Genomic DNA, 45636 nt, shown 5'->3' with positions numbered 1-45636 from the left:
TTCACCGTCAATACCACTCGGCGCTGGCGGTCCAGCGCGGCCAGGGCCTCGTCGATGAAGCCCCAGGGACGGCCCGAAAAGCTCACCAGCAGGTGGCGCGCGTTGCAATAGCGGTCCATCGTCAGGCGCCCGCTGGCCAGTGGGTGCTTGCGACGCATGACGCAGACGTACTCGCCGCCGTACAGGCGCTGGTGCGAAAACGAGACGGCTTCGCCGGCCTGCTCGCGGGCGGTCATGTCCGCCAGGGCGGCCGGGAAGTAGCCGACGGCCACGTCGGCTGCCGCTGCCTCCAGCAAAGCGCGAGGGTCGCGCGTGGTCAGGGGCACCACACGCAGGGAAACGCCGGGCGCATCGGATTCCGCCATTTGAACCAGACCCGGGACCAGGGTGGCTGCGGTGGCGTCGGCCATGGCAAGAACGAAGGTGGTGGTGGCGCTCGCAGGCTCGAAGTTGCCGGGCGCCAGTGAGGCCTGCAGCGACCGAAGGGCGTCGCGCACGCTGGGCCACAAGGCCAGTGCGCGGACCGTGGGCTCCACGCCGGTGCCACCGCGGCGGACCAGTTCGTCGCCCAGCGCCTCACGAAGTCGGCGCAAGGCGTTGCTGACGGCGGGTTGGGTCAACGACAGGTTGCGCGCGGCGCGGGTCAGGCTGCGCTCGGCCATGACCTCGTCGAACACGCGCAACAGGTTCAGGTCGAGCGTGCGGAAATTGGGCTGAAAAAAGCTGGAAGGCATCGGGTGCAGTCGCTGATCTGTCGCGGTAACTATATATCACCAACATGAATGCAACACATCATCAATATAAAGTAGAATCACATTAGTGTTAACCCTAGTATTTGCCCATGTCCTTGGTCATCGCGACCAGGGCGCACGTAAGAAGGGAAAAGATCATGTCCAGTTATGCCCCATCCCCTTTCTCGGATCGACATCCCAGCCCCGAGCAGCTCGAGGCGGCGCTGCTGACCGCGCGCGATCTGCACCGAGGCTTTGATGGCTCCAAAGGCATGGCAGCTTTGTTGCTGGCGGCCATCGTGTCCGCCATGCTGGTTGTTGCGGACCAATTGCTCGAAACCTGGGTCGATGGCCACCTGATGGCTGCGTGGGTGGCCTTGTGGGCCATCGGGTTTGTTGCGCTGGCTCTGCTGGCCGGGACGGTCCGGCGATTCTCTGCGCGGGTGTTCGTCGCGCTCGACGAGTGGGCGGCCCGCAAGGCCCAGTCGAGGGCCGACGAGCGTCTTTGGTCCATCGCACTGCAGGACGCGCGTCTCATGACCGACTTGCAGTCGGTGCTGGCGCGTGACGACGCTGCAGCCACGCTGTCGCCCGTGGTCGTGGCGCGGGTCCGCGCCCACTCGGCCGTGACCCGGTCCGCGCCTTTGCCCTACGTCTGACGCCACCCGGAAAAAAGCCGCCCCGGTTTTTGGCCGGGGCGGCGCTGGGTTCAAAGGCCGGTAAGGTCGCTGATCCTGTATGGCGAAGCTTGTCCGGCTTCAGACGGCCGCCAGTCGCTTCTCCAGTTCGGCCTTGGTTTCAATCAGCTCTTTCGGCAGGTGGTACGCCAGCTGTTCGAAATGGGCGGCATGCAGCTTCAACTCCTCGACCCATGCGGCTTTGTCGATGTGGGTCACGGTCTTGAACTGTTCGGATGAGAAATCCAGCCCGGTCCAGTTCAGCTCCCCGTAGGCTGGAGCGACGCCGAACATGGTTTCCTCGCCCTTGGCCTGACCTTCGATGCGGTCGATCATCCACTTGAGAACGCGCATGTTTTCGCCGTAACCCGGCCAGACAAACTTGCCGGCCTCGTCCTTGCGGAACCAGTTCACGCAGAAGATCTTCGGCAGGGTATGGCCCATGCTTTCGAGCTTGTGCTCCATGTCCAGCCAGTGCTGGAAGTAGTCGCTCATGTTGTAGCCGCAGAACGGCAGCATGGCGAACGGGTCGCGGCGCACCACGCCCTGCGCGCCGAACGCGGCGGCAGTGGTTTCGCTGCCCATGGTGGCCGCCATGTAGACGCCTTCCATCCAGGTGCGGGCTTCGGTCACCAGCGGCACGGTGGTCGAGCGGCGGCCGCCGAAGATGAAGGCATCGATGGCCACGCCATCGGCATCGTCCCACTGCGGGTCGAGAGCGGGGTTGTTGGTGGCGGCCACGGTGAAGCGCGAGTTCGGATGGGCCGCCTTCGCGCCGGTCTGCTTGGCGATTTCAGGCGTCCAGTCCTTTCCCTGCCAGTCGATCAGGTGCGAGGGCAGCGTGCCCGTGTCCTTCTCCATGCCTTCCCACCAGACATCGCCGTCGTCGGTCAGCGCCACGTTGGTGAAGATCACGTCACTGTTCAACGAAAGCATGCAATTCGGATTGGTGTGCATGTTGGTGCCGGGGGCCACGCCAAAGTAACCCGCTTCGGGGTTGATCGCATACATCTTGCCGTCGGCGTGGGGCTTGATCCAGGCGATGTCGTCGCCGATGGTCGTGACTTTCCAGCCCGCGAAGCCGGCCTCGGGTGGCACCAGCATCGAGAAGTTGGTCTTGCCGCAGGCGCTGGGGAACGCGGCGGCCACATGGTATTTCTTGCCCTGCGGATTGGTCACGCCCAGGATCAGCATGTGTTCTGCCAACCAGCCTTGGTCACGGCCCATGTTGGAGGCAATGCGCAGAGCCAGGCACTTCTTGCCCAGCAGGGCATTGCCGCCGTAGCCGGAGCCATAGGACCAGATCTCGCGCGTTTCAGGGTAGTGGACGATGTACTTGACCGTGGGGTTGCAGGGCCAGGCCGTAGTGTCCTTCTGTCCTTCGGCCAAGGGGGCGCCCACCGTGTGCATGCACGGTACGAACTCGCCGTCGGTGCCGAGCACGTCATGCACCGCCTTGCCCATTCGGGTCATCAGCTTCTGGTTGACCACCACGTAGGCACTGTCGGTCAGTTCCACGCCGATGTGCGCAATGTGCGAGCCCAGCGGGCCCATGCTGAAGGGCACGACATACATCGTGCGGCCCTTCATGCAGCCGTCGAACAGCGGCTGCAGGGTGGCGCGCATGTCCGCCGGGGCCATCCAGTTGTTGGTCGGGCCGGCATCTTCCTTCCTGGCCGAACAGATGTAGGTGCGGTCTTCCACGCGTGCCACATCCGACGGGTCGGACAGGGCCAAGTAACTGCCCGGCCGCTTGGCGGGGTTGAGCTTCTTGAAGGTGCCGGCATCCACCAGTTGCTGGCACATGCGGTCGTATTCGTCCTGGCTGCCGTCGCACCAGTAAATGGCGTCGGGCTTGCACAGAGCCGCCATGTCGGCAACCCAGGCAATCAGCTTGCCGTTCTTGACGTACGCGGGGGTATTCAGGTTCAGGCCCTGCATGGCGGGTGAGTTCATCGGGAAAGCTCCAAAGTTGAAAATCGACTTTTCAAAGGCAGCCGGCCTTTCAAAAAGCGACTTGAAGTCACATGCGCCCAAGGCTGCGATCGCGTGCTTGGCGAGAATCGCGGGGGGATGTCAATTTTATGAACCCCAACAGGTGCTTTGCTTTCAAACCGGCGAATTGCTATGCAAAACTTGCATGACGTTATGCGGGCCAAAAGCTCGGGACGACTCATACAGCGAGCCCCTGAATAGCGACAGGAATGCGCCGACGCCCGAAATTTCCGGCGCGCTCGTCAAAACGGCCGGCCGCGTCAGCGCCGCAGTGAGGGCATTGCCCTTGCGCCGTCAGCCCGTAGTGCCGGATCTGGTACCAGTCCCGAACGATCAGCGGCTGCTGGCAGCCCGGGCACCAGGTGGTGTCGCCGGCCTCATGGCGCACGTTGCCGGTATAGACGTACCGCAGGCCTTCCTTGATCGCGATGTCGCGGGCTCGCACCAGCGTGGACGGTGGCGTGGCCGGCACGTCGGGCATCTTGTGGTCCGGGTGGAAGGCGGAGAAATGCAGCGGCACGTCGGGGCCGAGTTCCTTGCGGATCCACTGGCTCATCGCGATGATCTCTGTGTCCGAATCGTTGTGCCCGGGGATCAGCAACGTGGTGATCTCAAACCACACCCTCGTCTCGTGCTTCAGGTAGACCAGCGTGTCGAGCACGGGCTGGAGATGGGAGCCGGTGAGCTTGAAATAGAAGTCGTCGGTGAACGCCTTCAGGTCCACATTGGCGGCATCCATCTTCGCAAAGAACTCGCGCCGTGGCTGCTCGTGAATGTAGCCCGCCGTCACCGCCACGGTCTGCACGCCCAGCGCATGGCAGGCGTCGGCCACGTCCATCGCATACTCGGCAAAGATCACCGGGTCGTTGTACGTGAAGGCCACGCTGCGGCAGCCCGCCTGCGCGGCGGCGTTGGCAATGGCCGCGGGCGAGGCCTGGTCCATCAGCCGGTCCATGTCGCGCGACTTGCTGATGTCCCAGTTCTGGCAGAACTTGCAGGCCAGATTGCAGCCCGCCGTGCCGAACGACAGCACGCTGGAGCCTGGATAAAACTGGTTCAGCGGCTTCTTCTCGATCGGGTCGATGCAGAACCCGGACGAGCGGCCATAGGTGGTCAGCACCATGGTATCGCCCTCGCGCATCCGCACAAAGCAGGCGCCGCGCTGCCCTTCGTGCAGGCGGCAGTCGCGCGGACACAGGTCACACTGGACGCGCCCGTCGTCCAGCGTGTGCCACCAGCGGCCCGGATAGGCGCCCTCGTCGGTCGGCAGGGTCGAGTTGTTCATCGCTGCTCTGCGCTGCGGCGCTGCGCCTCGGTCCATTTGTGCACCGTGTAGCGTGACAGACGCACTTCGTCTGACCAGAAATCGCCGGGTAACCCGGCTTTGCGCTTCAGTTGCGCCAGAAAATCGGCGGGATCGGGCAGCTGCGACCAGACCTGAGGCAGAAAGGTGCTGCGGGCAGCGCCACATTCGAAGATCAGGCCATCGATGCCGGGGCGCAGCTGGGCGAGTGCCTCGGCCTCGCCGCTGAACTGCAGCCGCTCGGCGGCGGACAACAGGGAGACTTCGACGGCGATCCGGTCGAGCTCGCCTGCGGTCACCGGTGCAAATCGCGGGTCGCGCATCGCCGCTGCAACCGCATTGGCCTGAACGTCAGCCTGGATCGACCGGTGCGCCTGCAGCGAGCCGATGCAGCCACGCAGCTGCCCGTCGCGGGTCAACGTGACAAAAGTGGCGCCGGGCGCCTGCAACCACGTGGCCGCAGCCGCGTCTTCCGGAGGCGGCTCCGCGCGCCCCGCCGCCGCTGCGATGGCGTTGCGGGCCAGCGGGAGCAGCACATCGCCGGCGTTGGCCGGCACGGTGCGAGCCACAGGCCGGCGGGCCGCGGCGGCGGCCTCATGAAACGCCACGGCCGCGTAGCCCACCACCCGCTGCCGGTCCCCGGCCGTGTCGCCGGAATTGCGCAAGGCGAGCAACTGCGGTTTCAGGCCATGCCGACGTGCGGCCAGCAGCAGGCCATTGACCGGCGTGGCGCCGCAGGCCTGGCGGTGGTTCAGGGTCGGCTGCAGCGCCAACAGTGTCTCGATGGACTGGCGATCCACCGCCTGCGCCGCGGCGTGACTCAGGTAGTGGGAAAGGTCGGAACTGATGATGATCAACGTCTCGGCGCCGCCCCACACCGTCTCCAGCACCTCGGCCACTTCGTCGGGCGTGGCGTCGCCCACGACCAGCGGCACCAGGGAGAACGTGTCGAGCACCGTTTGCAGAAACGGCAACTGGACTTCCAGCGCGTGTTCCTGGGCGTGCGCGTTCGGACTCACGACCACCTGGGGCAACCGTCCCAAGGCTTTGACGGCGGCGCCATCCACAGGCACCTCACCCAGCGGGGTGGTGAAAGCGTCGACACCGGGCAATGCCAGCCCGCGCACCGGCACGCGGTGTGCCGGACCGAGCAGCACGACGCGACGGATCGACTGCCGCCATGGAGTGAGCTGGGCGTACGCCTGCCCGGCGGTCGAACCGGAATAGACATAGCCGGCGTGGGGAACGATCAGGGCCTTGGGCGGCGCCTGTCCGGCATCCTGCGATGGTGCAAACGGCTGCAGAAGATCCTGCACAGCCCTCGACAGCACCGGGCCTTGAGCCGGATAGAACGAGCCGGCGACAGCTGCGGAACGAACCTGATGCATGGCGACCTCCTTCCCACTCGGGTGAGGAGCATTGTCCTGCTGCACACCTGAGGCTGACTTGCACCATATCAAGCCTTTGTGCAACCTGCGCAGGCGGGCTTCGCCCCCATGGCGCACCTTTGCCGGACCCTCTGACCGCGCGCAGCAGATGGTCCGCTGCTGACGGGGCAGGGGTGGAAAGAGCCGGGGATAGGGCGCGGATCGTCGCAGCGGGTGGCCCGACAGGCCGGCAGAAACATCAACGCCCGGCAGGGCCCGGGCTATGCCAGCTGAAGCGGGTTTCGAATGCTACAGAATATGTAGCTAAAAAAGACCTTGGGGCGCTGGGGAATGGCCTAATTCACGGGCAAAACTACCCAGCAGCCTTGCTCAGGCCATGAAGACGGCGATGAAGGCGAGCATGAAAATCAGCACGGCACCGGCCACCGGCAGCACGATGTGCATGTTCTTGACCACGCCCTCGATGGGATCCTGTTCGGCTGCGGTGTCGTGGGCGGCGGGTGCGGACATGAGGTCTCCTGAATCGGTCGAATGGGGCGGATTCTAGCGGTTTGCCGATCGTCGCGCTGCCCTACAGCAGGGCATAGGTGGTGGAGGCGCGGCAGACGCTCTTGCCGTCATCGGCGCCGCGGATGTCGATTTCGCCAAAAGCCAGCGCCTTGCCGGCGCGCAGCAGGCGGGCCTCGATGATCGCGTCCTGGCCCGACAGCGGCTTGAGGAAGCTCGTGTTCATCTGCACCGTGGTGCAGGGCCGGAAGGCGCCGAAGTGGCTGATCAGCGCCAGCACCATCGCGGTGTCGGCCGCGGCCATCATGGCCTGGCCGCACAGCATGTCGCCGACCCGGCTGAGCTGGTCGCTTCTCGGCAGGCGCAGCGTCACCACGCCAGCTTCGCACGATTGCACGCGCAGGCCCAGGGCCTGCACCCATGGGGCAAATAACTCGGCCAGCGCGGCCTGCAGGGTGTCGGTGTTCATCGATCCAGGTCTCCGTCGTGGATTCGGGGGTGTTTTCAATACAGGGCGGCATCGAAGCCCGCGGCGCGCAGGTGGTCGAGCACCTCGCGCACGTGCTCATGGCCGCGCGTCTGCAGCACGAGCTCGATCTCCACATTCTGCGCGGACAGCGCGCTGAAGGCGCGCTGGTGGTGCACTTCGTCGATGTTGGCGCCGGCTTCGGCTACCGCTGCGGTGATGAGCGCCAGCGCGCCGGGGACGTCGCGCGAGCCCACCTTCACCCGCGCCAGCCGCCCGGCGCGCACCATGCCGCGCTCGATGATGGCCGCCAGCAGCAGGGGGTCGATGTTGCCGCCGCACAGCACCAGCCCGACCTTGCGGCCGCGGAAGCGTTCAGGGTATTTCAGCAGCGCGGCCAGGCCCGCCGCGCCCGCGCCCTCGACCACGGTCTTTTCGATCTCCAGCAGCATCAGCACCGCCTGCTCGATATCCCCCTCATCCACCAGCAGCATGTCGTCCACGCGCGCGCGGATGAGGGCTTCAGTGATGCGCCCGGGCGTGCCAACGGCAATGCCCTCGGCAATCGTGCTGGTGCCCTGTGGGTGGTGCGTGCCCTTGATCGCGTTGAACATGGCCGGAAACCGCACCGTCTGCACGCCCACGACCTCGATGCCGGGCTTCAGGGCCTTGGCCGCGGTGGCGATGCCGCTGATCAGGCCGCCGCCGCCCACCGCGATCACGAGCACGTCGAGGTCCGGCACGGCCTGCAGCATTTCCAGCCCCACCGTGCCTTGGCCCGCGACGATGGCGTCATCGTCGTAGGGGTGCACGAAGCTCAGGTTCTGCGCCGTGGCGAGCTCGAAGGCGTGGGCGCGCGCCTGCTCCAGCGTGTCGCCATGCAGCACCACCTCGGCACCGAAGCCGCGTGTGCGCTCCACCTTCACGCCGGGGGTGAAGCGTGGCATCACAATCACCGCGCGCAGGCCCAGGCGCTGCGCGTGGTAGGCCACGCCCTGGGCATGGTTGCCGGCGGACATGGCCACCACGCCGCGCGCGCGCTCGGCCGCACTCAGCTGCGCGAGCTTGTTGCAGGCACCGCGTTCCTTGAACGATGCGGTGAACTGCAGGTTCTCGAACTTCAGGAACACCTGGGCCTGCACGATCTGGGACAGCGTGCGCGACTCGACGCAGGGCGTCAGCAGCACTTGGCCTTGCAGCCGCTCGGCAGCTTGTTGAATGGTTTGCAGATCAATCATGGCCAAATTGTCGCGGGAACACGCGCGCCGGGTGCGGCTTTTCCACATCAAGGTATTCCCTCGACCCGAACTCTGCGTTATGGTGAAGTCAGCAAGCAAAGCGGCTGGAGGCTTATCCATGGTCAAGCGTTCGGTTTCTGATTCGTCTGCCGGGGCCGTTCTGCCGTCCCCCGAACTGGGCCATGCCCCGGTGCTGGACCTGATGTGCTCGCACTTCGTGTTCACGCTGGCGGCCCACCAGGGCCCCAAGTTCAATGTGCGCCGCGACCTCAACAGCCTGATGTCGCTGGCCGGGCGCCACCTCGTCTGGCCGGCGCCGGTGCTGGAGCGCCTGCGCGCCTTCCTGGCACGGCGTTGCAAAGACAACGAACTCTGGCGAGGGCATGAGGCGCTGTCGGCGCGCGCCTTCCTCGACCGCCATGGTGCCTGGCGCGGGCCCTATGAAGAGGGCACGCTGTTCTTCTACCTCGACGAGTACGCCAAGGACGCGCCGCGCGACCTGCTGGCGGTGCTCGCCGCCACCGGCACCTGGCTCAAGCAGGCGCTGAAGAAGCATTCCACGCTGGTGGAAAAGAACATCGACGCGCTCTCCGGCCTGCTGCAGCTCAACCAGGCCGAGCGCGCGCTGTTGCTGTACGGCACCCTGGCGCGCTACCAGCGCGACCTGCGCAGCATGCTGGTGGAGTTCAAGGTCAGCAATGCCCCCGAGGCCTATGCGGTGATTGCCGACGTCGCCGGCGTCAAGGCCGAGGAGGTGGGCGAGGCGCTGCGCGCCGGCTCGCGGCTGGAGCGCATCGGCCTGGTGGAAAACCTGATTTCCGAGCACAACATCACGGATCTGGCCGACCTGATGAAAGTGAGTGAAAAGCTTCCGCCGGTGCTGATGCGCGAATACCGCGACCAGAGCGAGCTGATGGCCGTGTTCACCCGCCCCGCGGCGCGCAGCGCGCTGGCGCCCGGCGACTTCGGCTTCATTGCCGAGGATGTGCAGGTGCTGGTGCGCCTGTTGCAAAAGGCCGTTGCAGACAAGGCGGTGGGCGTGAACGTGCTGCTCTACGGCCCGCCCGGCACCGGCAAGACCGAGCTGGCCAAGGTGGTGGCGCAGGCGGCGGGGGTGGAACTGTTCGAGGTCGAATACGCCGATCGCGACGGCAACAGCCTGTCTGGCCGAGACCGCTACCGCTCCATGCAGATCGCGCAGGTCTTCCTCAAGGGCACGCAGCAGGCTGCGCTGCTGTTCGACGAGGTGGAGGACGTGTTTCCGCCGGTCAGCGTGGACGCGGCCGGCCTGATGGCGCGCCACGAGCAACAGGCGCTGGCCGCCGCAGTGAGCCACTCGGTCAACGGCAAGGCCTGGGTGAACCAGATTCTCGAATCGAACCCGGTGCCGACGATCTGGGTCACCAACCGCATCGAGCAGATCGACCCGGCGTTTCGCCGCCGCTTTGCCTACCACCTGGAGCTCAAGTCGCCGCCGCCGGGCGCGCGCGAGCAGCTGGTGCGCAAGACGCTGGACGGCGTGGCCGTCAGCGAGACCTTCGTCGCCCGCCTGACCGGCCGCAAGGGCCTGACACCGGCGCAGATCCGCACCGCGGTGCGCTTTGCCGGCCTGGCGCACGGCGAAGCCGTGGCCGAGGGCCCGGGTTTCGAGGCGCTGATCGAGCGGCAACTGAAGAACGCCGACGCGGCACTGGGCAACACGCCGCCCGACGCACGGGGCCGCCCGCAGGTCACCACCTGGGATCTGGCGATGCTCAACGTCGAGACCCGCTTCGAGATTCCGCGCATCGTCGAGGCGCTGAAGGTGCGCGGCCACGGCACCCTGTGTTTCTACGGCGCGCCCGGTACCGGCAAGACCGCGTTGGGCGAACACATTGCCCGCGCGCTGGAGCGGCCCCTGATCGTCAGGCAGGCCAGCGACCTCATGAGCAAGTACGTCGGCGAGACCGAGCAGAACATGGCCGCGATGTTCCGCGAGGCGGAAGCCGAGAAGGCGGTGCTGCTGCTGGACGAGGCCGACAGCTTTCTGCAGGACCGCCGTGGTGCGCAGCGCACCTACGAGGTGACCGAGGTGAACGAGATGCTGCAAGGCATGGAGCGTTTCAATGGCATCTTCATCTGCACCACCAACCTGCTGGACCGCATCGACCAGGCCGCGCTGCGGCGCTTCACCTTCAAGATCCAGTTCAAACCCCTGACCGCAGCACAGCGCGAGGCCATGTTCGTGACCGAGGCGCTGGCGGGCGATGCTTCGCTGTTGACGCATGGGGCCAAGGCGCGGCTCGCGAAGCTGGCGCAGCTGTGCCCCGGCGACTTTGCCGCCGTCAAGCGCCAGACCGACATCCTGGCGACCGCCTTCAGCGTCGAAGAGTTCCTGGACCAGCTCGAAGCCGAGCACCGCATCAAGCCCGAGGTCCGCGAAGGCCGTTCGATGGGGTTTTTGCAATAAAAATGACCACTTCCCAGCGTGAAATGGTCATTTTTTGCTATCAATAAAGATGTTTTTTGCCGCGTGACCTGTCCGCTGGCATGAGGCCAGCGGGTGCGGATAACACCCGCAGCGCCCTCACTCCACCAGAAACCGCTCCGCCAGCAGCGCCCAGTAGGCCGCGCCAACCGGCAGGCTGGCGTCGTTGAAGTCGTAGCCGGGGTTGTGCACCATGCAGGCGTGGCCGGCGAAGGTGCCGCCATCTGTGCCGTCGCCGTTGCCGATCAGCAGGTAGCTGCCGGGCACTTTTTCGAGCATGAAGGCGAAGTCCTCGCTGCCGGGCAGGGCCGGGGCCTGCAGGGTGACGCGCCCGGGGCCGACAAGTTCAAGCGCCACCTCGCGCGCGAAATCGGTTTCCGCGCGGGTGTTCACCAGAACGCAATAACCCGGGCGGTACTCGACCTCGGCCGTGCAGCCAAAGCTTGCAGCCTGTTGCTGCGCCAGCGCGGTGATGCGCTGCTGCAGCAGGGTGCGCACGTCGCGGTCCAGCGCCCGCACGCTCAGGCGCAGCGTGGCGTGGGGTGGAATGACGTTGTTGGCCTCGCCCGCATGGAAGGCGCCCACCGTGACCACGGCCATCTGCAACGGGTCCACGTTGCGCGACACCACGGTCTGCAGCGCCATCACCAGGCTGGACGCGGCCACCACCGGGTCGGCCGCGCGGTGCGGCATGGCGCCATGGCCGCCGTTGCCATGAATGGTGATGCCCACGTAGTCCGACGAGGCCATGGCCGGGCCGTCGCGCAACGCCAGGTGGCCGGCCGGGTAGCCCGGCATGTTGTGCATGCCGAAGATGGCGTCGCAGGGAAAACGCGCGAACAGGCCGTCTTCCATCATCTTCACCGCGCCGCCCAGGCCTTCCTCGGCGGGCTGGAAGATCAGGTTCAGCGTGCCGCTGAAGTCGCCGTGCTCCGCCAGGTGCTGTGCTGCGGCCAGCAGCATGGCGGTGTGGCCGTCGTGGCCGCAGGCGTGCATCACGCCCGTGTGGCAGCTGGCGTGGGCCAGGCCGGTGGCTTCAACAATGGGCAGGGCGTCCATGTCGGCGCGCAGGCCCAGGCGTTTGGCCCCCGTGCCGCGCTGCAACTGGCCCACCACGCCGGTGCCGCCCAGGCCGCGTGTGACGCTGTAGCCCCACTGGGTCAGGCGTTCGGCGACCAGCTCGCTGGTGCGGAACTCCTGGAAACCCAGCTCGGGGTGGCGGTGGATGTCGCGCCGCATGCCGGTGAATTCATCGGCGTGCGCCTGCAGGGCGTCCAGTTTGGCGAGGGGGCGGTGTTCCAGAACGGCGGACATGGGGCGGGCCTCGTTTATTGCGCTTGCAGGTTGATGGACTTCGCAATGGCCTGGTAGGCGCTGATTTCCGCCTTGTAGGCCTGGTCAGCCTCGGCCAGCGTTTGCAGCGGCGAGGTTTCCTGGCCCATGGCGAACAGGCCGGCGCGCAGCTGGGTGTCGCCCAGGGTCTTTTGCAGGGCCTGGTGCAGCGCCTGCACCACCGGCTCGGGCGTGTCGCGCTTGACGAAGTAGCCGGTGCCGATTTCGGCGGTGAAGGTCTTGAGCGCCTTGCTCTCGGTGGTGCTGGGCACCTCGGGCATCAGGCGCTGGCGCGCCGGTGTCAGCACGGCCAGGGCGCGCATCTTGCCCTGCTTGACCAGTTCCACCTGGGCCGGGCCGTAGGGGGTGATGAAGATGTCGACCAGATCGGTGAACAGGTCGCGCTGCGCATCGGCGCCGCCCTTGTAAGGGACGTGGGTCATCTCCACGCCGAGATCCTTGCTCATTTTCGCGCCGAGCAGGTGGTAGAACGAACCCACGCCCACGCTGGCATAGGTCATGGGCTTGCCTTCTTTGGCGACTTTGGCCGCATGGGCGGCGAGTTCGTCGGCGGTCTTCGCGGGGAAGCCGGGGCGCACGAAGATGGCCATGGGCGCCAGCGCGATGCGGTGGATCTGGCGGAAGCTCTCGGGCTTGTACTTGATGGCCGAGATCGCCAGCGGGGCCAGGATCAGCTCGTTGGGCGAGCCCTGGAACACCATGTAGCCATCCGACGGCGCGTTCAGCACCTTCTGTGCGCCGATGCTGCCGCTGCCGCCGCCGAGGTTGTCGACGATGGCGGGCTGGCCGAGCGCCGCGCCCAGCGGCACGTTGACGCGCCGGGCGATGTTGTCCGACAGGCCGCCCGCCGGGTAGGGAATCATCAGCGTGACAGGCTTGGTCGGAAAGCCCTGGGCTGACGCGACGCCGGCGAGCAGCAGGCCGGCCAGCAGGCCCGTGGTGGTCTTGAGGAAATGGCGCTTGAGAGATGGCATGACAGGTTCCGGTAGGTGAAGGGTTGATGCAGGATTCCATGCTAGGCACCGGCAGATCATGTGTCCAATGTATTATTTTGCTGATTCCTATTCATTTCGCTCATGATCTACACGCCGTGAACCTCAAACAGCTGGAACACCTGCTGGCACTGGCCGACAGCGGCTCGTTCAGCCGCGCCGCCACGCAGATGCACCTGACGCAGTCGGCGCTGAGCCGCAGCATCCAGTCGCTGGAAGACGAACTGGGCGGTCGCTTGATCGACCGCATCGGCAAGCGCAACGAGCTCACGCCGCTGGGGTTGACCGTGGTGGCGCGCGCCCGCCGCATGGTGCTGGACGCGGCCGACCTGCGGCGCAGCGCGGACCTGCTGCAGCAGGGCAATCTCGGGGCGATCCGCGTGGGCCTGGGCTCCGGCCCCGGGGCGCTGCTCATGACGCCGTTGCTGCAGCACATGGCCCGGCACCATCCGGGCGTGAAAGTGGCGGTCTCTCGCGGCTCCACCGAGCTGCAGTTGCTGCAGTTGCGCGCGCGGCAGCTGGATGCGCTGGTGATTGACGTGCGCCGCATCGCGCCCGCGGCCGACCTGCGCATCGAGCCCCTGGGCGAGCTGCGCGCCGGTTTCATCTGCCGCGCCGGCCATCCGCTGGCGGGTGCCACGCCCGTGCCCTTCGAGGTGCTGCTGGGTTACCCGATCGCCTCCACACCGCTGTCGGACGAAGTGGCGCGGCTCCTGGTCGACCACTATGGGCCGCGGGCCGACCCGGCGCAGATGACCACGCTGCAGTGCGAGGACGTGACCAGCCTTCTTGACACCGTGGCGGTGACGGACGCCATTTTTCTGGGCATCGCGGCAGCGGCGCGCGCCGGGATCGCGGCCGGCACGCTGGCCGAAATCCGCGTGGAACCGCCCCTGCGGGCCGGGGCGCGCTTTGCCTGCATCACGCTGGCCGGCCGCACCGAGGCGCCCGCGATGGGCATCCTGCGGGCGTTTGTGGAAGAGCGGCTGCGCGACTGAGGCCGGGTCAAACGCCGCTCAGTGAGGGGCTTGCGCCCACGGATTGATGAGCGTCAAGCCCAGGTCCTCGAAGTCCTTGAGGTTGCGCGTGACCAGGTTGCCTGGTGCACGAGGCATGTCGCCGCAATTTGCGCATCCGCCATGCCGATGGGCTTTCCCGATCGCTCGCGCTGCGCAACGAGGTCGGCATAGACGGACGCGGCCGCCAGGTCAAAGGGCAGCACCTGCCCGGCGAAATCCTGTTCCAGCATGGCCGCCACGCCGTGGGCCAGTTGCTGCTTGCGCGCGCCGTCAGGCAGGCGGGCCACGCCGGACATCAGCTCGGCCGCCACGACGGCGGTCAGCCACAAGTCACTGGGATCCTGGGCGTCCAGCCAGGCCAGCACGGCGGCATGGGGCTGCGCCCGCATGGTCTCCGACACCACGTTGGTGTCCAGAACCCTCATTGGGAGGCGTTTTCATCAAAGCTGGCGGCACGGGGCAGGTCGCTTCGCTCCGGCAGCGCCAGATCAATCCCGCCCAAAGCGGCAAAGCGTGCATGAATGCGGCTGCCCAGGCCGCGCGGTGCGGCCGGCTGCGTCAGCGCGGCGCGCAGGATGCTGCGCACTTCTTCCTCCATCGACCGGCCATGGGCGGCAGCGGCCAGGCGCAGCTTGTCTTTGATGACCGGCTCAACATTCCGGATGGTCAGCGTACTCACGGGATGCCTCCTTCACTCAAACGAAGTCAATGCCAGCAATGCTGGCACGCAGGATGCGGCGCTGCCCGCTTGGGTGGACGTCTCCCCGTGTCGCTGACACAGCCCCGGGCGCCTGAAGCGGGAGGATTTCTGATTAAAACAAGAGCAAACAACGCCGCATTCACGCCGGGAAGTTGCCAATTTTCTTGTGAAACATCACGCTACACCCCCGCACACCCGCAACACCTCCGCCCCATACGCCTCCAGCTTCTTCACCCCCATGCCGCTGATGCCGCCCAGGTCGTCCAGCGTGCGCGGGCAGCGCTCGGCCACGGCCGCCAGGGTGGCGTCGTGGAAGATCACGTAGGCGGGCAGGTTGTGCTCGCGGGCGACTTCGGCGCGCCAGGCCTTGAGCGCGGCAAAGCGGGCCAGGCCGTCTTCGTTGAGTGCGGCGGCCGCGGGTGGCGTCGCGCGGGCGCCGGGCTTGTCGCGCCGCAGCCGGCGCTCGGTCGGGCCGGTGACCGATTCGCGCAGGTTCACCGCCAGCTCGCCCTTGAGCACGGCACGCGAGGCCTCGGTCAGCTTGAGCGTGTTGAAGGCCTGCGCGTCCACCGCCAGCGCGCCCATCGCAATCAACTGGCGCAGCACGCCGCGCAGCTGCAGCTCGCTGAATTCCGCGCCAAGGCCAAAGGTGCTCAAACCGTCGTGGCCGTACTGCGCGACCTTTTCGGTCTTTTTGCCGCGCAGGATGTCCATGATGTGGCCCGCGCCAAAGCTGATGCCGCTGGCCTGCTGCACGCGGTAAATCGTGCTGAGCAGCTTGCGCGCGGCGTCGGTGCCGTCCCACACGGCGGGCGGGTTTAAACAGTTGTCACAGTTGCCGCAGGGCGTGCTCGCCTCACCAAAGTAGCTCAACAAGCGCACCCGGCGGCAGTCGGCGCCCTCGGCCAGGGTCAGCAGTGCGTCGAGCTTGCCGCGCATGACCTGCTTGAACTCCTCGCCAGCCGGGCTCTCGTCGATCATGCGGCGCTGGTTGACCACGTCCTGCAGGCCGTAGGCCATCCAGGCGTCGGTGGGCAGGCCGTCGCGCCCGCCGCGGCCGGTTTCCTGGTAGTAGCCCTCGATGTTCTTGGGCATGTCCAGGTGCGCCACGAAGCGCACGTCGGGCTTGTCGATGCCCATGCCGAAGGCGATGGTGGCGACCATCACGATGCCTTCCTCGCGCAGGAAGCGGTCCTGGTGGGTCTGGCGCAGTTTGGTGTCCAGCCCGGCGTGGTAGGGCAGCGCGTTGAGGCCGTGCGCGCAGAGCGTCTCGGCAATGTCTTCGACTTTTTTGCGCGACTGGCAGTAGACGATGCCCGCGTCGCCGCTGTGCTCGCGCGTGATGAAGCGCAGCAGCTGCTGCGTGGCGTCCTTCTTCTCGACGATGGTGTAACGGATGTTCGGCCGGTCGAAGCTGCTGACGAACTGGTGCGCGTCTTCGAGCTGCAGCCGCTCGACGATGTCGGCGCGGGTCAGTGCGTCGGCGGTGGCGGTCAGCGCGATGCGCGGCACGCCCGGGTAGCGCTCGTGCAGCACGGTCAGCGCCCGGTACTCGGGCCTGAAGTCGTGGCCCCACTGGCTCACGCAGTGGGCTTCGTCGATCGCGAACAGGCTCAGGGCGCGCTGCTGGTGCAGGTCATCGAGCAGGCCCAGAAAGCGCGGCGTGTTCAGCCGCTCGGGCGCGACATACAGCAGCGTGATGGCGCCGGTCTGCAGGCGCAGCTCCACGTCCTGGGTGGCGTCCCAGTCGAGCGTGGAGTTCAGGAAGGCGGCCGGCACGCCGGCTTCGTCGAGCGCGCCGACCTGGTCGTGCATCAGCGCGATCAGCGGCGAGACCACGATGGCCACGCCATGGCCGGCGCGTTGGCGGGCGATGGCCGGAATCTGGTAGCAAAGGCTCTTGCCGCCCCCGGTAGGCATCAGCACCAGCGCGTCGCCGCCGGCGGTGACATGGTCAATGATGCCGGCCTGCGGCCCGCGGAAGGCCGCGTAGCCGAAGACCTCGCGAAGGATGGACGAAGGGGAGAGGTCGAAAGCTATCAAAAAAGGAGCTGTTGAAGACCCATCGACGCCGGGATGGGGTGGTTCTGGTTCGAAAATAGGTGGAAGGCGCCGGCCTTTGGGCTGGCCGGTTGTCGCGCAGAGGTCCCTGCGCGCCCCTGAGCTGCCCGTTGCCGGGAACGACCCGCGGCGCCGAGCGCTATTGTCGCGGCAAAGCGCCGCCCCGATGCCCCCGCGAACGGCCCAGGCGCTCGGACCTGCCCGATAATCCCGGCCCATGAAGCCCGTCACCTACACCCGCGCCCAGGCCCTGCCGGACATCCTGAAGCACCGCATCGTCATTCTCGACGGGGCCATGGGCACCATGATCCAGCGCTTCAAGCTGACCGAAGCCCAGTACCGCGGGGAAGGCTATCGCGGCCCCGATGGGGCTGGCGATCGCTTCAAGGACTTCCCCAAAGACGTCAAGGGCAACAACGAACTGCTTTCGCTGACCCGGCCCGACATCATCCGCGACGTCCACAAGGCCTACCTGGCCGCCGGTGCCGACCTGGTCGAGACCAACACCTTTGGCGCCACCTCCATTGCCCAGGCCGACTACGACATGGCCAATCTGGCGCGCGAGATGAACCTCGCGTCGGCGCGACTGGCGCGTCAGGCCTGCGACCAGTTCAGCACGCCCGACCACCCCCGCTTCGTGGCCGGGGCCCTCGGCCCGACACCCAGGACCGCCAGCATCAGCCCGGACGTGAACGACCCCGCCGCGCGCAACGTGAGCTTCGAAGAGCTGCGCGCGGCCTACTACGAGCAGGTCGAGGCGCTGGTGGAGGGCGGCGCCGATGTGCTGCTGGTCGAGACGATTTTCGACACGCTCAACGCCAAGGCCGCGCTGTTCGCGATCGACGAATACTTCGAGGCGAGCGGCGAGCGCCTGCCGATCATCATCAGCGGCACCGTGACCGATGCCTCGGGCCGCATCCTGAGCGGCCAGACCGTCACCGCCTTCTGGCACAGCGTGCGCCATGCCCAACCGCTGGCCGTGGGGCTGAACTGCGCACTCGGCGCGGCGCTGATGCGCCCCTACATTCAGGAGCTGGCCAAGGCCGCGCCCGAGACCTTCATCAGCTGCTACCCCAACGCCGGCCTGCCGAATCCGATGAGCGAGACCGGCTTTGACGAAACGCCCGAGGTCACCAGCCGCCTGTTGCGCGAATTCGCCGCCGAAGGCCTGGTCAACATCGTGGGCGGCTGCTGTGGCACGACGCCAGAGCACATTGGTGCGATCCACGGTGCGGTGACGCCCCTGGCGGCGCGCAAGCTGCGGCCGGGCGCTTTCTACAGGGAACCGGCCGTCGAGCCGGCCTGACAGGGTCGGGCGTTCTGGCATTGGGGCGCTGCGATTCCTTGCTGAGCGTTCGCTGGGCGGACCTGACTCGCGCACGCCAAAGGCGGCACACCGCGCTGGATCCCCGCCGCGAACGGTTCAATTGGTGCCGAGGCTTCCGACCAGGTGCAGGGCGGTCAGGTCCCGGTGCAGCTGCTTTTCGCTCAGTCCGGTGTGGGCCCGCAATTCGTCGAAAGTGTGGCTGCGTTCGTGCAGCAGGCGCATCAGCTTGTAATGGCGCCCGGCCACCATTGTGCGGTCCAGGGGTGGCATCTGGTTCAGCCGCAACGGCATCTGGCGGTAGTGCGGGGGCAGGGCCTCAGACGCGGGTTCGCCGAAAAGGGCAAATCGCCACAGCACGGTGGCCGTGTCGGTCTGACGGTAGTCGGGCGGCGATTTGCCAGCCGCCTGCGGCCGGCGGTGCAGTTCCAGCGCGTCCAACTCGTCCTGCGCCACCAGGGGACGCACGCTGAGTGTGCCCGACTGCGGCATCAGCACGGCCACCAGCGCGCCGTCGGGGCCGATCACGTGGAAGCTGTGGCTGGTCTGCAATTGTTCGCGGGCCCGCCAGAGCAGGGCGCCCAGTGCCGCATCCAGTTCCACTTCCGAGGCCGGCTCGCGGCCGTCGTCCAGCGTGGGCGTGGCGGCGGGCGGTTCTGCCAGCATCCAGGAACTGATCTTGATGGTTCCCAGCTCCGCCAGTTCGGCGTCGATGCGCTGTCGCAGGGCTTCGCGCGCGGCATGCGCTTTGTTCGCGGGGGCTTCGGACTTCACGTGGGGGTCAGATTGGAATGGCACTTTCGGCCCGGTGGACCGCTGGGAGACTCGAAAATTGTCAGGTGCCACGGCAAGGCTGTCAATCGCAACCACGCGCGGCCGGCGTAAATACGGTGAGCAACTGTTGCGGGCGTCGTCGGGGGCGCCGCCGGCAAGGCCGGCTTGTCCGGTAAAATCCGCCGCTTCCAAGGAGCGTTGCAGCGCGGGCCCGTGCGGGCCCTGTGTCAGGCTTGGACCCCGCTTGCCGGGATGCAACGACGCTCACCTGTTAGCCTTTTCCCAGGTGAGATGCATGCCAGAATCGATTTCTTCCCCCGCGGCCTCTGCGGCCGCAGTGCGGGATGTGCCCCCCATGAAACTGTCCGGCCTGGAGCCGGTCACCATTGGCGCTGTCTTTTCCGTCGAAGACAGGGCTGAAGCGCAGTCCCCGAGTGCCACGTTCGTCAACATCGGCGAGCGCACCAACGTCACCGGCTCCAAGGCCTTCGCCCGCATGATCCTGAACGACCAGTTCGAGCAGGCGCTGGCGGTGGCGCGCCAGCAGGTCGAAAACGGCGCCCAGGTCATCGACATCAACATGGACGAGGCCATGCTGGACAGCCAGGCGGCCATGGTGCGCTTCCTGAACCTGATCGCCGGCGAGCCCGACATCGCCCGCGTGCCGATCATGGTGGACAGCTCCAAGTGGAGCGTGATCGAGGCCGGCCTGCGCTGCATCCAGGGCAAGGGCATCGTCAACTCGATCAGCATGAAGGAGGGCGTGGACGAGTTCAAGCGCCAGGCCAAATTGGTCAAACGTTATGGCGCGGCCGCCGTGGTGATGGCTTTTGATGAACAAGGCCAGGCAGATACCTTCGAGCGCAAGATCGAGATCTGCGAGCGTGCCTACCGCGTCCTCGTGGACGAGGTGGACTTTCCGCCCGAAGACATCATCTTCGACCCCAACATCTTCGCCATTGCCACCGGCATCGAAGAGCACAACAACTACGCGGTGGACTTCATCGAGGCCACGCGCTGGATCAAGCAGCACCTGCCGGGCGCCAAAGTGTCGGGCGGCGTTTCCAACGTCTCTTTCAGCTTCCGGGGCAACGACCCGGTGCGCGAGGCCATCCACACCGTGTTCCTGTACCACGCGATCGCGGCCGGCATGGACATGGGCATCGTCAACGCGGGCATGGTGGGCGTCTACGACGACCTGGAGCCGGAACTGCGCGAGCGCGTCGAGGATGTGGTGCTGAACCGCCGTCCGGATGCGGGCGAACGCCTGGTCGAGATCGCCGAAACCGCCCGAAGCGGCGCCAAAGATGAAGGCAAAAAGCTCGAATGGCGCGGCACACCCGAATCCCCCAGGACCGTGGGCGAGCGCCTTTCGCATGCTCTGGTGCATGGCATCACGGACTTCATCAACGACGACACCGAAGAGGCCTACCGCGCCATTCTGGCCACGGGCGGCCGACCGCTGCACGTCATCGAAGGCCCGCTGATGGACGGCATGAACGTGGTCGGCGACCTGTTCGGCCAGGGCAAGATGTTCCTGCCGCAGGTGGTGAAGTCGGCCCGCGTGATGAAGCAGGCCGTGGCGCACCTGCTGCCCTACATCGAGGCCGAGAAGCTGCTGCAGGCCGCCGCTGGCGAGGCATCCCGGGCCAAGGGCAAGATCGTGATTGCCACCGTCAAGGGCGACGTGCACGACATCGGCAAGAACATCGTCACCGTGGTCCTGCAGTGCAACAACTTCGAGGTGGTCAACATGGGCGTGATGGTGCCGGCCCACGAAATTCTGGCACGGGCGAAAGCGGAAGGCGCCGACATCATCGGCCTGTCCGGCCTGATCACGCCCAGCCTGGAAGAGATGCAATACGTAGCGGGCGAGATGCAGAAGGACGATTACTTCCGCTCTCGCCTGATGCCGCTGATGATCGGCGGCGCCACCACCAGCCGGGTGCACACCGCCGTCAAGATCGCGCCGCACTACGACGGCCCGGTCGTCTATGTGCCTGACGCCTCGCGCAGTGTCAGCGTGGCGCAGGGTTTGCTGTCTGACCAGGCGGCCGCCTACATCGCCGAACTCAACGCCGACTACGAGCGCGTGCGCACGCAGCACGGGAACAAGAAGCCGGTCGTGCTGTGGCCGCTGGACCAGGCCCGAGCCAACAGGACGCCGATCGACTGGACCGGTTACCAGCCGCCGAAGCCCAAGTTCATCGGCAAACGCCTGTTCAGGAACTTCGACTTGGCCGAGCTGGCGCGCTTCATCGACTGGGGCCCGTTCTTCCAGACCTGGGACCTGGCCGGCCCCTACCCGGCGATCCTGCAGGACGAGGTGGTGGGTGAACAGGCGCGCAAGGTCTTCGCCGATGGGCAGGCGATGCTGCAGCGCCTGATCGACGGCCGCTGGCTCAGCGCCAGCGCGGTGGTCGGCCTGTACCCGGCCAACGCGGTGAACGACGATGACATTGAGCTGTATACCGACGAGACCCGCAGCCAGGTCGCGCTGACCTGGCACGGCCTTCGCCAGCAGAACGAGAAGCACGAGATCGACGACGTGATGCGCCCGAGCCGCTGCCTGGCCGATTTTGTGGCCCCGAAGGGTGTGGCAGACGATTATGTCGGCGTGTTCGCCGTGACCGCCGGCCTGGGCGTGGAGAAAAAGGAGCAGGCCTTCATCGACGCGCACGACGACTATTCCGCGATCATGCTCAAGTCCCTGGCCGACCGGCTGGCCGAGGCCTTTGCCGAGTGCCTGCACCACCGCGTGCGCACCGACCTGTGGGGTTACGCGCCCCAGGAGGCGCTGAGCTCTGAAGACCTGATTGCCGAGAAGTACACCGGCATCCGCCCCGCGCCGGGTTACCCGGCCTGTCCGGACCACAGCGTGAAACGCGCGATGTTCGAATTGCTGCAGTGCGGCGACATCGGCATGGGCCTGACCGAAAGCCTGGCCATGACACCGGCCGCCAGCGTCAGCGGCTTCATGCTGAGCCACCCACAGAGCACGTACTTCAACGTCGGCAAGATCGGCGAGGACCAACTCTTGGCGCAGGCGTCGCGGCGCGCCATGCCGCAAGCCGAGCTGCGGCGTCTGCTGGCTTCGAACCTGTAGTCGCGCCACGTTTCCTGGAACTATGCACGGTCTGTAACGCTTTCCTGGCCTGCCCTCTGTTCGCTTCCTGTTCGTCCCGCCACAATCGCGTCATGCGATTGGTGGGTCTGGATTCTTGGATGGGGCGCCTTGCCGTGTGGCTGTGCGCGACGCGGCAAGTGGTCGCGCTCGGTTTTCTGGTGTGTCTGGCCGGCGCCCATGCCGCACCCCCCCCGGTTGCCGTCACGCTCGGCGAATCCCAATCCACTGTCGCGCTGGCCAACCACAGCGAGTTCCTGGTGGATGTGGGTGGACGCCTGACGGCGGCCGACGTCGAATCCCGGCAGTCAGAACTGCCCTTCGCTCTGCGGCCCGACGGACACAAGACCCTGCTGACCGATGGCGATGTGCTCTGGATCCGCTTCGTGGCACGGGTGACGGACCGGGATGCGCGCTGGCTGCTGGAGGTGGACCTGCCGGGTGTCGATGATGCCTCGCTCTACTACCGCAATGCAGCAGGGGCGCTGGTGGTGCAGCATGCGGGGGACAGCCTGGCCCAGAGCCAGTGGGCCGAGCGCGGCCGCATGCCCTTCTTTTCGCTCGGCCCGGATACCAGCCGCGAGGTCACCTACCTGGTGCGGATCAGCCATGCGCGGGTGCCATTCTCTGGGGGCCTGTTTCTCAAGACCCAGGTGGTCGCGTCCGACCAGGAGCAGCGCGCGCAGTTTTTTCTTGGCGGCTATTTCGGCCTGGCCGCGCTGGCGGTTTTTGTGGCACTGGCCAACGCGCTGGTGTATCGCGATCGCGGGTTCGGTGCCTATGCGATCTACGTGCTGGCCATGATCCTGGGGCAGGCGGGCATCACGGGCGTCGGCGGGATGCTGTTCTGGCCCGAAATGCCGGCCCTGAACAATCCGATGACCTTTTTCATGCCCTTGCTCGCGGGTGCGCTCGGTGTCTGGTTTGTCCGGATTGTTGCGACGCCGCAACAATACTCGACCCTGCTGGACCGCCTGGCGGTCAGTATCATTCTTGGCCTGATTGCCGTGGCCGGCATCGACGCCGTGGTGCCGAGTGTGATCGGATTCGAGCTGAGCCTGTACCTGCTGGCGCTCTCGATGGGCGTGGTCCTGTTGCTGCTGGGGCTGGCCATTGCCCGGGGCGACCGGCACAGCCGATGGATCGCGGCCGGCTATGCCTTGATCGTTCTGGGCGGCATTTTTCCCGTGGCGCGCAATTTTGGCCTGATCCAGTCCGGCTTCCTGTCCGAATACGGCCTGATGCTCGGCTCGGCCATGGAGATGCCGCTTCTTTTTTACGGGTTGAACCGGCGCTTGAACGAACAGACCGAGACCCGCGCCCGCGCCCGCGCCTTGGCGGTGACCGATCCGCTGACGGGTCTGACCTCGCACCGCCGGCTGTTGACGCAGCTGCAGGCCTCGATCAACCGCGCGCGCAATGGCCGGCCGTTTGCCCTGATGGTGGTGGAACTGGCCAACCATGCGGCGCTGGCGCGCGAACTCGGGCGCGAAGGCGCCGAGCGGGCGCTGGTCCTGGCAGCCTCGCGGCTGCGGCGGGTGGTGCGTGGCACGGACACCGTGGCCCGGGTCGGGGCCCAGCATTTTGCGGTGCTGATGGACAGCCCCTGTTCGCTGGACGAGGCCAACGCCATCGCCACTCATGCCGTGGCGCAGGGGCTGCGCGAAAACGAAGTCCTGCCGCCCGGCGCCAGCCTGCGCTTTCATGTGGCCCTGGGCCAGCTGCCCATGGTGGACCTGGACGCCGTAGCCACCCTCGATATGCTGCTGGCGGAACTGAAGGCCATCAGCCTGGACGCGCGCAAGACCATCCGGGTCGTCAAGCGCTGAGCGGGCGCCCGGCGGCCCCGCCAGGGCTTTGCGTGGGCTTGCGCCGGGCGATATTCAAGGAAAATCGGCACTTTCCCAGCGCGGTATGGTCATTTCATGCTATCAATAAATGACGGATTCCGGCGGTCACGCCGAGCGCAGGGCACGCCGGTACTGCACCGCTTCGGCCACATGGGCGACCTGGGTGTCGGGTGCATCCGCCAGATCGGCGATGGTGCGCGCCACCTTGAGCGCGCGGTGGATCGCGCGTCCGCTCCAGCCCAGACGGGCCGCGGCGGTATTGAGGAACTTCACGGCGGCTGGGTCCAGCCCGGCGTGGGCATCGATGTCCCGCCCCTGCAGTGCCTGATTGGGTTTGCCCTGGCGGGCCAGCGCGCGCTCACGGGCTTGCGTGCAGCGGGTGCGGATGTTGGCGGTGCCCTCGCCCGGGGGGGCGTTCAGGAGTTCGCTGGCCGCCAGTGCCGGCACCTCGATGTGCAGGTCGATGCGATCCAGCAGCGGTCCGGAGAGCCGCCCCTGGTAGCGCAGCACCTGGTCGGGCGTGCAGCGGCAGGCCTTGAGTGTGGATCCCAGGTAACCGCAGGGGCACGGATTCATGGCCGCGATCAGCTGAAAGCGGGCCGGGAACTCCGAGCGCCGGGCCGCGCGGGAAATGGTGATGGTGCCGTTTTCGAGAGGCTCACGCAGGGCTTCCAGTGCGGCACGCGGGAACTCTGGCAGTTCATCTAGAAACAGCACGCCATGGTGCGCCAGGGAGATTTCTCCGGGCCGCGGCGGGGAACCGCCGCCCACCAGCGCCACCGCACTGGCCGTGTGGTGGGGGTTGCCGGTCGGGCGCTGGGCCCAGCGGTCCAGTGAGAACCGTCCGCCCAGCGAGGCGACGGCCGCACTTTCCAGGGCTTCCGTGACGGACATCGCCGGCAACAGGCCGGCAAAGCGCTGGGCCAGCATCGACTTGCCCGAACCGGGTGGGCCGATCAGCAGCAGGCTGTGGCCGCCGGCGGCGGCGATTTCCAGCGCACGCTTGGCGGCGGCTTGCCCCTTGACGTCGGACAAGTCGGCATAACGCGCGGCCTCGGGCAGGGGCGTGGCCGCAAGGCGGGCCCAGCCGTCGTCCGCGGGTGGCGTTTCAGGCGCGGACTGCCCCGGCAGGAACTGGCGCACCACATCCAGAAGGTGGCGCGCCCGGTAGACCTGCGCGTCGGGCACCAGCGCCGCCTCTTCGGCGCTGCCGGCGGGCAGCACCAGCCGCGTGCTGACCTGTTGCCGGTGCAGCGCCAGACTCATGGCCAGCGCGCCGCGCACCGGGCGCAGCTCGCCCGACAGCGAGAGCTCGCCGGCAAACTCATGGCCAGCCAGCTGCGCGGCATCGATCTGGCCGCTGGCGGCCAGGATGCCCAATGCAATGGGCAGATCGAAGCGCCCGGAATCCTTGGGAAGGTCGGCCGGTGCCAGGTTCACGGTGATGCGCTTGTTGTGAGGGAACTCCAGCCCGGCGTTCTGCAAGGCCGAGCGCACCCGCTCGCGCGCTTCCTTGACCTCCACATCGGCCAGGCCCACCAGCGTGAAGCTGGGCAGGCCATTGGCCAGGTGCACCTCGACCGTGACCGGGGCGGCCTCAAGTCCAAGCAGGGCGCGGCTTTGCACCAGAGAAAGGCTCATGGCTGAATGGCTCCTGTTTGGTGCGCTTCAAGGCGACCTTGGCGAGATTGAAGGCACCAAACCGGTGCATACTGTAAATTCATACAGATATGTTAGCGCAGGCGCGCCTTGCGGTCCAGTGTGAGTAGGATCCAAGTCCTGAGAAGGGTTGGCACGGTGTGTGCTTGATGGGTGCATCCTTTCAACTTCAGCGAGAGCACACGATGAAAACTGCCTACCTCACCCCTGTCGCCATTGCCGCCGCCTTCGCAGCCCTGTCGGGCAACGCACTGGCGCAGACCGCTGCGCCCGCTGCGGCTCCGGCCGCCGCAAAGGCGCCCGAGCCCGACTACACGCTCTCCGGCAATCTGGGCATCTTCTCGGACTATCGTTTCCGTGGCGTCTCGCAGACCAACAAGCTGCCCGCGATTCAGGGCGGTGTTGACCTGGCGTTGAAGAACGGCCTGTACCTGGGCAACTGGAACTCCAACGTCGACAGCGCCATGTACAACGGCGCCAGCATCGAGATGGACTTCTACGGCGGCTACAAGGCCACCTTCGGCGACTTCGGCCTGGATGTCGGCGGCATCTATTACTACTACCCCGGCACCGGCGCGAACCCCGCCCTGGTCAGCGCCAAGAACGGCGAGCTCTACATCGGTGGCAGCTGGGGCCCGCTGACCGCCAAGTACAACTACGCGGTCACTGACTTCTTCGGCGCCCCGGACTCCAACGGCAGCTGGTACCTCAACGTCGCTGCTGCGCACGACTTCGGCAACGGCTGGGGCATCAACGGTGCCATCGGCTACCAGGCCTTGAAGGGCGGCGCAAAAGTCACGCAGATCAACGGCAGCGTCGTCGACAGCATCACCGACTGGAAGCTGGGCGGTACCTACACCGTCGACGGCTGGGTGATGGGCCTGGCGTACATCTCCACCAACCGCGACCTCGCCGGCTACACCAGCCCGGGCAAGAACATCAGCAACGGCACGGCCGTGGTGTCGGTCAGCAAGACCTTCTGAGCGAGCCTGACCGTCTAGGAGTCACCATGAAACTCGTTACCGCCATCATCAAACCGTTCAAGCTCGACGAGGTGCGCGAAGCCCTCTCCGGCATGGGCGTCCAGGGCATCACCGTCACCGAAGTCAAGGGCTTCGGACGGCAGAAAGGCCACACCGAGCTGTACCGCGGCGCGGAATACGTGGTGGACTTTCTGCCCAAGGTCAAGGTCGAGGCGGCCGTGGCCGACGATCTGGTCGATCGCGTCATCGAAGTCATCGAGGGTGCCGCGCGAACCGGCAAGATCGGTGACGGCAAGATCTTTGTCTACAACCTGGAGCAGGTCGTGCGCATCCGTACCGGCGAGACCGGCACCGAAGCGCTCTGAGCGCCCGCCAACCCTGTAAGAGGAAACCGAAATGAAAAAGCTATTAGCCTCCCTTGCGCTGGGACTGGGCCTTCTGATGGGCGCCCATGCCGTCATGGCCCAGGCGCCCGCCGCTGCTCCTGCCGCGGTTGCGGCATCGGCCGAAGCCAAGCCCGCTGAAGCACCTGCGGCCGCGCCGGCAGCTGCTGCCGCGGCGGCTCCTGCTGCGGCAGCTTCAGCAGCAGCGCCCGCCGCTGCCGCGTCGGCACCCGTGCCCAACAAAGGCGACACCGCCTGGATGATGGTCTCCACGCTGCTGGTGATTCTGATGACCGTGCCCGGTCTGGCCTTGTTCTATGGCGGCCTGGTGCGCAGCAAGAACATGCTGTCGGTGCTGATGCAGGTCATGGTCACGTTCTCAATGATCGTGGTGCTCTGGTTCATCTACGGCTACAGCCTGGCGTTCACCGAGGGCAACCAGTTCATCGGCGGCTTTGACCGGCTGTTCATGAAAGGCATCTGGGACAACGCGGCGGGCACTTTTGCCAACGCAGCGACGTTCAGCAAGGGCGTGGTCATTCCCGAGATCGTGTTTGCTGCCTTCCAGGCCACATTCGCCGGCATCACCTGCACGCTGATCGTCGGTGCCTTCGCCGAACGCATGAAGTTCTCCGCGGTGCTCGCCTTCATGGCCCTGTGGTTCACCTTCAGCTATGCGCCGATCGCACACATGGTCTGGTTCTGGATGGGTCCTGATGCCTACACCGGCAAGGAAGTGGTCGATGCCATGAACGCCAAGGCCGGCATGATCTGGCAGACCGGTGCGCTGGACTTTGCCGGCGGTACCGTGGTGCACATCAACGCCGCGGTTGCCGGCCTGGTGGGCGCTTTCATGGTCGGCAAGCGCATCGGCTACGGCAAGGAATCCATGGCCCCGCACAGCCTGACGCTGACCATGGTCGGTGCTTCGCTGCTGTGGGTGGGCTGGTTCGGCTTCAACGCCGGCTCTGCCCTGGAAGCCAACGGTTTCGCCGCACTCGCCTTCATCAACACCTTCGGCGCAACGGCGGCTGCCGTGCTGGCCTGGTGCGTCGGTGAAGCGTTGATGCGTGGCAAGGCCTCCATGCTGGGTGCTGCGTCCGGTGCTGTCGCGGGCCTGGTGGCGATCACGCCAGCGGCCGGCAACGTCGGCATCGGCGGCGCCCTGGTGATCGGTTTCGTCGCCGGCTTCGCCTGCCTATGGGGCGTCAATGGCCTGAAGCACATGCTGGGCGCGGATGACTCGCTCGACGTGTTCGGCGTGCACGGGGTCGGCGGCATCGTCGGTGCCTTGCTGACGGGCGTGTTCAACAGCCCGGCGCTTGGTGGTCCCGGCTACGTGGCCGACTGGGTCACGGCCGGCATGGTGGCCGCCGCCGACTACTCCATCGCCTCCCAGGTCTGGGTCCAGACCAAGGCCGTGCTGACCACGATCGTCTGGTCCGGCGTGGTGTCCTTCATCGCCTACAAGGTCGTGGACCTGACCATCGGACTGCGCGTCTCGGAAGAAGACGAGCGCGAAGGCCTGGACATCACGTCCCACGGCGAAACGGCCTACAGCCGCTGAGTGGTTCCCCGGTCGCGGTGACCATCGCCGCGACCGGTTTTCAATGCGAGAGTCTTCCTTGGATATTCGGCCCACTTCGGTGGGCCTTTTTTTTTGCCCGGTGCAGGGGCCTGGCCGTCGGGCCATGCGAATATTCGCACACGCGCCGTTCAAAAAATTCAGCGCTGCCCAGCCACCCGCCGGTTTACCATGCCGGACCATGTCCGATGCCGCGCTCCAATCCCTGATCGATGCCGTTCACCTGGCGGCTGCCCGCGCCACGCCGCTGCGCATCCGCGGCGGCGGCACGAAAGATGTCCTTGGGCAGAGTCTGCAGGGCGAGGTGCTGGACACCACCGCGTTGAAAGGCATCGTCGCCTACGAACCCAGCGAGCTGGTGGTCACGGTGCGTGCCGGCACGCCGCTGGCAGCGCTTGAAGTCGCGCTGGCGCAACAGGGCCAGTGCCTGCCGTTTGAGCCGCCGCGATTTGGCGCGGGCGGGACCGTCGGCGGCATGGTGGCGGCCGGCCTGTCGGGCCCGGCGCGGGTCAGCGTCGGCGCCGTGCGCGACTACGTGCTGGGCTTGGAGCTGGTGAATGGCCGCGGCGAGGCGCTGACTTTCGGCGGCCAGGTGATGAAGAACGTGGCCGGCTACGACGTGTCGCGGCTGATGGCCGGTGCCTGGGGCACGCTGGGCGTGATCACGGCCGTCAGCCTCAAGGTGTTGCCGATGGCGCTCGCCGAAGCCACCCTGAAGTTCGAATGCGACCAGGCCGAGGCGCTGCGCCGCATCAACCACTGGGGCGGCCAGCCCCTGCCGCTCAATGCCAGCTGCTGGGTCGAAGATGCCGGCATCGGCACCCTGTACCTGCGCCTGCGCGGCGCGGTGGCAGCGGTGGAAGCGGCCTGCCGCACGCTGGGCGGCGAGCGCCAGGACAACGCCCGGGTCGCCGCCGACTGGGACGCCTGCCGCGACCAGCGCCTGCCCTGGTTCGCGGATCGCCAGGCGTCCGAATGCCTGTGGCGCCTGTCCGTGCCGCAGACGGCGCCGGTGCTGCCCTTGCCGTCGGGCGTGGGGGCGCCCCTGGTGGAATGGCACGGCGGCCAGCGCTGGGTCCAGGCCGGCCCCGAACACGCCGGCGCGCTGCGCGAGGCGGCCTCCAGGGCCGGTGGACACGCTACGCTATTCATAGCTGGCGATGACCCGTCGGCGCTGGGAATCGACCGCTTTGAGCCTTTGAAAGCCCCGCTGGACCGCATTCACCGGCGCCTCAAGGCTGAATTCGACCCCTCCGGCCTCTTCAACCGCGGCCGCCTGTACGCCGAGCTCTGACAGGCCCACGATGCAAACCCGTCTTTCTCCCGAATTCGCTGGCACAACTGAAGGCCTGGAGGCCGAGGCCATCCTGCGCAAGTGCGTGCACTGTGGCTTCTGCACTGCCACCTGCCCCACGTACCAGCTGCTCGGCGATGAGCTCGATGGGCCGCGCGGGCGCATCTACCTGATGAAGCAGGTGCTCGAAGGCGAGAAGCCCACGCGCAAGACCCAGATGCACCTGGACCGCTGCCTGACCTGCCGCAACTGCGAAAGCACCTGCCCCAGCGGCGTGCAGTACGGCCACCTGCTGGACATCGGGCGCAAGATCGTCGACGCCAAGGTGCCGCGCCCGACTCCGGAAAAAGCCTTGCGCTGGGCATTGAAGGAGGGCCTGCCCTCGCCGCTGTTTGCCCCGGCCATGAAGATGGGCCAGGCCGTGCGTGGCCTGGTGCCAGCGGCCTTGCAGGCCAAGGTGCCCGCTAAGCAGGAGGCCGGCGCCTGGCCGACGCGCAGCCATGCGCGCAAGGTGCTGATGCTGGCGGGCTGCGTGCAGCCGTCAATGATGCCCAACATCAACGCCGCCACCGCCCGCGTGCTGGACGCTGCCGGCATCCAGACCGTGATCGCGCCCAAGGCGGGCTGCTGCGGCGCGGTGAAGTTTCACCTCAACGATCAGGATGGCGGGCGCGCGGAAATGCGCGCCAACATCGACGCCTGGTGGCCGATGATCGCCTCCGGCGAGGTCGAAGCCCTCGTCATGAACGCCTCCGGATGCGGCGTCACGGTGCGCGAGTACGGGCATTTCCTCAAGGACGAACCCGCCTACGCCGCCAAGGCCCAACGCATCGGCGAACTGACCAGGGACCTGAGCGAGCTGCTGCCCGCCATCGTGGCGGCATTGCGCCAGAGCCGGCCGGAGCGGGTTCCGGGGCCGCCGGCCGGCGATGCGGGCGCGGGCAGGCATCTGGCGTTTCATCCGCCCTGCAGCCTGCAGCACGGCCAGCAGCTGCGCGGCGCGGTGGAGCAGCACCTGGCCGCGTTCGGGTTCAAGGTCCAGGTGGCGCGCAGCGAGTCGCACCTGTGCTGCGGCTCGGCCGGCACCTACTCGGTGCTCAACCCCGACCTGAGCCACCAGTTGCGTGACCGCAAGCTCGGCCACCTGGGCGAGCTGGAGCCGGACGTCATCGTCTCCGCCAACATCGGCTGCATCACGCATCTTCAAAGCGGCACCCCGACCCCCGTTCGGCATTGGGTCGAGGTGCTGGACGAGCACCTGCGCTGACCGGGCCTGGCCCGAGGGACTGAGAACGCTGGCATGATGGCGGGCTTTCCCCAGACCGCCGACGCCATGACCGCCACCGAATCCGAACAAAAACAAGAACCCTCCCCCGCGGTGCCCAACCCGGTTTCGACCGCGACCGACCTCGCGCAACCACCTGGCGTCGAAGTCGCCGCGACCTCGGCACCCGCGTCAACAAGCCCGGTGGCTCATGGCGATGGCAACCAGAGTCGCCCTGAATCGAGATCGCGGCGCCACGGGCGTGGCCCTCGACAGGAGGGCGCGCAAACGTCCAAAGCGGCACCCATGGGGGCGTCACGAGCGGCGCGTGCCATACCGCCAGTTCTGGAGCAACTGGCCGAGCTGTACCCGGGCCTGTTCGGCGAGGTCTTCCTGCCCTTGAAACGGGGCATCTTCCAGGACTTGCTGGCAGCCCATCCCGGCGTGCTGGACCGCGAGGCGCTGAAGACGGGGCTGGCCATCCACACCCGATCTACCCGCTATCTGCAGGCAGTGGCAGCCGGCTTGCAGCGCCACGACCTGGCCGGGCAGGCCGTCGAAGCCATGGCGCCCGAGCACGTCCATCAGGCATTGCTCGAGGTGTTCCGCCGCCGCCAGTCCCGCGCCGGCGAAGACCTGCGCCCCAAGCTGCTGCAACGACTGATTCAGGCGTTCGAGGCGTCCGGCCTGACGCGGGAGGCCTATGACGAGCGGGTGCGCGGTCGCGACGACGCGGCCAATGCCCTTCTGGACGAGGCCTTGGCCGAAGCGGCGGCCCGCCGCGCCAAGGACGAAGCGCTGTTGCGCGCGTTCGAGAACGGGGGGCAGACGATCGAGGTTTTTGCCGACATGTACGGCATGGATCCGCGCGCGGCGTCCCAGACGCTGGAGCGGGCCCGCCAGCGGCGGGCTCCCGCAACGTCCTGACAGGCTGACGCTTTCCGCCGTGTCACTATCAATTAGATAGCTTGAAACGACGATTTGACGCTGGGAACAGGCCAAGAAAATCGGAAATCTGAGTCGGGCGAGCTTCTCAGCCCTTCAGGCGGCCAGCGCCTGCTCGATGTCCTTCGTCAGACTTTCCGGGGTATCGGTGGGCGCGTAGCGCCGGATCACCTGCCCGTCCTTGCCAACCAGAAACTTGGTGAAATTCCACTTGATGGCCTTGCTGCCCAGGATGCCGGGCGCTTCGGCGGCCAGCCACTGGTACAGCGGGTCGGCTTGTGGGCCATTGACGTCGATTTTGGCCATCATCGGGAAACTCACACCGTAGTTGAGTTGGCAGAAGCTGGCGATCTCTTCATTGCTGCCCGAATCCTGCGCGCCGAACTGGTTGCAGGGAAAACCGAGCACGACGAGACCTTTGGGGCCCCAGGCCTCATGCAGGGTTTCCAGACCGGCGAACTGTGGCGTGAAGCCGCAGGCGCTGGCGGTGTTCACGATCAGCAGTGCCTTGCCCTTGTATTTCTTCAGGGGAACGGGTTTGCCGCTCATCGGCTGGGCGGAGAATTCGTAGATGGACGTCATCGGCAGGCCTTTCGGCGGTTGAGTCGGGGGTGGTGCGGCGCCTTTGCAACAGATGCGACGCTGAAGCGGGTAAGTATGGCCCCCGGCCGATGCCATCTGACCGGATGGGGCCATTCGGGTGAATAATTTTGCATTCCCATCCGGCCCCAGGGCCCGCCCAACCGTCCGTCACCACACAGCATGTCCCGTACTTGTGCCATCGCCTTGGCCGGCTTGCCCCCGACCGAGCGCGTCCTCATCGCCGGCGCCCTGTTTCCGCCGAGCGGAAGCCCGATCCCGGGCGCCTTCATGGCGTCAGATCCCGCGCGGGCAGCGCTTGTCATCGCGAATGCCGACGATGCCGCGGTCGTGAGTGCCCTGAAGGCCCAGATGCCCGCTGCCGGTGTGGTCCTCCTGGGCCATTCCGACCAGGGGACCGGCTGGCCGCTGGTGCCACGGCCCCTGAGCCTGCAGGCCTTGATCACCGCCGCCCGGCGCCAGCTCGCCTTGGCGCACACGGATGAAACGGGTAGCGAGGGGACGAAGCCCGGGGCCCGCGAGGGGGGCTGGTTTCGGCGGTTCGGCAAGGACAGGCCCGTGTTTTCCGATACCCAGCCCTTTGCCTTGGAGCCGGTGGATGCGGAAGAGGGGTTTGCCCAGACCCGCCAGTTCGCGCCGCAATCGCCGCAGGAAAGCCCCGCCGTCGTGGCCAAGCCGTTGCTGCGACGGGAGCCGGAAGACTTCGAGCCCACGCGGCAATTCAGCCCCAGCGTGCCGTCCGTCACACCATCCGACTGGGAAAACGAGGTGGCCGAGTGGGAGACTGCGCAGTCAGCCCGGCCCGTCGAACCGATGCCGAGGAAAGGCACGCAGGATGCCGCGTTTGGACGGCCATCGGAGGGGCCGGATTCGCCCGATTCGGAGGGCGACACCCTGCCGGCTCCCTTGGCGGCCGCGGATCGCGTCCTGATCGTGGGATTGGCCGGCTCTGCTGCGGCAGGGCTGATCCGGGTTCTGGAGGGTGCGGGCTACGACGTTGATTTCGCCGGGGATCCCGAAGCGGTGTCGCGCCAGTTGATGCAACACGCATACCAGTTTGCCGTGCTGATCGAGGTCTCTTTGGGGGCGAAGGCCATCAGCCTGTGCCGGGATATCCAGCGCAACCGCGGCCGCTCGCCGCCCGATCTGCGGCTCCTGATCGTTGCCAACCACCGTGGATTCCTGTCGCGCATGCGTGCCTGGTTTGCCGGATGCAATGCCTGGCTGCCGATTCCCCTGGACCAGCCCAGGTTGCTGCAGTACCTGCGTGACAACGGTTCGGCCGCAGCCCGTGGCGCTTGAAGACCCTCTCGGTGAAGCATGGTTGCAACGGAATCCCCCAATAGTGCGCGGTATGGCGCCTTTTCCGTCGCGGCCCTACTTGCCGATCCGGTGGTATCGGGCAATAGTCCAAGGCTTTCCCTGCGTTGCAGCTTTGTGCGCGACTCCGGCCTGACATCGGTTTGCTTTCCGCCTCTTTGACGATGCCTTCTGCTTTTCGAGTGGCCCTGGTGGGCCTTGCGCCCGGCGAGCGCTCGCTGGTTGAGGCGGCCTTTTCGTTGCCTGGCCCGGACGGCGCACGCCACGAAATGGTTCACGATCCCGCGCGCGCGAACCTGATCATCCTCGATGCCGAAGATACGCGGGCGGTTCACCACTTCCGGGCGCGTGGTCTGGCCGCGCCGGTGCTGCTGATCGGGCAAGACGACGCCCACACCGGTTGGCCGGCAATCCCTCGCCCTATCGAACGCCATGCCCTGCTGGGCGAAGCGGCGCGGCTGCTGTCCGGCGCGCCGGCGGACCTCGAGGCGCCGCCCCTGGCGCCGGCCTTCCAGGCCACGGTTCCTTTTGCCCCGCTGGAGATGCAGCGCCTGCGCGGCGCGGCCGATGGATTTGATGAGACCCGATCGTTCCAGGAGACCCGTCCGTTCGAACGTCCGGCACCGGGCGCGCCGGAACCCCGCCGGGCCGGGTCCGCTCGGCCGGTTGTTCACGAATCGATCGATGCCCGCAGTGTCTTGCTGTGGCGGGATGCCAAGGACGGCGCATTGGTTTCGTCTGTCGCCGCCCTGCCGCCGGCTCCACCTGCGCCTGTGGCCGGCGCACGGGCCGAGGCGGCACCGCTGGCTCCGCGCCACGAAGCCCCCGATGCCGGACTGCCGGCCATCGCCGGGTTTGAATCCACACGCGATGGCGATCCTGTCGCGCACCAAAGGGTTCCCGCCAACTGGCGCGAACTGGCGCGCCAGCGCGACGAGGAGCGCCGCCAGCGGGTGACGCCGGTGGATGCCGGAGCCTTCAGCAGCAGCTTCGCCGACCCCTCGGACCATCCCACCTCACCGCCGGGCCTGGCCGCATTGGCACGCTCGCCGGCCATCCTGCTGGTGGGCGAAGTCCGCCTCGCGGGGAGCTCGCTGATCCGCGAACTGCGGGGCCTGGGGTGTCAGGTGGATCATGCCCACGACATCGAAGCGGCGCTGGCGCGACTGGCTGGCCAGGCCTACGGATATGCCTTTCTCGATGACCGCTCGCTTGGCCGCCAGACGCGCGCAGTCTGCCGCGCCCTGCGCCGACGCGCGCGCGCGCTGGGGCAGACCTTGAACATCGTGGTCATGGCGCGTGACGAGGGTCCCTTGCGCCGCCTGCTGGCACGGTGGGCCGGATGCGACACCTGGATGACCTTGCCGCTGGAGCGAAAGCGTCTGGCCCAGCATCTTCTGGGCGGTTCACGATCCGCCGGCTGACGCATGGGCGGCCGGAAAGGGCGCCCGCCAGGGCGCATTCGCGGCTCAGCCGTGGTGATTGTCGTTGCGGGCAATTTCGAGCAGGTGCTCGACCTCGTCGCGATGATGCGCGAGGTTGCGCGCGTGCCAGATCTTGATCAGCCACATGAATCCCGCCACCAGCAAGCCGAAGCCCGTGATGGCGCCGAAAGCTGACAGGCCCAGGCCGGTGGACAGGCTGTAAATGCCGCCCAGGCTCAGGATGCAGGCTTGTTCGTTGAAGTTCTGAACCGCGATGGAGCGGCCCGCGCCCATCAGGTTGTGGCCGCGATGCTGCAGCAGCGCATTCATGGGCACCACCAGAAATCCGCCGAGACCGCCGAGCAGAACGAGGAAAGGCGCCGCCACCCAGACGTTGTCGATGAAGTTCAGCAAGATCACCAGCAAGCCCATGCCGATGCCCAGCGGCATCACGCTGGTGGCCTGGTCCAGCTTCATGCGTACCGAGGCCACCACCGCGCCGACGGCCGTGCCCACCGCCACCACCCCGACCAGACTGGAGGCCTGGGTCACGCTGTAGCCCAGCGCGGCGGCGGCCCACGCCAGCACGATGTAGCGCAGATTGCCCGAAACGCCCCAGAACAGTGTGGTCGTGGCCAGCGAGATCTGACCGAGCTTGTCCTGCCACAGCCGGGTGTTGCAGCGCCAGAAATCGGGCAGCAGTTCGAGCTTGTTGCGCGGCATGGGGCGCATCTCGACCCCGGTGTCGGGGATGCGGGTGTTGAACCAGGCGGCGAGCACGTAGACAAAGATCAGCGCGCTGATGGCGGCTTCGGCCGGTGTGTCAACCGAGGTGTCGATGAAGGGGAAGTCCAGCGACAACATGCGGCTTGACACCATGGTGCCGACCAGTTGGCCGCCGACCAGCACGCCCAGGATGATCGAGGCGATCGTCAGCCCCTCGATCCAGCCGTTGGCCTTGACCAGCTGGGATGCGGGAAGCAGCTCGGTCAGGATGCCGTACTTGGCGGGCGAATAGGCGGCCGCGCCCAGACCCACGATGGCATAGGACATCAGCGGATGGGTGCCGAACAGCATCAGCAGACAGCCGACGATCTTGATGGTGTTGCTGATCAACATGACCCGCCCCTTGGGCAAGGCGTCTGCAAAGGCGCCCACGTACGGGGCCAGCAGCACGTAGAACAGCGCGAACATGGGCACCAGCGCGGCCTGCTGCCATACCGGCGCACCTCCGGTCTTGAGCAATTGCACGGCCGCCACGAACAGGGCATTGTCCGCCAGCGAGCTGAAAAACTGCGCCGACATGATGGTAAAAAAACCGCGCTTCATGAACTCTTGTTTATTGCCTCAGTGGCACTGATGACCTGTGGTCTGTACTTTGTCTCCGGCTGGCAGCGGGTTATATCATGCGACGACGTCGCGGTGACCCTGCAAGCAGTGCCACAATCGGCGCCATCGCGTTCACCGGCTGTCCGCATGCCCCGTCCCATCCAGGCCACGATCCACACCGAGTCCCTGCGCCACAACCTGGCCCGCGCGCGTGCGTCCGCGCCGGATGCGCGGGTCTGGGCGGTGGTCAAGGCCAATGCTTATGGGCACGGGATCGGGCATGTTTTCGAAGCATTTCGCGGCGCTGACGGGTTTGCCCTGCTGGATCTTGCCGAGGCCGAGCGGGTGCGCGCACTGGGTTGGCGGGGCCCCATCCTTCTGCTCGAAGGGGTCTTCGAAGCACGCGACCTGGAGCTGTGTTCGCGGCTGAACCTCTGGCATGTGGTGCACTGTGAAGAGCAGATCGACATGCTGGCGGTGCACAAGACGCACCAGCCGCACCGGGTGTTCCTCAAGATGAATTCGGGGATGAACCGCCTGGGCTTCAAGCCACAAGGCTTTCGCGCCGCCTGGACCCGTCTCAATGCCCTGCCGCAAGTCGATGAAATCTCGCTGATGACACATTTCAGCGATGCCGACGGCCCTGGTGGCGTTGCGGCGCAGATGGCGGTCTTCGCGGCGGTCACGCAGGACCTGCCGGGTGAACGAAGCCTGTCGAACAGCGCGGCCACCTTGCGTTATTCCGGCGACTCCATTTCCTCCGGCCAGGGCCGCCTGCCGGTCAGTGCCGACTGGGTCCGCCCCGGCATCGCGCTGTACGGCAGTGCGCCGGACTTCCCCGCGCACGACATCGCGCACTGGAACCTGCACCCCGCCATGACGCTGTCGTCACGGATCATTGGCACGCAGAACCTGGTGGCCGGCGATGGTGTGGGCTATGGCTCCGGTTTTCAGGCCAGCGGGCCGATGCGCATCGGGGTCGTGGCCTGCGGCTATGCCGACGGCTATCCGCGTGTGGCGCCGACGGGCACGCCGGTGCTGGTCGAAGGCGTGCGCACGCATACCGTCGGGCGCGTCAGCATGGACATGATCACGGTCGATCTGGCGCCGCTGCAGCGGGCCGGCGTCGAGGCCGGCTTTGGCAGCGAGGTCACCCTGTGGGGGCGGTCTTCGCAGGGGACGCTGCTGCCCATTGACGACGTGGCCCATGTCGCGGGCACGGTGGGCTATGAGCTGATGTGCGCGCTGGCGCCTCGGGTGCCGGTGGTCATGGCGGCCTGACAACGTGCCCCCTCGTTCATCACTTCCAGTCTTCACCGCCCCCCGAGGGGCCCAGGCCTCCTTGGGGCAGCCCGTCGGAGGGGTGAAATGGCCTGTGCAAGCGGCCGCGGTCTTCATGCCATGAGAGTCGTGGCCTGGATGGTGGTGTGGGCCTGCGCGGGTGCCAATGGCGCCACGCTGTGCGACATCGGCCGGCGCCAGTCGCCCATCGACATCCGGCCGGGCACGACCGCGCGCCAGGCGTTGCCGCCCCTGAACTTCGACTACCATACCGCGCCCTTGAAGCTGGCGGACGATGGCCATACCGTGCGCGTGCGTTTTGGCCGCGGCAGCGAACTGCGCATCGGCAAGGAGCGGTATGGGTTGCAGCAGTTTCATTTCCACACGCCCGGTGGTGACCGCATTGCGGGAGAGGAATTTCCGATGGCGGTTCACCTGCTGCACAAGAGCGCGTCCGGGCAGCTGCTGGCGGTGGTGGTGCTGTTCCGCCTGGGCAAAGAAAACCCCTTGCTGGCCAGCCTGCTGCCGCTGATCCCCGCGCGCGCCGATGGCGACCACAGCCCGATGGGTGTGACGGTGGAAGCACGCAGCCTGCTGCCGTCTGGCCGTGGCTATTTCCGTTATCCGGGATCGCTGACCGCGCCGCCCTGCACCGAGGGCGTGGAATGGGTCGTCCTGAAGCAGCCGCTGGAGCTCTCCCCCGCGCAGCTGGCGCGCTACCGGCAGCGCTTTGCCGACAATGCCCGGGCGGTGCAGCCGCTGCACGGACGCGTGGTGCTCGAAAGTCCCTGAGGCCGGCGATGCCGCGGCCTTGTTGCAGGTCAAGGCCTTTTCACACGCAATGTCGAACAATCCCGTTTGTGGCGCTGGCCTGTTGCCGGGCGCACAGGAGTTTGTATGCCTTTGAAGCTTGACACCCGTTTGCCCCGCTGGATTCGCAAAACGCCGGCCACGCGTACCGCGCTCGCCCTGGTTCTGGGCCTTCTGGCCGTCCCGCTCCTGGCCTCGCCGGTGGCGCCGCAGAAGGACAAACCAATCAAGGGTGCCGGGGTGGAGGTCACGGTCACACCCGAGATGATGGGGGCCGGCGCGGTCAGCAGCGGCGTCACGTTGCCTCCCATTCCGCCAGTGACCGGCAGCCGGAAGAATCCGGTGGCGTCCTGGGGCAAGCCCCTGCCTTATCCCATCCTGATCGCCGACCGGCGCAACAACCGGCTGATCGAGATTGCGCCCGACAAGAGCATCGTCTGGGAATTCCCCTCGCCCAGCCTGAAGGTGTACCGCGGCAATGAAGACGTCAATTTCTCTGCGGACGGCAAGTTGCTGGCCGTGAGCGAGGAGGACAACTTCGATGTGCACATCGTCGACTACGAGAAGCGCCAGCTGACCTGGACCTACGGCATGCCCGACCGGCGCGGCAGTGGCGAAGGCCTGTTGAACTACCCGGATGATGCGCACCTGCTGGCCGATGGCAAATTCCTCACTGCCGATATCCGCAACTGCCGGGTGCTGATCATCGACCCGGCCACCAACAAGATCGCCACCCAGTGGGGCACACCCGGCAAGTGCAAACACAATCCACCCCACGAACTGGCCCACCCGAATGGCGCCACGCCGCTGGACAATGGCGACATCCTGGTGACCGAAATCAGCGATGCGTGGATCTCGCGCATCACCCGCGAGGGCAAGGTGTTGTGGAGCGTCAAGGCGCCCGGCATTCGCTACCCGTCCGACGCGTTCCCGACCGTGGACGGCAAGCAGGTCATCGTGGCGGACTTCTGGAAGCCCGGCCGAGTGGTGATCTTCGATCCGGCCACGCGAAAGGTCACCTGGGAGTACTTCGTGAAAGACGGCGAGAAGGCGCTGGACCATTCCTCGATTGCCCGCGAACTGCCCGATACCGGTGACATCCTGATCGTGGACGACCTGAACGACCGCGTGATCGTGGTTGACCGCAAGACCAAGGAGATCATCTGGCAATACGGCGAGAAGGGCAAGAAAGGCTTCAAGCCTGGCCTGCTGAACTACCCCGATGGCGTGGACCTCGACGTCTTCCGCGACTGGAAGTCGGCGCTGAAGAAGTAGTCGCAGCCGGATCCTGCTGCGCGGGTCGGTCAGCGCGGGCTACCGCAGGAAAGCGTCGTAGCCGGTCTTCAGGATCAGCGCGCTGACCACGACGATGAACACGCCGCGCACGAAGCCCGCGCCGTGCTTGAGCGCCAGCCGGGTTCCCAGCAGGCTGCCCGCTACGTTGGCCAGCGCCATGGCCACCATGAAATGCCACCAGACGTGGCCTTTGGCGGCAAACAGGATCAGCGCAGCCAGGTTGGTCGCGGTGTTGACCAGCTTGGCCGACGCCGACGCGTTCAGGAAGTCATAGCCGAGCAGGCGCACGAACAGGAACACCAGAAAGCTGCCGGTGCCCGGCCCGAAGAAGCCGTCGTAGAACCCGATCACCGCACCAATTGCCGCAGCCAGCCATTTTTCAAGGGAGCCCGCAAAGCGCGGTGCGTGAGTGCGCCCGAGGTCCTTGCGGGCCAGCGTGTAAACCAGCACCGCCAGCAGAATCAGCGGCAACAGTTTGCGCAGAAAGCCGGGGTCGATCACCGTGACGACCCACGCCCCGGCAAAGGCGCCAGCAAAACCCGCAACCGTGGCCGGCATCAGGGCGGCCCAGCGCATCTGCACCCGCCGGCTGTACTGCACCGTGGCGATCGCCGTCCCCCAGACCGAGGCGCTCTTATTGGTGCCGAACAGCGTGGCCGGATGGGCAGAGGGGAAGGTGGCGAACAACGCGGGCACCAGAATCAGGCCGCCACCACCCACGATCGAGTCCACCAGCCCGGCCAGCAGCGAGGCCAGCGAGATGATCAGAAGTTCCATGCGGGGATTGTCGCACCCGGATTTGCTATAAAAGTCATAGCGTCATATGGCCATATGACGCTGGGAAAAGGCCTGCTGGATGCCGAAAAAAGAAAAGGCGCCGGGTTGCGGCGCCTTTGAATGCGTCTCGGACGGACGCCTGAACATTGGATTGTGATGTTTGAGAGTGTCTCCTCGGTCCCCTGCAAGCAGGGCCGGGGCCCGTTTGCGAGTGCGCGAACTGTACGGGGCGCACCGGTTCTGTGCATCAGGGATTTCCCGTGCAGTTTCAGCTCGCCCATGTTCCACAACCGGGCATTTGACGGGGGTCAAGGCGGTCTTGACCCCTGAAGCGGCTGGCATGGGGTTTGCACTGAGTGTCCTGTACCACACCCGAACAGGAAGCAGGATGAAGAACACAGTGGGCGCGAAGGTGGCGATTGGTGTTTGCGCACTGGTCATGGGCATTGCCGTCTGGGCCCAGCCGGGGCAGCCGGACGCGCCGGCGGTGCCAGCGGCCGTTTCGGCCAGTGCTGCCGCCGATGTCGGCGCCCAAGGCGTGCCGGCCATCTTGGCTTCTGCCCAGGCACCGGTTCCTGTGGCTTCTGCGCCTGCTGTCGCCGCCCCCGCCCCGCTGACCCGGCCGGCTCTGGTGGCGCAATCCAGCCTCAACGGCGCCGATACGGCCTGGATGATGACGGCCACGGCGCTCGTGCTGTTGATGACCCTGCCCGGCATCGCGCTGTTTTACGGCGGCATGGTGCGCAAGAAGAGCGTCATCAACACCATGGCCAGTGTTGTGGCAATTGCCGCTGTGGTCACCCTGCTGTGGTTCGCCTTCGGCTATTCGCTGGCCTTCACGCCCGGCAACGGCTGGATCGGTGGCACCAGCCGGTTCTGGTTCGAGGGCCTGTCCTACCTCAAGGACGCGGGGAAGGTGTCGGTCAGCCACATCGCCCCGAACATTCCGGAATCGGTGTTCTCAATGTTCCAGCTGACCTTTGCCATCATCACGCCGGCACTGATTGTTGGTGCGTTCGTGGAGCGGATGAAGTTTTCGGCGATGCTGTGGTTCATCGTGCTCTGGTCCCTGCTGGTGTACGCACCTGTGGCGCACTGGGTCTGGGAACCGGGGGGCTGGATCGCGCGGATGGGCGCGCTGGATTTTGCCGGTGGCACGGTGGTGCATGTCAACGCCGGCATCGCCGGCCTGATGTGTGCGTATTTCATCGGACCGCGGCGGGGCTATGGTCGAGAGGCCTTCGAGCCGTTCAACCTCGGCCTGACCATGGCCGGTGCCGGGCTGTTGTGGGTCGGCTGGTTCGGTTTCAACGCCGGCTCGGCGGTGGCGGCGGACGGCCGCGCCGGCCTGGCCATGGCGGTGACCCACATTGCCGCCGCGGCGGGCGCCGTGACCTGGATGCTGGGCGAGTGGATCGTGCGCCAGCGGCCGTCGCTACTGGGCCTGTGTTCCGGGCTCGTTGCAGGTCTGGTGGCCATCACACCGGCGGCGGGGTTCGTGACACCGGGCTCTGCGGTGGTCATTGGCGGCATTGCCGGACTGGCCTGCTACTGGGGCGCCACGGGACTCAAGCGCCTGCTGCAGGCCGATGATTCGCTGGACGTGTTCGGTGTGCACGGCATCGGTGGCATCGTCGGATCCCTGTTGACCGGTCTGCTGGCGAGCCCGCTGGTGTCGGGCGTGCAGGGCAGCGTCGCGACGCAAGCGCTGGCGACGCTGGTTGTGCTCGCCTATGGCGCGGTCATGAGCGCTTTGCTGCTGATCGTGATCCGCAAACTCGTGGGCCTGCGTGTGGACGAGTCCGCCGAGCAGACCGGCTTGGACATTGCGCAACACCGCGAGCGCATTGGCACCTGACCCCTTTGCCGACTGCCGTCCAGGAGAACACCATGCTGCCCAGTGAAAGACTTGCGATCGCTGCCCGTCTGCATGTGCTCCTGCGCCGCAAGACCGGCCGGGTGACGGATACCGAATGGCTGGCCGTCAACGCCGAATATGCGGCCGAGATTGTGCGTTTTGCCCGGGAGCGTGCCCTCGAGCCCGGCATGGAAGACGTCGCCGAGTGGGCCGGACGCCTGGAGCAGGCCATGATGGCTGCGCCCGCGCCCCGCAAGACCTTGCTCGGCGCCATCGCGCCACCGCGCGCGCCCGCTCCGGCCACAGGCCCTGCCGTCGCGCGCGAGAGCGAGGCCAGAAAACCCGGCTGGGCCGAGTCCCTGTTTTCTGACACCCGGCCGCCGGGACCCCGTGATCCGGACGACGCAGACAGTGGACGCTACGTCGGCGGGCTGCGCTGAGGGGTCGATGACCCGGCGGTTTGCGCCAACGGCCTGCGGCATGGGCAGGGCCGGCCATCGTTGCGCAAAGAAAGTGCCTCCCGCTGACAGGGAGACCGGACCCGTGCCACTTAGTGGGCGTCGGCCATGATCCAGCGCGCCGCTTTTTCGGCCATCATCAGCACCGGGCTGTTGGTGTTGCCGCTGGTGATGGTGGGCATCACGCCGGCATCCACGATGCGCAGACCGGCCACGCCGTGCACGCGCAGACGGCTGTCCACTACCGCCATCGGGTCGTCGGCGCGGCCCATTTTCGTCGTGCCGATCGGATGGAAGATGGTGCTGGCGATGTCGCCAGCCAGGCGCGCCAGTTCCTCATCCGTCTGGAATTGCACGCCGGGCCGGAACTCTTCGGGCTTGTATTTCGCCAGGGCCGGCTGGGCAACGATCTTGCGGGTCAGGCGCAGGCTGTCGGCGGCGACTTTGCGGTCTTCGTCAGTGCTGAGGTAGTTGGGCGCAATGGCCGGCGCGTCCTCGAAGCGGGCCGATCGGATCTGCACCGTGCCGCGGCTGGTGGGGTTCAGGTTGCAGACGCTGGCGGTGAAGGCCGGAAACGCGTGCAGCGGCTCGCCGAAGGCATCCAGGCTCAGCGGCTGGACGTGATATTCGATGTTGGGGTAGGGCCGGTCAGGCGAGCTGCGCGTGAAGGCGCCGAGCTGGCTGGGCGCCATGCTCATCGGGCCACTTTGCTTGAGCGCGTATTCCAGACCGATCTTTGCCTTGCCCCAGAGCGAGTTGGCCAGCGTGTTGAGCGTCTGCACGCCCTGCACTTTGAATACGGCCCGGATCTGCAGGTGATCCTGCAGGTTGGCGCCCACGCCGGGCAGCTCATGCACCGGTGCAATGCCGTGCTGTTGCAGCAATGCGCCGGACCCGATGCCCGAGAGCTGCAGGATCTGCGGCGTACCGATGGAGCCCGCGCAGAGGATGACCTCGCGCGTGGCGGTCGCCGTGACCAGCTCGTGGCCGTTCCAGACCTGTGCGCCGGTGCAGCGCTTCGGGCCGTCTGCCGGCGCATCGACCACCAGTCGGGCGACCTGCGCCGATGTCCAGAGCTCGAAATTGGGGCGCGCGTAACAGGTCGGGCGCAGGAAGGCTTTGGCCGTGTTCCAACGCCAGCCGGCGCGCTGGTTGACCTCGAAGTAGCCCACGCCTTCGTTGTCGCCGCGGTTGAAGTCGTCGGTGGCCGCAATGCCGGCCTCCTGCGCGGCCAGCGCAAAGGCGTCGAGCACGTCCCAGCGCAGGCGCTGTTTCTCGACGCGCCATTCACCACCCGCCTGGTGGTGGCGCAGCACCTGACGCCAGACGGCGTCGGCTGCGTCACCAGGCGTTTCCAGCAACTCGGAGGGCGTGCCCTTGGCGCCGTGCGCGGCGTTGGCGCCCTTGTAGTGATCCTCGTGCAGCTTGAACCAGGGCAGCGTGTTGCGCCAGGACCAGGTCTCATCGCCGGTCAGCTGCGCCCACTGGTCGTAGTCGCGGGCCTGCCCGCGCATGTAGATCATCCCGTTGATGCTGCTGCACCCGCCCAGGGTCTTGCCGCGTGGGTAGCGCAGCGTGCGCCCGTTCAGGCCGGCGGCCGGCTCGGTGTTGTAGAGCCAGTCGGTGCGCGGGTTGCCGATGCAATACAGATAGCCCACCGGGATGTGGATCCAGTGGTAGTCGTCCTTGCGCCCGGCCTCGATCAGCAGCACCCGCTTGCTGGCATCGGCCGACAGCCGGTTGGCCAGCAGGCTGCCCGCTGTGCCGGCGCCGACGATGATGTAGTCGAAGGTGGTTTCGCTCATTTCGCGGTCGGCATCACGAACTCGGCGCCCTTGGGCGTGCTCTCGGGCCAGCGCTGCATGATGGATTTCTGCTTCGTGTAGAAGCGCACACCCTCCTCGCCATAGGCGTGCATGTCGCCGAACAGGCTGCGCTTCCAGCCGCCGAAGCCGTGCCAGGCCATGGGCACGGGGATTGGCACGTTAATGCCGACCATGCCCACCTGGATGCGGCGGCTGAACTCGCGCGCCACGTTGCCGTCGCGGGTGAAGCAGCTCACACCGTTGCCGAATTCGTGGTCGTTGACCAGTTGCACCGCGGCAGCGAAATCAGCCACATGCACGCACACCAGCACCGGGCCGAAGATTTCTTCCTTGTAGATGCGCATGCCGGGCGTGACCTGGTCGAACAGCGTGCCGCCCAGCCAGAAGCCTTCCGAGCAGCCGGGGCCGGCGCTCGCGCCCTGGAAACTGCGCCCGTCCACCAGCAGCTGGGCGCCTTCCTTGACGCCCTGCTCGATGTAGCCGGTGATGCGGGCGTGCGCGGCGGCGGTGACGATGGGGCCCATCTCGGCGTCCAGCTCCATGCCGTCCTTGACCTTGAGGGCTCGGGCCCGCTC

38 protein-coding genes and 1 riboswitch (1 of these 39 only partly in view) are annotated in these 45636 nt (G+C 66.7%); of the genes, 19 read left to right on the top strand and 19 right to left on the bottom strand.

What is annotated here, in order from left to right:
- Positions 1–734: LysR family transcriptional regulator (locus ACMUOY_RS11010; protein ID WP_413892769.1), on the bottom strand; the 734-nt coding region annotated here is incomplete at its 3' end.
- Positions 735–889: 155 nt separating this feature from the next.
- Between ACMUOY_RS11010 and ACMUOY_RS11005 the strand changes: the two genes are divergently transcribed.
- Complete coding sequence (locus ACMUOY_RS11005) at positions 890–1390, top strand: hypothetical protein (protein ID WP_413892768.1); 501 nt, start codon at positions 890–892, stop codon at positions 1388–1390.
- A 99-nt stretch (positions 1391–1489) separates the two neighbouring features.
- Here ACMUOY_RS11005 and ACMUOY_RS11000 read toward each other — a convergent pair whose 3' ends face one another.
- The 6 genes from ACMUOY_RS11000 to ACMUOY_RS10975 all read right to left on the bottom strand — a co-directional run bounded on the left by ACMUOY_RS11000 (position 1490) and on the right by ACMUOY_RS10975 (position 8305).
- Entirely contained in the window at positions 1490–3364 is a 1875-nt protein-coding gene (locus ACMUOY_RS11000; protein WP_413892767.1) for a phosphoenolpyruvate carboxykinase (GTP), read from the bottom strand.
- Positions 3365–3581: 217 nt separating this feature from the next.
- Positions 3582–4688: an AmmeMemoRadiSam system radical SAM enzyme gene (gene amrS / locus ACMUOY_RS10995; RefSeq protein WP_413892766.1), complete on the bottom strand. Its 1107-nt coding sequence runs from the start codon at positions 4686–4688 to the stop codon at positions 3582–3584.
- Complete coding sequence (gene amrB, locus ACMUOY_RS10990) at positions 4685–6094, bottom strand: AmmeMemoRadiSam system protein B (protein WP_413892765.1); 1410 nt, start codon at positions 6092–6094, stop codon at positions 4685–4687. The genes amrS and amrB overlap by 4 nt, the downstream gene beginning before the upstream one ends.
- Before the next feature lie 369 nt (positions 6095–6463).
- Positions 6464–6604 carry a hypothetical protein gene (locus tag ACMUOY_RS10985; RefSeq protein ID WP_413892764.1) on the bottom strand — a complete coding sequence of 47 codons (141 nt, stop codon included), beginning with the start codon at positions 6602–6604 and terminating at the stop codon, positions 6464–6466.
- A 61-nt stretch (positions 6605–6665) separates the two neighbouring features.
- Entirely contained in the window at positions 6666–7070 is a 405-nt protein-coding gene (locus ACMUOY_RS10980; protein WP_413892763.1) for a PaaI family thioesterase, read from the bottom strand.
- Positions 7071–7105: 35 nt separating this feature from the next.
- A complete protein-coding gene (locus ACMUOY_RS10975; protein WP_413892762.1) occupies positions 7106–8305 on the bottom strand; it encodes a threonine ammonia-lyase in 1200 nt (399 codons plus the stop codon).
- A 118-nt stretch (positions 8306–8423) separates the two neighbouring features.
- Between ACMUOY_RS10975 and ACMUOY_RS10970 the strand changes: the two genes are divergently transcribed.
- Positions 8424–10754 (top strand): ATP-binding protein, encoded by a 2331-nt coding sequence (locus ACMUOY_RS10970; protein ID WP_413892761.1) that lies wholly within the window; start codon positions 8424–8426, stop codon positions 10752–10754.
- A gap of 117 nt (positions 10755–10871) precedes the next feature.
- Here the strand turns inward: ACMUOY_RS10970 and ACMUOY_RS10965 are convergent, their stop codons facing one another.
- Positions 10872–12011: a M20 aminoacylase family protein gene (locus tag ACMUOY_RS10965; RefSeq protein ID WP_413892770.1), complete on the bottom strand. Its 1140-nt coding sequence runs from the start codon at positions 12009–12011 to the stop codon at positions 10872–10874.
- An 89-nt stretch (positions 12012–12100) separates the two neighbouring features.
- Positions 12101–13099: a tripartite tricarboxylate transporter substrate binding protein gene (locus ACMUOY_RS10960; RefSeq protein ID WP_413892760.1), complete on the bottom strand. Its 999-nt coding sequence runs from the start codon at positions 13097–13099 to the stop codon at positions 12101–12103.
- Positions 13100–13215: 116 nt separating this feature from the next.
- On the opposite strand from ACMUOY_RS10960, the gene ACMUOY_RS10955 reads away from it, so the two are divergent.
- Positions 13216–14115, top strand: a complete 900-nt coding sequence (locus ACMUOY_RS10955; RefSeq protein WP_413892759.1) for a LysR family transcriptional regulator — start codon at positions 13216–13218, stop codon at positions 14113–14115.
- 53 nt (positions 14116–14168) lie between these two features.
- On the opposite strand, the gene ACMUOY_RS10950 is transcribed toward ACMUOY_RS10955, so the two are convergent.
- From ACMUOY_RS10950 to recQ, 3 genes are all read right to left on the bottom strand, one after another.
- Entirely contained in the window at positions 14169–14561 is a 393-nt protein-coding gene (locus ACMUOY_RS10950) for a type II toxin-antitoxin system VapC family toxin (RefSeq protein ID WP_413892758.1), read from the bottom strand.
- Positions 14558–14815: a FitA-like ribbon-helix-helix domain-containing protein gene (locus ACMUOY_RS10945; protein WP_413892757.1), complete on the bottom strand. Its 258-nt coding sequence runs from the start codon at positions 14813–14815 to the stop codon at positions 14558–14560. The genes ACMUOY_RS10950 and ACMUOY_RS10945 overlap by 4 nt, the downstream gene beginning before the upstream one ends.
- A gap of 195 nt (positions 14816–15010) precedes the next feature.
- The gene (recQ, locus tag ACMUOY_RS10940) at positions 15011–16879 is read right to left on the bottom strand and encodes a DNA helicase RecQ (RefSeq protein ID WP_413892756.1); all 1869 of its coding nucleotides are present in this window, start codon (positions 16877–16879) and stop codon (positions 15011–15013) included.
- Positions 16880–17114: 235 nt separating this feature from the next.
- Here recQ and ACMUOY_RS10935 point away from each other — a divergent pair, with 235 nt between their 5' ends.
- Positions 17115–18203 (top strand): homocysteine S-methyltransferase family protein, encoded by a 1089-nt coding sequence (locus ACMUOY_RS10935; RefSeq protein WP_413892755.1) that lies wholly within the window; start codon positions 17115–17117, stop codon positions 18201–18203.
- 117 nt (positions 18204–18320) lie between these two features.
- Here ACMUOY_RS10935 and ACMUOY_RS10930 read toward each other — a convergent pair whose 3' ends face one another.
- The gene (locus ACMUOY_RS10930; protein WP_413892754.1) at positions 18321–18995 is read right to left on the bottom strand and encodes a hypothetical protein; all 675 of its coding nucleotides are present in this window, start codon (positions 18993–18995) and stop codon (positions 18321–18323) included.
- A gap of 183 nt (positions 18996–19178) precedes the next feature.
- A riboswitch (S-adenosyl-L-homocysteine riboswitch) is annotated at positions 19179–19268 on the top strand.
- Positions 19269–19290: 22 nt separating this feature from the next.
- Between ACMUOY_RS10930 and metH the strand changes: the two genes are divergently transcribed.
- Together metH and ACMUOY_RS10920 are read left to right on the top strand one after the other, a co-directional pair.
- A complete protein-coding gene (gene metH / locus ACMUOY_RS10925) occupies positions 19291–22101 on the top strand; it encodes a methionine synthase (protein ID WP_413892753.1) in 2811 nt (936 codons plus the stop codon).
- Between the two features lie 119 nt (positions 22102–22220).
- Positions 22221–23948, top strand: coding sequence for a 7TM diverse intracellular signaling domain-containing protein (locus ACMUOY_RS10920; RefSeq protein WP_413892752.1), 1728 nt, complete (start codon positions 22221–22223; stop codon positions 23946–23948).
- 126 nt (positions 23949–24074) lie between these two features.
- On the opposite strand, the gene ACMUOY_RS10915 is transcribed toward ACMUOY_RS10920, so the two are convergent.
- On the bottom strand, positions 24075–25610 hold the full coding sequence (locus tag ACMUOY_RS10915; protein WP_413892751.1) for a YifB family Mg chelatase-like AAA ATPase: 1536 nt from the start codon (positions 25608–25610) through the stop codon (positions 24075–24077).
- Between the two features lie 203 nt (positions 25611–25813).
- Here ACMUOY_RS10915 and ACMUOY_RS10910 point away from each other — a divergent pair, with 203 nt between their 5' ends.
- From ACMUOY_RS10910 to ACMUOY_RS10885, 6 genes are all read left to right on the top strand, one after another.
- Complete coding sequence (locus ACMUOY_RS10910) at positions 25814–26611, top strand: TorF family putative porin (protein ID WP_413892750.1); 798 nt, start codon at positions 25814–25816, stop codon at positions 26609–26611.
- 26 nt (positions 26612–26637) lie between these two features.
- Complete coding sequence (gene glnK / locus ACMUOY_RS10905; protein ID WP_413892749.1) at positions 26638–26976, top strand: P-II family nitrogen regulator; 339 nt, start codon at positions 26638–26640, stop codon at positions 26974–26976.
- Between the two features lie 31 nt (positions 26977–27007).
- On the top strand, positions 27008–28561 hold the full coding sequence (locus tag ACMUOY_RS10900; RefSeq protein ID WP_413892748.1) for an ammonium transporter: 1554 nt from the start codon (positions 27008–27010) through the stop codon (positions 28559–28561).
- 199 nt (positions 28562–28760) lie between these two features.
- The gene (gene glcE / locus ACMUOY_RS10895; protein ID WP_413892747.1) at positions 28761–29873 is read left to right on the top strand and encodes a glycolate oxidase subunit GlcE; all 1113 of its coding nucleotides are present in this window, start codon (positions 28761–28763) and stop codon (positions 29871–29873) included.
- Between the two features lie 10 nt (positions 29874–29883).
- Positions 29884–31140 (top strand): glycolate oxidase iron-sulfur subunit, encoded by a 1257-nt coding sequence (gene glcF / locus ACMUOY_RS10890; RefSeq protein ID WP_413892746.1) that lies wholly within the window; start codon positions 29884–29886, stop codon positions 31138–31140.
- A gap of 33 nt (positions 31141–31173) precedes the next feature.
- On the top strand, positions 31174–32064 hold the full coding sequence (locus tag ACMUOY_RS10885; protein WP_413892745.1) for a ProQ/FINO family protein: 891 nt from the start codon (positions 31174–31176) through the stop codon (positions 32062–32064).
- 114 nt (positions 32065–32178) lie between these two features.
- Here ACMUOY_RS10885 and ACMUOY_RS10880 read toward each other — a convergent pair whose 3' ends face one another.
- Positions 32179–32664 carry a glutathione peroxidase gene (locus ACMUOY_RS10880; RefSeq protein WP_413892744.1) on the bottom strand — a complete coding sequence of 162 codons (486 nt, stop codon included), beginning with the start codon at positions 32662–32664 and terminating at the stop codon, positions 32179–32181.
- Between the two features lie 180 nt (positions 32665–32844).
- Between ACMUOY_RS10880 and ACMUOY_RS10875 the strand changes: the two genes are divergently transcribed.
- Together ACMUOY_RS10875 and ACMUOY_RS10870 are read left to right on the top strand one after the other, a co-directional pair.
- Positions 32845–33984, top strand: a complete 1140-nt coding sequence (locus tag ACMUOY_RS10875) for a hypothetical protein (protein WP_413892743.1) — start codon at positions 32845–32847, stop codon at positions 33982–33984.
- Between the two features lie 182 nt (positions 33985–34166).
- The gene (locus ACMUOY_RS10870; RefSeq protein ID WP_413892742.1) at positions 34167–35426 is read left to right on the top strand and encodes a hypothetical protein; all 1260 of its coding nucleotides are present in this window, start codon (positions 34167–34169) and stop codon (positions 35424–35426) included.
- A 45-nt stretch (positions 35427–35471) separates the two neighbouring features.
- Here the strand turns inward: ACMUOY_RS10870 and lplT are convergent, their stop codons facing one another.
- Positions 35472–36755 (bottom strand): MFS transporter, encoded by a 1284-nt coding sequence (gene lplT, locus ACMUOY_RS10865; RefSeq protein ID WP_413892741.1) that lies wholly within the window; start codon positions 36753–36755, stop codon positions 35472–35474.
- A 147-nt stretch (positions 36756–36902) separates the two neighbouring features.
- On the opposite strand from lplT, the gene alr reads away from it, so the two are divergent.
- The 3 genes from alr to ACMUOY_RS10850 all read left to right on the top strand — a co-directional run bounded on the left by alr (position 36903) and on the right by ACMUOY_RS10850 (position 40121).
- The gene (gene alr, locus ACMUOY_RS10860) at positions 36903–38036 is read left to right on the top strand and encodes an alanine racemase (protein WP_413892740.1); all 1134 of its coding nucleotides are present in this window, start codon (positions 36903–36905) and stop codon (positions 38034–38036) included.
- Positions 38037–38156: 120 nt separating this feature from the next.
- Positions 38157–38828: a carbonic anhydrase gene (locus ACMUOY_RS10855; protein ID WP_413892739.1), complete on the top strand. Its 672-nt coding sequence runs from the start codon at positions 38157–38159 to the stop codon at positions 38826–38828.
- A 105-nt stretch (positions 38829–38933) separates the two neighbouring features.
- Positions 38934–40121 (top strand): PQQ-binding-like beta-propeller repeat protein, encoded by a 1188-nt coding sequence (locus tag ACMUOY_RS10850; protein WP_413892738.1) that lies wholly within the window; start codon positions 38934–38936, stop codon positions 40119–40121.
- Positions 40122–40160: 39 nt separating this feature from the next.
- Here ACMUOY_RS10850 and ACMUOY_RS10845 read toward each other — a convergent pair whose 3' ends face one another.
- Entirely contained in the window at positions 40161–40919 is a 759-nt protein-coding gene (locus ACMUOY_RS10845; RefSeq protein WP_413892737.1) for a sulfite exporter TauE/SafE family protein, read from the bottom strand.
- Positions 40920–41307: 388 nt separating this feature from the next.
- Here ACMUOY_RS10845 and ACMUOY_RS10840 point away from each other — a divergent pair, with 388 nt between their 5' ends.
- Together ACMUOY_RS10840 and ACMUOY_RS10835 are read left to right on the top strand one after the other, a co-directional pair.
- Complete coding sequence (locus ACMUOY_RS10840) at positions 41308–42777, top strand: ammonium transporter (protein WP_413892736.1); 1470 nt, start codon at positions 41308–41310, stop codon at positions 42775–42777.
- Positions 42778–42809: 32 nt separating this feature from the next.
- Positions 42810–43217 carry a hypothetical protein gene (locus ACMUOY_RS10835; protein ID WP_413892735.1) on the top strand — a complete coding sequence of 136 codons (408 nt, stop codon included), beginning with the start codon at positions 42810–42812 and terminating at the stop codon, positions 43215–43217.
- 110 nt (positions 43218–43327) lie between these two features.
- Here ACMUOY_RS10835 and ACMUOY_RS10830 read toward each other — a convergent pair whose 3' ends face one another.
- Both ACMUOY_RS10830 and ACMUOY_RS10825 read right to left on the bottom strand, forming a co-directional pair.
- Complete coding sequence (locus ACMUOY_RS10830; RefSeq protein ID WP_413892734.1) at positions 43328–45040, bottom strand: GMC family oxidoreductase; 1713 nt, start codon at positions 45038–45040, stop codon at positions 43328–43330.
- Positions 45037–45636, bottom strand: partial view of a CoA-acylating methylmalonate-semialdehyde dehydrogenase gene (locus ACMUOY_RS10825; protein ID WP_413892733.1) — the 3' end only. The gene runs 912 nt beyond the window's last position; the window shows 600 of its 1512 coding nt (coding positions 913–1512); its start codon lies off the right edge, out of view; it ends in the stop codon at positions 45037–45039. The genes ACMUOY_RS10830 and ACMUOY_RS10825 overlap by 4 nt, the downstream gene beginning before the upstream one ends.

The sequence above is a fragment of the Candidatus Skiveiella danica genome, assembly GCF_022705245.1.
Lineage (GTDB): Bacteria > Pseudomonadota > Gammaproteobacteria > Burkholderiales > Burkholderiaceae_C > Skiveiella > Skiveiella danica.
The sequence above is the reverse complement of the archived record's forward strand: the minus strand, read 5'-3'. Positions and strand labels throughout refer to the sequence as shown.

Coding starts and splice junctions, on each gene's coding strand:
- ACMUOY_RS10830 (WP_413892734.1), bottom strand. CDS start 45,040: ATGAGCGAAACCACCTTCGACTACATCATCGTCGGCGCCGGCACAGCG.
- ACMUOY_RS10840 (WP_413892736.1), top strand. CDS start 41,308: ATGAAGAACACAGTGGGCGCGAAGGTGGCGATTGGTGTTTGCGCACTG.
- ACMUOY_RS10915 (WP_413892751.1), bottom strand. CDS start 25,610: ATGAGCCTTTCTCTGGTGCAAAGCCGCGCCCTGCTTGGACTTGAGGCC.
- ACMUOY_RS10910 (WP_413892750.1), top strand. CDS start 25,814: ATGAAAACTGCCTACCTCACCCCTGTCGCCATTGCCGCCGCCTTCGCA.
- ACMUOY_RS10935 (WP_413892755.1), top strand. CDS start 17,115: ATGAAGCCCGTCACCTACACCCGCGCCCAGGCCCTGCCGGACATCCTG.
- glcE (WP_413892747.1), top strand. CDS start 28,761: ATGTCCGATGCCGCGCTCCAATCCCTGATCGATGCCGTTCACCTGGCG.
- ACMUOY_RS10975 (WP_413892762.1), bottom strand. CDS start 8,305: ATGATTGATCTGCAAACCATTCAACAAGCTGCCGAGCGGCTGCAAGGC.
- ACMUOY_RS11000 (WP_413892767.1), bottom strand. CDS start 3,364: ATGAACTCACCCGCCATGCAGGGCCTGAACCTGAATACCCCCGCGTAC.
- ACMUOY_RS10875 (WP_413892743.1), top strand. CDS start 32,845: ATGTCCCGTACTTGTGCCATCGCCTTGGCCGGCTTGCCCCCGACCGAG.
- ACMUOY_RS11005 (WP_413892768.1), top strand. CDS start 890: ATGTCCAGTTATGCCCCATCCCCTTTCTCGGATCGACATCCCAGCCCC.
- ACMUOY_RS10885 (WP_413892745.1), top strand. CDS start 31,174: ATGATGGCGGGCTTTCCCCAGACCGCCGACGCCATGACCGCCACCGAA.
- ACMUOY_RS10965 (WP_413892770.1), bottom strand. CDS start 12,011: ATGCGGCGCGACATCCACCGCCACCCCGAGCTGGGTTTCCAGGAGTTC.
- amrS (WP_413892766.1), bottom strand. CDS start 4,688: ATGAACAACTCGACCCTGCCGACCGACGAGGGCGCCTATCCGGGCCGC.
- ACMUOY_RS10870 (WP_413892742.1), top strand. CDS start 34,167: ATGCCTTCTGCTTTTCGAGTGGCCCTGGTGGGCCTTGCGCCCGGCGAG.
- alr (WP_413892740.1), top strand. CDS start 36,903: ATGCCCCGTCCCATCCAGGCCACGATCCACACCGAGTCCCTGCGCCAC.
- ACMUOY_RS10850 (WP_413892738.1), top strand. CDS start 38,934: ATGCCTTTGAAGCTTGACACCCGTTTGCCCCGCTGGATTCGCAAAACG.
- ACMUOY_RS10835 (WP_413892735.1), top strand. CDS start 42,810: ATGCTGCCCAGTGAAAGACTTGCGATCGCTGCCCGTCTGCATGTGCTC.
- metH (WP_413892753.1), top strand. CDS start 19,291: ATGCCAGAATCGATTTCTTCCCCCGCGGCCTCTGCGGCCGCAGTGCGG.
- ACMUOY_RS10845 (WP_413892737.1), bottom strand. CDS start 40,919: ATGGAACTTCTGATCATCTCGCTGGCCTCGCTGCTGGCCGGGCTGGTG.
- ACMUOY_RS10950 (WP_413892758.1), bottom strand. CDS start 14,561: ATGAGGGTTCTGGACACCAACGTGGTGTCGGAGACCATGCGGGCGCAG.
- ACMUOY_RS10900 (WP_413892748.1), top strand. CDS start 27,008: ATGAAAAAGCTATTAGCCTCCCTTGCGCTGGGACTGGGCCTTCTGATG.
- ACMUOY_RS10855 (WP_413892739.1), top strand. CDS start 38,157: ATGAGAGTCGTGGCCTGGATGGTGGTGTGGGCCTGCGCGGGTGCCAAT.
- ACMUOY_RS10985 (WP_413892764.1), bottom strand. CDS start 6,604: ATGTCCGCACCCGCCGCCCACGACACCGCAGCCGAACAGGATCCCATC.
- glcF (WP_413892746.1), top strand. CDS start 29,884: ATGCAAACCCGTCTTTCTCCCGAATTCGCTGGCACAACTGAAGGCCTG.
- ACMUOY_RS10920 (WP_413892752.1), top strand. CDS start 22,221: ATGGGGCGCCTTGCCGTGTGGCTGTGCGCGACGCGGCAAGTGGTCGCG.
- ACMUOY_RS10960 (WP_413892760.1), bottom strand. CDS start 13,099: ATGCCATCTCTCAAGCGCCATTTCCTCAAGACCACCACGGGCCTGCTG.
- glnK (WP_413892749.1), top strand. CDS start 26,638: ATGAAACTCGTTACCGCCATCATCAAACCGTTCAAGCTCGACGAGGTG.
- amrB (WP_413892765.1), bottom strand. CDS start 6,094: ATGCATCAGGTTCGTTCCGCAGCTGTCGCCGGCTCGTTCTATCCGGCT.
- lplT (WP_413892741.1), bottom strand. CDS start 36,755: ATGAAGCGCGGTTTTTTTACCATCATGTCGGCGCAGTTTTTCAGCTCG.
- ACMUOY_RS10970 (WP_413892761.1), top strand. CDS start 8,424: ATGGTCAAGCGTTCGGTTTCTGATTCGTCTGCCGGGGCCGTTCTGCCG.
- ACMUOY_RS10880 (WP_413892744.1), bottom strand. CDS start 32,664: ATGACGTCCATCTACGAATTCTCCGCCCAGCCGATGAGCGGCAAACCC.
- ACMUOY_RS10980 (WP_413892763.1), bottom strand. CDS start 7,070: ATGAACACCGACACCCTGCAGGCCGCGCTGGCCGAGTTATTTGCCCCA.